This window comes from Paenarthrobacter sp. NPDC056912 (genome assembly GCF_042786555.1).
In the GTDB taxonomy this organism is placed as follows: domain Bacteria; phylum Actinomycetota; class Actinomycetes; order Actinomycetales; family Micrococcaceae; genus Arthrobacter.
Map to the genome: position 1 here is coordinate 235,883 of NZ_JBHUCD010000004.1, position 57,671 is coordinate 293,553.

General features: G+C 62.0%; 51 protein-coding genes (2 of these 51 running past the window's edge). 40 read left to right on the forward strand and 11 right to left on the reverse strand.

Annotated features, from left to right (window positions below):
- Positions 1-232, forward strand: partial view of an ATP-dependent DNA helicase gene (locus ACFRJ9_RS06525; protein WP_377665648.1) — the 3' end only. It extends 1,829 nt beyond the left edge of the window; the window shows 232 of its 2,061 coding nt (coding positions 1,830-2,061); the start codon falls outside the window, past its left edge; its stop codon occupies positions 230-232.
- Here the strand turns inward: ACFRJ9_RS06525 and lexA are convergent.
- A complete protein-coding gene (gene lexA / locus ACFRJ9_RS06530) occupies positions 229-975 on the reverse strand; it encodes a transcriptional repressor LexA (protein ID WP_377665650.1) in 747 nt (248 codons plus the stop codon). The two genes, ACFRJ9_RS06525 and lexA, sit on opposite strands and share 4 nt — an antisense overlap.
- A gap of 355 nt (positions 976-1,330) precedes the next feature.
- Between lexA and ACFRJ9_RS06535 the strand changes: the two genes are divergently transcribed.
- The 8 genes from ACFRJ9_RS06535 (at position 1,331) to ACFRJ9_RS06570 (ending at position 7,510) form a co-directional block, all read left to right on the forward strand.
- Positions 1,331-1,684 carry a LysM peptidoglycan-binding domain-containing protein gene (locus tag ACFRJ9_RS06535; protein ID WP_377665652.1) on the forward strand — a complete coding sequence of 118 codons (354 nt, stop codon included), beginning with the start codon at positions 1,331-1,333 and terminating at the stop codon, positions 1,682-1,684.
- Between the two features lie 67 nt (positions 1,685-1,751).
- Positions 1,752-2,870, forward strand: a complete 1,119-nt coding sequence (locus ACFRJ9_RS06540; RefSeq protein WP_377665654.1) for a histidinol-phosphate transaminase — start codon at positions 1,752-1,754, stop codon at positions 2,868-2,870.
- A 45-nt stretch (positions 2,871-2,915) separates the two neighbouring features.
- Positions 2,916-3,542, forward strand: a complete 627-nt coding sequence (gene hisB, locus ACFRJ9_RS06545) for an imidazoleglycerol-phosphate dehydratase HisB (protein WP_377665656.1) — start codon at positions 2,916-2,918, stop codon at positions 3,540-3,542.
- Positions 3,539-4,300 (forward strand): imidazole glycerol phosphate synthase subunit HisH, encoded by a 762-nt coding sequence (gene hisH, locus ACFRJ9_RS06550; protein ID WP_377665658.1) that lies wholly within the window; start codon positions 3,539-3,541, stop codon positions 4,298-4,300. Before hisB ends, hisH begins: the two co-directional genes overlap by 4 nt.
- The gene (locus ACFRJ9_RS06555; protein ID WP_200846897.1) at positions 4,301-4,459 is read left to right on the forward strand and encodes a hypothetical protein; all 159 of its coding nucleotides are present in this window, start codon (positions 4,301-4,303) and stop codon (positions 4,457-4,459) included.
- Positions 4,460-4,492: 33 nt separating this feature from the next.
- Positions 4,493-5,236, forward strand: coding sequence for a bifunctional 1-(5-phosphoribosyl)-5-((5-phosphoribosylamino)methylideneamino)imidazole-4-carboxamide isomerase/phosphoribosylanthranilate isomerase PriA (gene priA / locus ACFRJ9_RS06560; RefSeq protein WP_377665660.1), 744 nt, complete (start codon positions 4,493-4,495; stop codon positions 5,234-5,236).
- On the forward strand, positions 5,236-6,153 hold the full coding sequence (locus ACFRJ9_RS06565) for an SseB family protein (RefSeq protein WP_377665662.1): 918 nt from the start codon (positions 5,236-5,238) through the stop codon (positions 6,151-6,153). The genes priA and ACFRJ9_RS06565 overlap by 1 nt, the downstream gene beginning before the upstream one ends.
- A 52-nt stretch (positions 6,154-6,205) precedes the next feature.
- Positions 6,206-7,510, forward strand: coding sequence for an MFS transporter (locus tag ACFRJ9_RS06570; RefSeq protein WP_377665664.1), 1,305 nt, complete (start codon positions 6,206-6,208; stop codon positions 7,508-7,510).
- An 85-nt stretch (positions 7,511-7,595) separates the two neighbouring features.
- On the opposite strand, the gene ACFRJ9_RS06575 is transcribed toward ACFRJ9_RS06570, so the two are convergent.
- Entirely contained in the window at positions 7,596-7,994 is a 399-nt protein-coding gene (locus ACFRJ9_RS06575; RefSeq protein WP_377665666.1) for a DUF1844 domain-containing protein, read from the reverse strand.
- 365 nt (positions 7,995-8,359) lie between these two features.
- Between ACFRJ9_RS06575 and infC the strand changes: the two genes are divergently transcribed.
- The 5 genes from infC (at position 8,360) to ACFRJ9_RS06600 (ending at position 12,453) form a co-directional block, all read left to right on the forward strand.
- Positions 8,360-9,385: a translation initiation factor IF-3 gene (infC, locus tag ACFRJ9_RS06580; RefSeq protein WP_377665668.1), complete on the forward strand. Its 1,026-nt coding sequence runs from the start codon at positions 8,360-8,362 to the stop codon at positions 9,383-9,385.
- A 117-nt stretch (positions 9,386-9,502) separates the two neighbouring features.
- Positions 9,503-9,697 (forward strand): 50S ribosomal protein L35, encoded by a 195-nt coding sequence (gene rpmI / locus ACFRJ9_RS06585; RefSeq protein ID WP_059387794.1) that lies wholly within the window; start codon positions 9,503-9,505, stop codon positions 9,695-9,697.
- Positions 9,698-9,816: 119 nt separating this feature from the next.
- Complete coding sequence (rplT, locus tag ACFRJ9_RS06590; RefSeq protein WP_377665670.1) at positions 9,817-10,491, forward strand: 50S ribosomal protein L20; 675 nt, start codon at positions 9,817-9,819, stop codon at positions 10,489-10,491.
- A gap of 26 nt (positions 10,492-10,517) precedes the next feature.
- Positions 10,518-11,429: a TrmH family RNA methyltransferase gene (locus ACFRJ9_RS06595; RefSeq protein ID WP_377665672.1), complete on the forward strand. Its 912-nt coding sequence runs from the start codon at positions 10,518-10,520 to the stop codon at positions 11,427-11,429.
- Positions 11,430-11,529: 100 nt separating this feature from the next.
- Positions 11,530-12,453, forward strand: a complete 924-nt coding sequence (locus ACFRJ9_RS06600; RefSeq protein WP_377665674.1) for a cation diffusion facilitator family transporter — start codon at positions 11,530-11,532, stop codon at positions 12,451-12,453.
- A 66-nt stretch (positions 12,454-12,519) separates the two neighbouring features.
- On the opposite strand, the gene ACFRJ9_RS06605 is transcribed toward ACFRJ9_RS06600, so the two are convergent.
- The gene (locus tag ACFRJ9_RS06605; protein ID WP_377665676.1) at positions 12,520-13,728 is read right to left on the reverse strand and encodes an MFS transporter; all 1,209 of its coding nucleotides are present in this window, start codon (positions 13,726-13,728) and stop codon (positions 12,520-12,522) included.
- Between the two features lie 132 nt (positions 13,729-13,860).
- Between ACFRJ9_RS06605 and ACFRJ9_RS06610 the strand changes: the two genes are divergently transcribed.
- Positions 13,861-14,295, forward strand: a complete 435-nt coding sequence (locus ACFRJ9_RS06610; protein WP_377665678.1) for a (deoxy)nucleoside triphosphate pyrophosphohydrolase — start codon at positions 13,861-13,863, stop codon at positions 14,293-14,295.
- Between the two features lie 128 nt (positions 14,296-14,423).
- Here the strand turns inward: ACFRJ9_RS06610 and ACFRJ9_RS06615 are convergent, their stop codons facing one another.
- On the reverse strand, positions 14,424-15,518 hold the full coding sequence (locus tag ACFRJ9_RS06615; protein WP_377665680.1) for an Rv2578c family radical SAM protein: 1,095 nt from the start codon (positions 15,516-15,518) through the stop codon (positions 14,424-14,426).
- 78 nt (positions 15,519-15,596) lie between these two features.
- Between ACFRJ9_RS06615 and pcp the strand changes: the two genes are divergently transcribed.
- Positions 15,597-16,238, forward strand: coding sequence for a pyroglutamyl-peptidase I (gene pcp / locus ACFRJ9_RS06620; protein ID WP_377665682.1), 642 nt, complete (start codon positions 15,597-15,599; stop codon positions 16,236-16,238).
- Here pcp and ACFRJ9_RS06625 read toward each other — a convergent pair.
- Positions 16,232-16,861, reverse strand: a complete 630-nt coding sequence (locus tag ACFRJ9_RS06625) for an SIMPL domain-containing protein (RefSeq protein ID WP_377665684.1) — start codon at positions 16,859-16,861, stop codon at positions 16,232-16,234. The genes pcp and ACFRJ9_RS06625 overlap by 7 nt on opposite strands.
- A gap of 2 nt (positions 16,862-16,863) precedes the next feature.
- Positions 16,864-17,310 carry a hypothetical protein gene (locus ACFRJ9_RS06630; protein WP_377665686.1) on the reverse strand — a complete coding sequence of 149 codons (447 nt, stop codon included), beginning with the start codon at positions 17,308-17,310 and terminating at the stop codon, positions 16,864-16,866.
- A 99-nt stretch (positions 17,311-17,409) separates the two neighbouring features.
- On the opposite strand from ACFRJ9_RS06630, the gene ACFRJ9_RS06635 reads away from it, so the two are divergent.
- The 13 genes from ACFRJ9_RS06635 (at position 17,410) to ACFRJ9_RS06695 (ending at position 36,400) form a co-directional block, all read left to right on the forward strand.
- Positions 17,410-18,246: an LppM family (lipo)protein gene (locus tag ACFRJ9_RS06635; protein WP_377665688.1), complete on the forward strand. Its 837-nt coding sequence runs from the start codon at positions 17,410-17,412 to the stop codon at positions 18,244-18,246.
- Positions 18,247-18,427: 181 nt separating this feature from the next.
- Complete coding sequence (gene pheS / locus ACFRJ9_RS06640; RefSeq protein WP_377665690.1) at positions 18,428-19,489, forward strand: phenylalanine--tRNA ligase subunit alpha; 1,062 nt, start codon at positions 18,428-18,430, stop codon at positions 19,487-19,489.
- A 2-nt stretch (positions 19,490-19,491) separates the two neighbouring features.
- On the forward strand, positions 19,492-22,035 hold the full coding sequence (gene pheT / locus ACFRJ9_RS06645) for a phenylalanine--tRNA ligase subunit beta (RefSeq protein WP_377665692.1): 2,544 nt from the start codon (positions 19,492-19,494) through the stop codon (positions 22,033-22,035).
- A gap of 812 nt (positions 22,036-22,847) precedes the next feature.
- Entirely contained in the window at positions 22,848-23,882 is a 1,035-nt protein-coding gene (gene sbnA / locus ACFRJ9_RS06650) for a 2,3-diaminopropionate biosynthesis protein SbnA (RefSeq protein ID WP_377665694.1), read from the forward strand.
- Positions 23,875-24,867: a 2,3-diaminopropionate biosynthesis protein SbnB gene (gene sbnB / locus ACFRJ9_RS06655; protein ID WP_377665696.1), complete on the forward strand. Its 993-nt coding sequence runs from the start codon at positions 23,875-23,877 to the stop codon at positions 24,865-24,867. Before sbnA ends, sbnB begins: the two co-directional genes overlap by 8 nt.
- A 9-nt stretch (positions 24,868-24,876) precedes the next feature.
- Positions 24,877-28,233 (forward strand): AMP-binding protein, encoded by a 3,357-nt coding sequence (locus ACFRJ9_RS06660; protein WP_377665698.1) that lies wholly within the window; start codon positions 24,877-24,879, stop codon positions 28,231-28,233.
- The gene (locus ACFRJ9_RS06665) at positions 28,217-29,989 is read left to right on the forward strand and encodes a non-ribosomal peptide synthetase (RefSeq protein WP_377665700.1); all 1,773 of its coding nucleotides are present in this window, start codon (positions 28,217-28,219) and stop codon (positions 29,987-29,989) included. The genes ACFRJ9_RS06660 and ACFRJ9_RS06665 overlap by 17 nt, the downstream gene beginning before the upstream one ends.
- 61 nt (positions 29,990-30,050) lie before the next feature.
- Positions 30,051-30,701, forward strand: coding sequence for a thioesterase II family protein (locus ACFRJ9_RS06670; RefSeq protein WP_377665702.1), 651 nt, complete (start codon positions 30,051-30,053; stop codon positions 30,699-30,701).
- 112 nt (positions 30,702-30,813) lie between these two features.
- On the forward strand, positions 30,814-32,001 hold the full coding sequence (locus tag ACFRJ9_RS06675) for an acetyl-CoA carboxylase biotin carboxylase subunit family protein (RefSeq protein ID WP_377665704.1): 1,188 nt from the start codon (positions 30,814-30,816) through the stop codon (positions 31,999-32,001).
- Positions 31,998-33,245: an ATP-grasp domain-containing protein gene (locus tag ACFRJ9_RS06680; RefSeq protein ID WP_377665705.1), complete on the forward strand. Its 1,248-nt coding sequence runs from the start codon at positions 31,998-32,000 to the stop codon at positions 33,243-33,245. The genes ACFRJ9_RS06675 and ACFRJ9_RS06680 overlap by 4 nt, the downstream gene beginning before the upstream one ends.
- Positions 33,242-34,489 carry an MFS transporter gene (locus tag ACFRJ9_RS06685; protein WP_377665707.1) on the forward strand — a complete coding sequence of 416 codons (1,248 nt, stop codon included), beginning with the start codon at positions 33,242-33,244 and terminating at the stop codon, positions 34,487-34,489. Before ACFRJ9_RS06680 ends, ACFRJ9_RS06685 begins: the two co-directional genes overlap by 4 nt.
- Before the next feature lie 417 nt (positions 34,490-34,906).
- Positions 34,907-35,323: a GNAT family N-acetyltransferase gene (locus ACFRJ9_RS06690; RefSeq protein ID WP_377665709.1), complete on the forward strand. Its 417-nt coding sequence runs from the start codon at positions 34,907-34,909 to the stop codon at positions 35,321-35,323.
- A 426-nt stretch (positions 35,324-35,749) separates the two neighbouring features.
- Positions 35,750-36,400 carry a 4'-phosphopantetheinyl transferase family protein gene (locus tag ACFRJ9_RS06695; protein ID WP_377665711.1) on the forward strand — a complete coding sequence of 217 codons (651 nt, stop codon included), beginning with the start codon at positions 35,750-35,752 and terminating at the stop codon, positions 36,398-36,400.
- On the opposite strand, the gene ACFRJ9_RS06700 is transcribed toward ACFRJ9_RS06695, so the two are convergent.
- The 4 genes from ACFRJ9_RS06700 to ACFRJ9_RS06715 form a co-directional block, all read right to left on the reverse strand.
- Positions 36,390-37,736 carry a M1 family metallopeptidase gene (locus tag ACFRJ9_RS06700; protein WP_377665713.1) on the reverse strand — a complete coding sequence of 449 codons (1,347 nt, stop codon included), beginning with the start codon at positions 37,734-37,736 and terminating at the stop codon, positions 36,390-36,392. The two genes, ACFRJ9_RS06695 and ACFRJ9_RS06700, sit on opposite strands and share 11 nt — an antisense overlap.
- Positions 37,737-37,748: 12 nt before the next feature.
- Positions 37,749-41,705: a Pls/PosA family non-ribosomal peptide synthetase gene (locus ACFRJ9_RS06705; RefSeq protein ID WP_377665715.1), complete on the reverse strand. Its 3,957-nt coding sequence runs from the start codon at positions 41,703-41,705 to the stop codon at positions 37,749-37,751.
- Positions 41,706-41,823: 118 nt separating this feature from the next.
- On the reverse strand, positions 41,824-42,789 hold the full coding sequence (locus ACFRJ9_RS06710; RefSeq protein ID WP_377665717.1) for a quinone oxidoreductase family protein: 966 nt from the start codon (positions 42,787-42,789) through the stop codon (positions 41,824-41,826).
- Positions 42,790-42,875: 86 nt separating this feature from the next.
- On the reverse strand, positions 42,876-43,964 hold the full coding sequence (locus ACFRJ9_RS06715; protein WP_377665719.1) for a fatty acid desaturase family protein: 1,089 nt from the start codon (positions 43,962-43,964) through the stop codon (positions 42,876-42,878).
- Positions 43,965-44,131: 167 nt separating this feature from the next.
- On the opposite strand from ACFRJ9_RS06715, the gene argC reads away from it, so the two are divergent.
- From argC to ACFRJ9_RS06760, 9 genes are all read left to right on the forward strand, one after another.
- Positions 44,132-45,163 carry an N-acetyl-gamma-glutamyl-phosphate reductase gene (argC, locus tag ACFRJ9_RS06720; RefSeq protein ID WP_377665721.1) on the forward strand — a complete coding sequence of 344 codons (1,032 nt, stop codon included), beginning with the start codon at positions 44,132-44,134 and terminating at the stop codon, positions 45,161-45,163.
- On the forward strand, positions 45,160-46,326 hold the full coding sequence (gene argJ / locus ACFRJ9_RS06725) for a bifunctional glutamate N-acetyltransferase/amino-acid acetyltransferase ArgJ (RefSeq protein WP_377665723.1): 1,167 nt from the start codon (positions 45,160-45,162) through the stop codon (positions 46,324-46,326). Before argC ends, argJ begins: the two co-directional genes overlap by 4 nt.
- An 11-nt stretch (positions 46,327-46,337) precedes the next feature.
- Entirely contained in the window at positions 46,338-47,279 is a 942-nt protein-coding gene (argB, locus tag ACFRJ9_RS06730) for an acetylglutamate kinase (RefSeq protein WP_377665725.1), read from the forward strand.
- Positions 47,276-48,544, forward strand: a complete 1,269-nt coding sequence (locus ACFRJ9_RS06735; protein WP_377665727.1) for an acetylornithine transaminase — start codon at positions 47,276-47,278, stop codon at positions 48,542-48,544. Before argB ends, ACFRJ9_RS06735 begins: the two co-directional genes overlap by 4 nt.
- On the forward strand, positions 48,541-49,545 hold the full coding sequence (argF, locus tag ACFRJ9_RS06740; RefSeq protein WP_377665729.1) for an ornithine carbamoyltransferase: 1,005 nt from the start codon (positions 48,541-48,543) through the stop codon (positions 49,543-49,545). Before ACFRJ9_RS06735 ends, argF begins: the two co-directional genes overlap by 4 nt.
- Complete coding sequence (locus ACFRJ9_RS06745) at positions 49,545-50,084, forward strand: arginine repressor (protein WP_377665732.1); 540 nt, start codon at positions 49,545-49,547, stop codon at positions 50,082-50,084. The genes argF and ACFRJ9_RS06745 overlap by 1 nt, the downstream gene beginning before the upstream one ends.
- A gap of 52 nt (positions 50,085-50,136) precedes the next feature.
- Entirely contained in the window at positions 50,137-51,342 is a 1,206-nt protein-coding gene (locus ACFRJ9_RS06750) for an argininosuccinate synthase (protein WP_091466547.1), read from the forward strand.
- Positions 51,342-52,757, forward strand: coding sequence for an argininosuccinate lyase (gene argH / locus ACFRJ9_RS06755; protein WP_377665734.1), 1,416 nt, complete (start codon positions 51,342-51,344; stop codon positions 52,755-52,757). Before ACFRJ9_RS06750 ends, argH begins: the two co-directional genes overlap by 1 nt.
- An 80-nt stretch (positions 52,758-52,837) precedes the next feature.
- Positions 52,838-53,575 (forward strand): maleylpyruvate isomerase family mycothiol-dependent enzyme, encoded by a 738-nt coding sequence (locus ACFRJ9_RS06760; protein ID WP_377665736.1) that lies wholly within the window; start codon positions 52,838-52,840, stop codon positions 53,573-53,575.
- 337 nt (positions 53,576-53,912) lie between these two features.
- Here the strand turns inward: ACFRJ9_RS06760 and ACFRJ9_RS06765 are convergent, their stop codons facing one another.
- Positions 53,913-55,418 carry a DNA-3-methyladenine glycosylase 2 family protein gene (locus tag ACFRJ9_RS06765; protein ID WP_377665738.1) on the reverse strand — a complete coding sequence of 502 codons (1,506 nt, stop codon included), beginning with the start codon at positions 55,416-55,418 and terminating at the stop codon, positions 53,913-53,915.
- An 82-nt stretch (positions 55,419-55,500) separates the two neighbouring features.
- Here ACFRJ9_RS06765 and ACFRJ9_RS06770 point away from each other — a divergent pair, with 82 nt between their 5' ends.
- Together ACFRJ9_RS06770 and ACFRJ9_RS06775 are read left to right on the forward strand one after the other, a co-directional pair.
- Positions 55,501-56,169 (forward strand): DNA-3-methyladenine glycosylase, encoded by a 669-nt coding sequence (locus tag ACFRJ9_RS06770; protein ID WP_377665740.1) that lies wholly within the window; start codon positions 55,501-55,503, stop codon positions 56,167-56,169.
- Positions 56,170-56,303: 134 nt separating this feature from the next.
- Positions 56,304-57,671, forward strand: the 5' portion of a protein-coding gene (locus tag ACFRJ9_RS06775) for a HelD family protein (RefSeq protein WP_377665742.1). The gene runs 861 nt beyond the window's last position; 1,368 of the gene's 2,229 nt are visible here — the first part of the coding sequence; the start codon lies at positions 56,304-56,306; its stop codon lies beyond the right edge, outside the window.

The following is a 57,671-nucleotide window of genomic DNA, read 5'->3' on the forward strand; positions in this document are numbered from 1 at the left end:
TGGATTCATGGCTGTGTCCGCAACCCACGCCGCCATTCGCTTGGCGCAGGGAGCAGGGCGCCTTATCCGCTCTACAGGCGACAAAGGGGTTGTGGCGGTGCTGGACTCCCGACTCTCCACGGAGCGGTACGGAGGGTTCCTGCGGGCCGCCCTGCCGCCATTCTGGGCGACGACCGACAAAGCGGTTGTCCGGGGAGTCCTGGAGCGTCTGGGTTCGAAAAAGAAAGCCTAGAGGGAACGCAGTACCGAGACGACCTTGCCCAAAATGGTGGCTTGGTCGCCGAGGATCGGTTCGTACTGGGTGTTCTGGGGCAGCAGCCACGTGTGACCGTCGCGTTGGCGGAAGGTCTTCACTGTGGCTTCGTCATCCAGCAACGCGGCGACGATGTCCCCGTTGATGGCATCATTCTGACGCCGCACAACCACCCAGTCGCCGTCGCAAATGGCAGCATCGATCATCGAGTCGCCGGCGACCTTCAGCATGAACAACTCACCGTGGCCCACCAGCTGACGCGGCAAAGGCAGGACATCTTCCACGGTTTGCTCGGCGAGGATGGGGCCACCCGCGGCGATGCGGCCAACTAACGGGACCATTGCGGTATCGCTGGCGCTGGCCAGGTCTGTGAAGGAAAGCCGACCTGCGCTTCGCAAAGTGGCAGGCGCCTCCACTCCGGGCGCGGTTCCACCGCCATCGAGGGTCAGGGGCATAAGGACTTCCATGGCACGGGGACGTTTGGGGTCGCGGCGCAGGTAACCCAGCTTCTCCAGTTGGGACAGCTGGTGCGTGACGCTGGACAAACTGGCGAGCCCCACGGTGTCGCCGATTTCGCGCATGCTCGGCGGATATCCGTTGTCATTGACCGACCGCTGGATGGTCTCCAGGATCTTCTTCTGCCTGACAGTCAAACCCTTGGGACTCTTTGGAGGCTGTTGGCTCCGCAGGGGTGCCCCGCCGCCTGTGGCTTTCGCTGCCATGTTCGCCAATGCCTTTCCGTTCCGCCCCCGCACGCTCAAAAGAGTGTCCGGGGATGCTGGGTCTGAAAAATGTCAGACCCTCCTGTTCCACTGAAACAGTGCCTGTTTCTTCACTCAAACGTAGGGCAGGCACAGGCGTTTATCAAACATTTGTTCTAGCGAGTCTCGACACCGTTCGTTGATAAGTGCTAAAAATGTCATAGCAAGGTTCGAATATGTGTTCTATAAACCTAACGCAGAGACCGGATTTTCGAAGAAAACGTTCGAACGCCCGGTGCTGTTGAAGGGAACACAAGAATTGGCAGCCACGTGCCGGGCAGTCCGGTGCAGGCAATCGCTCAGAAGGGCTCAGCTCATGTCCGCAATCACCAGGCTTGATGACTTCCGCACCACGCCGGCGCCCCTGCGCCTCACGCGACGGGGACGGATCGTATTCTTTGGCATCCCGGCAATGCTGCTGGTTGCCGCACTGTTGACCTTTGCCGGGTTCGTCACTTCGCCGGCCAAGGCTTCGGATACCCAAGCCCAGCTCCGGCCCCCTGTCGCGGTGACAGTGACAGTCCAGGCCGGTCAGTCCCTGTGGGGCATCGCAGGTGCAGCGGCACCTGAACGGGATCCTCGCGACGTCATTGCAGAGATCATCCAGTTGAACGATCTCCGCGGCGGCCGTATCCAGCCCGGTCAGCAGTTGTTCGTTCCCGCCAACTAGGGCCCGGAATCCGGTTGCCCCGCGTCATAGTTAGTCGGCAGTAGCAGCGGCCCCTTAAACTATCTTGGTGAGTGACCAGCTTGAGCGACTTGACCGACTTCCCCTCCGGACCAACCTGCGTGGACTGAGCCCCTACGGCGCACCGCAGCTTGATGTCCCCATTCTGCTCAACGTCAACGAGAACACTCATGGCGTTCCGGCTGATGTCCAAGCCGCCATTACTGAGGCAGTCGCCGCCGCCGCTACCGGGCTGAACCGGTACCCCGACCGCGAATTCACCGAGCTTCGCCAAGCCTTGGCTGAGTACCTCGGCCACGGGCTGACCCCTGACAACATCTGGGCCGCAAACGGCTCCAACGAGGTCCTCCAGCAAATCCTCCAGGCTTTCGGTGGTCCGGGACGCAAAGCGCTCGGCTTCCCTCCTACGTATTCGATGTACCCCTTGCTTGCCAGCGGTACGGACACCGAATATGTCCGGGGCGTTCGAGCTGACAACTACGGGCTGGATGCTGAATCGGCCGCTGCGCAGGTCCGCGAAACCGGGGCCAATATCGTGTTTCTCTGTTCGCCCAATAACCCCACGGGTACGGGCCTGGGCCTGGATGTGGTGGAGGCGGTCTACGCGGCCGGTGAGGCCAGCCAGGCGATTGTGATTGTGGACGAGGCCTACCACGAGTTTGCGCACGACAACACGCCCAGCGCTTTGACCTTGCTCCCCGGACGGGAGCGCTTGATCGTCTCACGCACCATGAGCAAGGCGTTCGCGCTGGCCGGCGCACGGTTGGGTTATATGGCCGCTGCTCCCGAGGTGACGGACGCCATCAGGCTGGTGCGCCTGCCCTACCACCTTTCTGCTGTCACCCAGGCAACCGCACTCGCGGCGCTCAGCCACCGGGCAGCATTGATGGCTGACGTGGAGGACATCAAGGTACAACGCGACCGCATCGTCAGCGAACTTCTCCGGATGGGACTGAAGCCGGCGGCCTCGGACTCCAATTACGTCTTCTTCGGCGGCCTTGAGAACCCGCACGCCATCTGGCAAGGCCTGTTGGACGCCGGGGTGCTGATCCGTGATGTCGGTATTCCGGGCCACCTCCGCGTTACCGCCGGCACTGAGCCGGAGACCACGGCTTTCCTTGAGGCGCTGGAGTCGCTTCTGGACGGCCCGGCGTCGCAGCCCGCCTAAACTTGTCTATAGACCCACCCACCCTCCGTGTATAAGGACGTCCCAATGAGCGAAACCGGCGCCACGCCGTCCGCTGCCCGCACCGCGCGCATGGAGCGCACCACCAGCGAATCTTCGGTCCTGGTCGAGATCAACCTGGACGGTACTGGTGTCTCCGACATCAGCACGTCGGTGCCGTTCTACGACCACATGCTGACTGCCCTGTGCAAGCACTCGCTGATTGACATGACCGTCAAAGCCACCGGTGATACCCACATCGATGCTCACCACACCGTGGAAGACGTCGCCATCACATTTGGTGAGGTACTGCGTACCGCCTTGGGCAACAAGGCCGGTATCCGTCGCTTCGGCGAAGCAACGGTCCCGTTGGATGAGGCCCTCGCGCACGCCGTCGTGGACGTATCCGGACGTCCCTACCTGGTGCACGGTGGCGAGCCCGCCGGCCAGGAGTACCACCTCATCGGTGGACACTTCACAGGTTCATTGACCCGCCACGTGTTCGAGGCCATCACCCTGCATGCCGGGATCTGCCTGCACATGAACGTACTTGCCGGCCGGGATCCGCACCACATAGTGGAGGCGCAGTTCAAGGCGTTCGCGCGGGCGCTCCGTTCAGCGGTGGAGTCCGACCCACGCGTGGAAGGCATTCCGTCCACCAAGGGAGCCCTGTGAGCGGCCAGATCCTGAACAAGGGGGCAGTGGCCGACGCCACTGCGTCCGTGAAGCCGGAGTCGCCTGAAGGCATGCCCACGGTCACGGTCCTGGACTACGGTTCGGGAAATGTTCGCTCGGCCGTCCGGGCATTGGAGCGTGCCGGTGCGCATGTGGTCCTGAGCTCCAAGCCTGAAGACGTGCTGAACGCCGACGGCCTGGTAGTACCTGGGGTTGGCGCGTTCGAGACCGTCATGAGGGAACTCAAAGCAGTCGATGCCATCCGGATGATCGGACGGCGGGTTGCAGGGGGTCGTCCCGTACTGGCCATCTGCGTTGGACTGCAGGTCCTTTTCGAGGCCGGCGTGGAGCACGGCACGGAGTCCGAGGGCATGGCCGAGTGGCCGGGCAAAGTGGAACTGCTTCCTGCCCCGGTTGTCCCGCACATGGGATGGAACACCGTGGACGTGCCGGAAGGCTCCAAGTTGTTCGCTGGCGTCGAGGAGGAACGCTTCTATTTCGTGCACTCCTATGGTGTGCAGGAGTGGAACTTCGATGTCGTCCAGCCACGTATGGCCCCGCCCATGGTGACTTGGTCGGAGCACGGCGCACGCTTTATTGCCGCCGTCGAGAACGGGCCGCTCTGCGCTACGCAGTTCCACCCGGAGAAGTCCGGTGACGCAGGAGCGCGGCTCCTGCGGAACTGGGTGGACACTTTGCGTAAGCCCGGGACCCCCGCTGCCGAATCGCAATCGTCCGGCGAAAGCGGTGCCGTCTAAATGTGGTCCGTTGTCCTCATGGGCCTCGCCGGTGTGCTGGTAGGCGGAGGTATTTCTTTCCATCAGCAGAAAAAGCCGCGATGGGTCTCCATCTCTTTCTATGTGCTGGCAGGGATGTCCCTGCTGGCCGCCTACCTCCTGACGCTTCCCGGCAACTGAACGCCGTAAGCGCACTGAACTCCAAGGACAAACATGACCTCCTCCGACCAGACCGTTCTGGAACTCCTGCCTGCCGTTGACATCGTTGATGGCCAGGCGGTCCGCCTCCTGCAAGGTGAGGCAGGCTCGGAAACCAGCTACGGAACGCCCCTTGAAGCAGCCTTGAACTGGCAGAACGCCGGTGCTGAATGGGTTCACATGGTGGACCTCGATGCTGCGTTTGGCCGCGGAAACAACGCCGACCTCATCAGCGAGGTAGTTTCCCAACTCAACGTCAAGGTGGAGTTGTCCGGCGGATTGCGGGACGACGAGTCGTTGGAACGTGCACTGGACCTGGGCGTTGCCCGGGTAAACCTCGGCACGGCAGCTTTGGAGAACCCTGACTGGACCCGCCGGGCCATTGACCGCTTCGGCGACAAAATCGCCGTCGGCCTCGATGTCCGCGGGACGACGCTCGCCGGCCGTGGCTGGACCAAGGAGGGCGGCGACCTTTGGGAAGTTCTGGCCCGCCTTGAGGACGCCGGTTGCGCGCGCTACGTCGTCACGGACGTCACCAAGGACGGAACGTTGCAGGGCCCCAATGTGGAGCTCCTGCGTCAGATGGTGGAGAAGACCGGCAAACCTGTAGTGGCTTCGGGCGGAATCTCCAGCCTGGAGGACCTTCGCGTACTGCGTGAACTCGTACCGCTCGGAGTGGAAGGTGCGATTGTGGGCAAGGCGCTCTATGCCGGTGCGTTCACCTTGCCCGAGGCCTTGGACGTAGCCGGCCGCCGCTGATGCCCCATCACGAGCACGGCGACGACGTGGGCCACCACCACAACGCTGCCCGACGCGAACTGCCTGGCCACATCGCTGCCGCGTTGGCCGGGGCCGGGGGAGCCACCGACTCCGCCGGTCAGCCATGGGCGGGGCGCAGCCTAAGCGGCGCTGACTCCAAGATCCACAACTTCGAGGACGACGACGGCACGGCCGACGCCGGCTACGTTGCGGCTATTGCCGCGCTGGTGGACGGGGCCGGAAGTGAGGCCGACGTCGTCGCGTCACTCGCCACAGCGAGGGTCTTCGTGCCGGTGGTTGCCCAGCTTGCCGAGGAAGCAGGGGGTGTAAACGGGCTGCACGCGGACAAACAAGCGGATATGGCTTTGGTCACACTCAAGGCCCCCGATGGCCGTACGGCCATGCCTGTGTTCACCTCGGCGGCTGCCCTCGAAGCGTGGCATTCCGAAGCCCGTCCAGTGGCTGTTTACGCCGCCCGTGCGGCACTTTCGGCGGTGTCGGAGGGTGCGCAGCTTTTGGTCCTGGATCCTGGCTCCAACTTCACGTTCGTCGTCCGGCGTCCAGCCATGTGGGCCCTGGCCCAGCAACGGGACTGGACGCCGTCATACCTTGATGATCAACTGGAGGCAGCTCTCGCTTCCACGGTTTCGGCCTATCGGACGGTCCGCCGCCTCGAGACGCAACCCGGTGCCGGTGTCGCGTCCCTGACGGCCGACGGCCGGACGGTGCCCGGGGGCGGATCGGGTCCGGAGCTGCGCGTCGTCCTCTTCCTCGAAGATGGACTCGACGCCGTGGCTGTGCAAACGCTCGTTGCCCAATTGAACGATGCGTGGGCGCGGATGGATTCCTTTGCCGAGGGCGTTGATTCCATAGAAGTAAAACTGCAGCGTGCGGCGCAGGAGCCTGGGCTGCACTAACGGCAGTACCCGTTCCCCGGGGCTGCCCCGGGGGAACAAGAGGATTTTGCCAGTGAATTTCGCTCTCTATAATGAGATGCTGTCCATCCGCCCTGTCCGGCGCCTGTTGGTGGTGGGCATGATCGCCCGAATTCCCCATTCGGCGGCCGGTGTGCTCCTGACGTTGCACATCGTCCTGACGCTGGGGGAGGGCTACGCTGCTGCGGGTGCCGCGGCCGCCGTCATGACAATCGGCATTGCGCTTGGGGCTCCTTGGCGTGGCCGACGTGTGGACATGGTGGGCCTCAGGAAGGCCTTGATCCCTTCTGTTGTGTCCGAAACCGTGATCTGGTCGATCGTTCCGCATGTGCCGTACGCCTGGCTTTTGCCCCTGGTCTTTGTGGGCGGCCTCTTCACGCTGCCCATTTTCAGCGTGGTCCGCCAATCGCTGGGAGTAATGGTGGAGGGGGAGCAGCGGCGTTCCGCGTTCGCCCTCGATTCGATCGCCACGGAGCTCGTCTTCATGATCGGCCCGGCTGTTGGAGCCATCGTGGCCACCAGCGGCTTCTCCGCTGTGGGACTCACCGCAGTGGGGATATCGGTTTCTGTTGCCGGGCTGTTCCTGATGTGGTTCAACCCGCCCACCAGGAGCGCGGAAAACTGCACGCCGCAGGAATCGGCTGAACGGGCTGCCGCGGACCTGGCGGCCGCTGAAGCCGCCATGGTCGCTTCTGCTCCGGCCCACGTGCAGGAGGCGGCGTCGGAGATGACGTCCGCAACCTCCCGGACCTCAGCCCTCAGAAACCGGGTCGCCCGGAATTTCACCTGGTTTACAGTCTCGGTGGCAGCTCTGTTCGCCGTGGCCGCAGGAGCCGGTATGGTGCTCAGTGGCTCGGACGTGAGCATTGTGGGGCTCCTGGAGCGGGGAGGTCACCAGAACCAAATCGGCATCGTGTTCTTCTTCTGGTGCGCAGCGTCCGTTGTAGGCGGCCTGATCTACGGCGCCATGAAGCGTTCCATCTCGCCCATGCTGTTGCTGTTGGGCATGGCAGCGTTGACGATTCCCATGGGATTCGCACAGGACACTTGGACGTTGGCCTTCCTCTCGCTCCTCCCGGGCCTCCTGTGCGCCCCGGTGTTGTCCGCGTCCTCGGAGAAAGTGGCCGACCTCGTGGAAGAGGAGCGACGCGGCGAAGCCATGGGATGGTACGGATCCGCGTTGACGGCGGGCGTCGCGTTGGGCGCGCCTCTTGCGGGTGTCTTCATCGACACCGTAGGGCCTTCCGGAGGTTTTGCCGCAGTCGGCTCTGCTGGCGTCGTGCTTTGCCTTGCGGGGCTGGTCCTGATGGCTACACGCAGGCGCGCGGCGCGCGTCTGAGGCCTCTCCAAACCCGGAAGACAACGACGGCGGCCCGACCACATGGGGGTCGGACCGCCGTCGTTCGTTCTTGGGCAGTTATTTGCTAGTTCACCGGGCCGGTGAACTTTTCGCCCGGACCCTTGCCTGGAGCGTCCGGCAGGAGCGATGCCTCGCGGAAGGCCAACTGGAGGGAACGCAGCCCATCGCGCAACGGGCCGGCGTGCTGCGAGCCGATTTCCGGTGCGGCAGCGGTGACCAGACCCGCCAGGGCGGTGATCAGCTTGCGGGCTTCGTCAAGGTCCTTGAGGTCTTCCGCATTGGGGTCGTCAGCAAGGCCGACCTTAACGGCTGCAGCACTCATGAGGTGAACGGCGCCGGTGGTGATGACTTCTACGGCCGGGACCTCCGCGATGTCGCGGATCTGCTGGGACACCCCGGCGTCAGCGGCGGGGGCGGCGTCTTCGCCATAGGCGTTGCGGGAATTGCTGTCTTCAGTGCTCATACTGGTAAGCTTGTCACAGACCGACTGGAAGTCGTTATTCGCATTCAATGCTCCCGCCGTGTGCAATGTGCACTTGGCGGGTTGTTTCTGTAGGATTGACTTTCAGTTTGCAAGCGGAGATCTCTCCCACCCGCGTCAGCCGTTTCCCTTTCGGGACAAGAGGTTGCCGGGTACCTGGTCGGACACTGAGGGTGGCGCAGCCACCGGCAGTGCGTTCTTCCCCTTGGGAGGAGCAACCGATCTTCGAGGCCTTCGATTGCGCCAGCAATTGGAGGCCTTCTCTATTTGCCGGTGAAATTCACCACAACCACAGGAGCTTTAACATTAGCGAGCCAAGAATCAATGAGCGTATCCGGGTCCCCGAGGTGCGGCTGGTCGGCCCTGCCGGCGAACAGGTAGGAATTGTCCGCATCGAGGACGCCTTGCGTCTTGCTGCCGAATCCGATCTCGATCTCGTTGAAGTTGCCCCGCAGGCTAAGCCCCCTGTTTGCAAGTTGATGGACTTCGGCAAGTACAAGTACGAAGCCGCTGTCAAGGCTCGCGAGGCCCGCAAGAACCAGACGAACACGGTTCTGAAGGAAATCCGCTTCCGCCTCAAGATCGACAAGCACGATTACGAAACCAAGCGCGGACACGCGCTTCGCTTCCTCGGCGCCGGTGACAAGGTCAAGGCCATGATCCAGTTCCGCGGCCGCGAACAGCAGCGTCCCGAGATGGGTATCCGCCTGCTGCAGCGCTTCGCTGAAGACGTTGCCGAGGTAGGCGTTATCGAGTCCAGCCCGCGCATCGATGGCCGCAACATGGTCATGGTGATTGGGCCGTTGAAGAACAAGGCTGAAGCGAAAGCCGAAGCCCGCCGGGCAGCCCAGCGCGCCGAAGCCAAGGCCGAGAACGAGGCCAAGGCAGCAGGACGCGTGGACACCAGTGGTGAACAAGCTCCGTTGACGCAGAGCCTGGCTGATCTTCTCCCGGCCGGTTTCCTGGCTGGCGAAGAAGAGCCCAAGCAAGACGCTGCAGAGGCTCCCGAGGCAGAGGCACCGGTTGCAGAGGAAGCGCCCGTAGCCGAAGAAGCTCCGGTTGTTGAAGAAGCAGCGGTAGTTGAAGAAGCAGCGGTAGTTGAAGAAGCTCCTGTTGTTGAAGAAGCACCGGCTGTCATCGAAGAAGCTCCGGTTGTTGAAGAAACGCCCGTGGCGAAGGAAGCTCCGGCAGTTGCCAAGGCTCCTGTGGCCAAGACTGCACCCGTGGCCCCGAAGCCTGCAGCCGCAGCGCCTCCGAAGCCCGCAGTGCCTTCTGCTCCGAAGCCCGTCGCAAAGCCGGCGGCTCCGAAGCCGGCAGCCCGGCCCGCGGCCCCGAAAGCCGCGCCGAAGCCTGCATCACGCAAGACCAACTAGTTCAACGCCGCGGAGGCCTGGCCTCCACCGGCAAGCAACCAGCATGCCGGCCCTTGTAGGCCGGCTGCACGAAAGAATCGCGGATTCGTCCGTGGATACGTAAGGAGATCGGTTCCCATGCCGAAGATGAAGACCCACAGTGGTGCTAAGAAGCGCTTCAAGCTGACCGGTACCGGCAAGCTGAAGCGTCAGCAGGCCAACCGCCGCCACTACCTGGAGCACAAGTCCTCCACGCTGACCCGTCGCCTTGCCGGCGACAAGATCGTCTTCAAGGGCGATGCCAAGGTCATCAAGAAGATGCTCGGCGTCTAAGTTCCAAGTTCTTTGGTTGCTGCCATCCGGCAGGGACCGACTACACCAAAAGCCTTCTCAGGCCGGCCGGATTTCCGGCAGTAGCAGCTTGGGATAAAGATTTCTGAAGGAGTACGCACGTGGCACGTGTGAAGCGGGCGGTAAACGCCCACAAGAAGCGCCGGGTTATCCTCGAACGCGCCAAGGGTTACCGCGGTCAGCGTTCGCGCCTGTACCGCAAGGCCAAAGAGCAGCTGCTGCACTCGTTTGTGTACAGCTACGGTGACCGCCGCAAGAAGAAGGGCGACTTCCGTCGCCTTTGGATCCAGCGTATCAACGCTGCATCCCGCGCCAACGGCCTTACCTACAACCGCCTGATCCAGGGCCTCAAGGCCGCTGAGGTCGAGGTTGACCGCCGCATGCTGGCAGAGCTGGCCGTTTCTGACGCCAACGCTTTCGCTGCCCTGGTGAACATTGCCAAGGCTGCGCTCCCGGCCGACACTTCCGCTCCGGCCGCCAAGGCTGAAGCTGCTCCCAAGGCTGCAAAGGTTGCTCCGGCCGCCGCTGCCGCTACGGCTGTCAAGGCTGTCGTTTCCGAAAAGCCTGCCATCGACGGCGCAATTGCAGCCGACGGCGACGAAGCTCCGGAAGGCCACGCCATCAAGGGCAACGCCGAGTCCAAGAAGTACCACGTACCGGGCTCCACCTGGTACGACGCCACTGCTGCTGAATACTGGTTCTCCACCGTTGAAGCTGCAAAGGCTGCTGGCTTTGAGCCGGCCGGCGGCGAAGCCCGCCAGCAGATCAAGAACTAGTCGCAACTGCCACTAAAGTTCTTTATATGAACGAAACCGGGCGCCCGCAAGACTTTCCGATGACCAACCCCCGAGCAGATCGGGTGAGGGACGTCGCCAAGCTTGCCGGGCGCCCGGCGCGTTTAAAGCGTGGACGGTTCCTCGCTGAGGGACCGCAGGCCGTACGCGAGGCCCTGACCCTGCATCGTGAGCGGACCGCGGCAGGGGGCAACGCCGTCGTGCATGAAGTCTTTGCCAGTGAAGCGTGCCTTGACCGCCTTCCCGAACTTGCCGATCTGGCACAGGGAACCTTGCTTCGCCTGGCCAGCGACGAAGTTTTGGCCGCCATGGCGGACACCGTCAATCCGCAGGGAATTGTTGCCGTCTGCAGCTTTGTGGATGTGACCTTGGATTCAGTTCTCGACGCCGGTCCCCGCCTTGTCGCCGTCATGTGCCAGGTACGGGACCCCGGCAATGCAGGTACGGTCCTCCGCGCTGCGGACGCTGCAGGGGCCGACGCCGTGATCCTGACGGCTTCGAGCGTGGACATCTATAACCCGAAAGCTGTTAGATCAACGGCCGGTTCGCTGTTCCACCTGCCGGTTGTCCTGGGTGCTGACGTGGACGAACTCGTGGCCCGCTTCAAAGAGCTGGGAATCGGAGTCCTCGCCGCCGACGGCTATGGGACGCTCAACCTGGACAAGCTGCAGGACGAGAATGCGGCCCGTAGGCTCGGTAGCGAATCGGTGGCCTCGGACTATGCGCTGGAGGGGCCGACTGCGTGGTTGTTCGGCAACGAAGCGCAAGGGTTGTCAGAGGCTGAGTTGGCGCTGGCCGATCATCGAGTAGCCGTTCCTGTCTATGGCGCGGCGGAGAGCCTGAACCTGGGTACCGCAGCCACTGTCTGCCTGTATGCCAGTGCGCGGTCACAGCAGGGCGCCAGAGTGGGGAATGCGTAAACAGCGTCCCGCCGGGTACGGTAATCCTTGCAAGATCAGACGATGACGACTCTTCTTGGCCAACCCATTACGTTCCCGAACCCGAAGAGGTGAAGCTTTCGTGGCTGCAAGTGGCGGTAACAAAGCGATCGTGGCGGCTCTCGCCGCGAACCTGACTATCGCAGTACTCAAGTTCATCGCGTACATCCTGACGATGTCATCGTCCATGCTCGCAGAAGCCATCCACTCGGTGGCTGACTCCGGCAACCAAGTACTCCTGTTGGTGGGCGGCAAGCGTGCAAAGAGGGCAGCCAGCCCGGAGCACCCGTTTGGTTATGGACGTGAGCGGTACATCTACGCTTTCATCGTCTCCATTGTGCTGTTCAGTGTCGGTGGCCTGTTCGCCTTGTACGAGGCGTACGAGAAGTTCCAACACCCGCACGGAATCGAAGGGGACTTCTGGTGGGTTCCCTTGGCAGTCCTGGTTGGTGCCATCATCGCCGAAGGGTTCTCCTTCCGTACCGCCATCGTGGAATCGAACCACATCCGTGGCAAGCAGACGTGGATCAAGTTTGTCCGCAACGCCAAGCAGCCGGAACTTCCTGTGATCCTTCTGGAAGATTTCGGCGCCCTGCTTGGTCTTGTGTTCGCGCTTTTCGGCGTCAGTATGACCCTGCTGACCGGCGATGGCGTCTGGGACGCCTTGGGTACCGGCATGATTGGTCTGCTTCTGGTTGCCATTGCGGTGATCCTGGCGCTCGAAACCAAATCATTGCTTCTGGGGGAGTCCGCTACCAAGGAGGACGTGCTGCGCATCACCACGGCGCTGGAAGCCGACGGTACACGCATTATTCACCTCAAGACCCTGCACCTGGGGCCGGAGGAACTGCTGGTTGCCGCCAAGATCAGTATGGGTGCCGCGGACACCGGCGCTGCGATCGCCAAAGTGATCGACGACGCCGAGCAGCGCATCCGTGCCGCCGTTCCGATCGCACGGGTCATCTACCTCGAACCCGATATTGAACGGGTTCAGGCACAGGCTTAGACGTTGAGTGCTGTTGAATGATGAATGGCTCCGCACTGCGGAGCCATTCATCATTTAAGCCAAGATTCAGGTAGCCAACGGCTTCCTGCGTTCCAGCCGTCCGCTGATGATCGCAACGCCGAGGCCCAGGATTGCCAGTACGGCGCCCACGAGCGCCGGCGCCGTGTAGCCCCAACCCCAGGCAATGACAGTGCCACCCAGGAAAGCGCCGAGGGCGTTGGCGATGTTGAGCGCAGAGTGGTTCAGCGAGGAAGCCAGCGATGCCGCTCCCGGGGCAGCGTCCAAAAGGCGCGTCTGCAATGCCGGAGTAAGCATTGAACCGATGCCGCCCACGACGAACGCCATGATGAAGGCAGCCCACGCCCAGTGCGCAGCGATCGCATAGACCACCAGGGCCGCGGCGATTCCGGGCATGACCCAGTAGATGGTGCCCATGACGGATTTGTCGGCGATCCGTCCACCCACGATGTTTCCGACCACCATCCCAAGGCCGTAGAGGGCCACCACGGCGGGAATGAGGCTTTCCGGGATTCCCGCCACGGACGTCATGGTGTGGGCGATGTAGGTGTAAACGGCAAAGAATCCGCCAAATCCGATGATGCCGATCAGGAGCGCCAGCCAAACCTGGAGGCGTTTGAGGGCGCCAAGTTCACGCCGGATGCTCGCTTCCGGGTGGACGGCTTCGAAAGGCACGAACCGCCAGACCATGGCAACGGTCAGCAAGCCGATGGCCCCGACGATGATGAAGAGCAGGCGCCAGCCGAAAGTCTGCCCAACCCACGTTGCCAAGGGCACGCCGATAACGTTGGAGACGGTCAGGCCGGCCATCACCATTGAGATGGCCCAGCCCCTCTTGGTGGGCGCCACCAGGCCTGCGGCGATGACGGCGGCAACCCCGAAGAAGGCCCCGTGGGGAAGGCCTGAAGCGAAACGGGAAAGAAGCATGGAGCCGTAGTCCGGGGCAATATAGGACGTCAGGTTCGCCAGTGACAAGAACAGCATGAGGCCCAGTGCCAGGTACTTCCTGGGAAGCTTCGCTCCGAACGCTGCGAATACGGGCGCCCCGATGACAACGCCCAGTGCGTAGGCGGAGATGAGGTTACCGGCCTCCGGAGTGCTGATGCCCAGGCCTTCCTCGATTTCCTTCAATAAGCCCATCATGGCGAACTCTGTGGTCCCGATGGCGAATCCACCCATGGCCAAGGCCAGGATGGCCAGGCCAAGGTGACGCCTTGATGCTTTGGCGGTGGCGGGTGGGGACACGGTGGTAGTCATATGCCTGCTTCTTGAGGGCGCCTGTGGGCTGGGAAAAGTGGAGAAAATCCGATAACAAGTTTAGTCCCGTGGACGCGACATGGCGTCGCTTTGTGACGATACGCATGGTTGGGGGGCCAATAGACTGAGGCGGTGACTGCACCGATAAACGTCGTAGGCGCCGCCGTCGTCGACTCCCTGGAAACACCCACCCGCCTCCTTGTTGCCCGCCGCACTGCTCCACCGCAGTTCGCCGGCATGTGGGAATTCCCAGGCGGCAAGGTGGAGGACGGCGAGGCACCCGAGGCTGCCCTGCACCGAGAACTCGTTGAAGAACTGGGCGTAGAGGTTCGACTCGGAGCTGAACTTGAGTCGGGCCGGCAATCAGGATGGCCTCTCAACGAACGGGCTTCCATGCGCGTTTGGTTCGCGGAACTGATGGCCGGGGAGCCCCGCCCCTTGGAGGACCATGACGAATTGCGGTGGGTATCGCTGAACGGCGGTGATGAAGCTCTCAGCCTTCCATGGATACCCGCTGACTTCCCGATTGTCCGGGCTTTGCTGGAACGAGTAGCTTCAGCGGCGTGAACCGGCGGCATTCATTGACTTAATTGAGTTCAAGGGACTCGTGGTCCGCGCTTCCTAACGCTACGTTTGAGGAGGGACTGCCCGACGGCGGTCCCTCCTTTTCGCTTTCCCTGGCTTTCACGTTTTGTTCAGAAGAGGGTTTGTTGTCCTGGCAGGGGAGTGGAGGCGCCGAGTTCAATGGGTGCAGGCGATGCCTCGGACGGGCGGGCGTTCCGGTGGCTGAATCCCGATGTTCCCTTGAACCCGTACTTCGCCTTGAAATGGCTGATCCTGCCGGTAAGCCAGGTGCGGTACTCCTTGGACGCATAGCTGCCTTGGCCGTAGAGGCGCCGGTACTTGCCCACCAATTCCGGATGCTGGGCCGCGAGCCATTGCATGTACCACTCCCGAGTTCCGGGTTTGAGGTACAGGGCTCCAGCAGTGACGCCGGTGGCACCCGCTTTGGCCAGTGCGGTGAAGAGGGAGTCAAGGGCCTCATCCGAATCCGTGAGCCACGGCAGTATGGGCATCGCCATGACGCCGCATCCCAAACCGGCATCCCGGAGCCGCGCTATGAGTTTCAACCGTGCCCTGGGAGAAGGAGTGCCGGGCTCGATCAGTTCTGCCAGGTCTTCGTTGGTCATGGCCAGGGAGATGCCCAAGTCCACGGGAACCTGAGTGGCAGCGTGCTTGAGCAGGGGTATGTCCCGCGCAAGGAGTGTGCCCTTGGTCAGGATGGAGAAAGGGGTGCCTGAGTCGGCGAGGGCGCGGATGATTCCCGGCATGAGGGCGTAGCGGCCCTCGGCCCTTTGATAGGGGTCGGTGTTGGTGCCAAGTGCCACTTGCGGCCGTTTCCAGGAGGGCTTGGCCAGTTCCTTCCGGAGAACCTCTGCCGCATTGATTTTGACGACCACCTGGGAATCGAAGTCCTGCCCGGCGTCGAACTCAAGGTAGGTGTGGCTTTTCCTTGCAAAGCAATACACGCACGCATGGCTGCAACCACGGTACGGGTTGACGGTCCACTCGAAGGGCATGGCGGAACCCGAAGGCACCTTGTTGAGCACTGACTTGGCGGTGACCTCATGGAAGGTGACTCCGGAGAATTCGGGTGTTGAAATGGAACGCACAAGCCCGGCAAGCGGCAGTAGGGCATCCAAGGCCGGGGCGGGCCCCGGAGCCGAAAGGCCGCTGTTGTCTGACGCCGGTCCACGCTTAGGTGAAAGTGCTTGTGCGTCCCATCTCATGAACCCTATTCGAATATATGTTCTAACGAATGTCAAGGTTCCTCGAATGCAGGCGCGGCACATTGCTAAGGTTGGCCCATGATTCTGCTGACTGGCTTCGAACCGTTTGCCGAGGACGCCATCAATCCCTCGTGGCTTGCCGTGTGTCGGGCCAGGGACATGCTCCGAGCTGAGGGGCATTCCGTGGAAGTCGTCGAATTGCCGTGCGTATTCGGTGAGTCCGGCGCTGCCCTGATTGACGCCATGGACCGCGTCGCACCGGAGATCGTCATCAGCGTCGGTCTGGCAGGCGGCCGGGACCGGATTTCACTGGAACGCGTAGGCATCAACTGCGACGACGCCCGCATCCCGGACAACCGAGGCCAGCGCCCGGTCGACGAGGAGGTTGTGCCCGGAGGCCCGGCAGCCTACTTCTCCACGCTTCCCATCAAGGCTGCCCTGCGGAACCTGCTCATCGCGGGGATCAAAGGTGAAGTCTCACAGTCCGCGGGAACCTACGTCTGCAACCATGTTTTCTACGCGCTGATGCATTCGCTGGCATCGAGGCCGGGAATCCGCGGTGGATTCGTTCATGTACCCTACGTTCCGGAACAGCTTGGCCCAGGCAGCCAGACCCCGTCAATGCCCTTGGAAACCACCGCCGAGGGAATCGCCGTCATTGCCCGAACGGCTTTGGAGACATCGGTCGACGTGAAACTTTCAGCCGGCGCCACTCACTGAAGCAGTTCCCATTCGACGGTCACGCTCGCTGACACCGACGACTCGCCAGCTTCGATCGGCAACGCTTCAGCTGCATAGGCCCGGACCAGTCCGCCCATGGGGATGGGAGCGCTATGAACGGGCTGTTGGGAAATGGACACTACTGCCCCCAGCCGGGCAGAGGCCAGCGAGGCGTACTGTTCGGCACGGGTCAAGGCGTCTTGCCATGCGCCCTCCTGCGCTTGGGACGTCACGAGCGAAGCATCGGCGAAGCCTTGTTCGATTCCGTTGATCCTGATGTCGTCCCCACCGGACGCAACAGCTGCGGCAATGGCCGCCGGTGCGTCCGCATGGGAGCGGATTCCCACGTGGAGGTTCGTTGTCGCCACATAGGCTGTGACCTTTTGTCCCTGACCTTCTACCCACACCAGGTCTGCGCGGAGGTTCAGGCCACTCGTCCGAAGATCCACATCTGTCACGCCGGCTGCCCTCAAGCTGGCCGCCACAGCGGTGGCCGCTGCACCGGCGTCGTCGTATGCTTTTGCCGCAGTTTCCCGGCGCGTCTCCACGCCGAGGGTCAAAGTGACCAGGTCCGGAACGGCCTTGGCGCTCGCAGTCCCGGTCACGGTGATGGTTCGCTTCATGCTTAGGCCTCGATTCTGGTGCCGGAGCTTCCTTCCGGCGTCGGGTTATCAATGTCAATGTATCCGCCGGCCGCGAGGCCAGCCTGCCGTTCGAAGAAATTCCCGGAACCCGGATTGCCCGTGCGGAGCATCGACCATCCGGCGGCGATGCCATATAGGGCAAGGAATGGAAGGCCCAAGCAATACGCATACTGGGTGCTGTGCCGCTCCTCGTGCCCCAGGAGGACAGTATTCTTGCCGGCCACTCCGTGCGGGGCACGGTAAAGGATGACGTTTCCGATTGTGAATGCTCCGGCGTGCGGGAGCCTCCAGTGATAGCCGGCTGCCACCACGAGTCCACGTGGGCCCCGCGACATCGTCGAACGGGAGGCGGCAGCTACAACAAGTCCCAAAGGCGTGGTCAGGTTCAGGACGTTGGCAATCTGCCGTAATCGTTGCCCCGGAGTCATGAAGCCATGCTAGACCCACCGACTATGGCACGGCACAGGCCGCGAGGATACGCTGTTCGAGCACCGGCCGGTGTGGGGAATCAATGGGGGAGAGGGAATATGAACGCGAAACGCGCCATGGGCGTTGTTGGTGTGCTGATTGTAGTGATGGTGGCCTTGACCGGATGCGTCAAGCTCAATATGGCCGTGAAGGTCAACAGTGAAAAGAGCGTCGACTACGAGGTGGTTTACGCCATCCAGAAATCGGTGCTGGGTGACAAATCGTTCGATGAATTCATGGAGTCCAATAACGGGGCCGGCCAGGACATGGACATCCCCGAGGGCGCCACGGTGGTGGACTACGAGGATGAGAAGTACAAGGGGAAGCGGATCACCGCCGTCAATCTTGACCCTGCCAAGCTCGCAGAGTCTTCCAGCTCCGAAAACCCTTTCGAGCTGAAGAAAGAGGGGGACTTCTACGTCATCTCCATGGGCGGCGTGACCGGCACCGACGCCAGCGACCCGGCTGCCTCCAGCATGGCCAAGTCGATCTTCGACGAAGCCACCGTCAAGTTCACGTTCCCCGGCAAAGTCGTGGAGGCCAAGGGCGCCACGGTAGACGGCAAGACGGCAACATTCAACATGCTCTCCATCAACGAAACCTCCGTCCAGGCCAAGGCCGAGGCCAACGCCGGCGTTCCGATGTGGATCATCTGGATCCTCGTGGCTGTTGTGGTTGTGGCCGCAGCGTTGGTGGTCCTGTTCGTGCTGCTCCGCAAGAGGTCGGCACAGCAAACACCGGCGCTCGCTGGCCCAGCGCCGTATGGACAGCCGGGTTACACCCCGCCTCAGACCGGTTACGCCCCTCAGCAGCCGCCGGCCCAGCCGCCCGGGTCAGCGCACGACGACGGCCAGGTGCCTCCGCCGCCGACTTCACCTCCCGCTCCCGGCGCCTAAGCGGCCGTGGCGCGGGCCGCCGTCGTCGATTCACCTGGAGAAGCCGCCCCGGCGGGTTAAATCCCGCCAGTGAGGTTCAACTAGACTGAAGGGTAGTGCCTGCCGTCCGCGGCGAGCACTGCCCTTTCGTTTTGCAGGCCTGCGTTGCCGGCCGCTCCCGACTCGTAGCTAAGAACAGTAGATGACTGACACTTTGCCAGGCGCTGCCATCCCGAATCCGCTGGATGAAGCCGCCATCACCGCCGCCGTCGAGGACGCCATTGCCGCCATTGCGGCTGCTTCCTCCCTCGAAGAACTCAAGGCTGTCCGCCTCGCCCACACCGGGGAGAAGTCGCCCCTAAGCCTGGCCAACCGTGAAATCGGTGGCCTCGCCAAGGAGCACAAGGCTGCCGCCGGCAAGCTCATGGGGTCCTCCCGCGGCCGGGTCAACCAGGCGCTCGCAGCCCGGACCGAGGTCCTTGAGGCTGAGAACGACGCCCGCATCCTGATCGAGGAAACCGTGGATGTCACGGCAGGTCCGCGTCGTCGCCGTGCCGGTGCGCGCCACCCGCTGTCCACGCTGCAGGACCGCGTCTCGGACATCTTCGTTGGCATGGGTTGGGAAATCGCCGAAGGCCCCGAGGTGGAGTCCGAGTGGTTCAACTTCGATGCCCTGAATTTCAAACCGGACCACCCGGCGCGCGAAATGCAGGACACGTTCTTCGTGGAGCCGCCCGAAGCGCACCTGCTCATGCGCACACACACGTCGCCGGTGCAGGTACGTTCCATGCTGGAACGCGAAGTGCCCATCTACGTGCTGTGCCCGGGCAAGGTGTTCCGCACGGATGAACTCGACGCGACGCACACCCCTGTGTTCCACCAGTTCGAGGGGCTTGCGATCGACAAGAACCTCAGCATGGCGGACCTGCGCGGCACGCTGGAGCACTTCGCCCGGCAGATGTTCGGCGATGAAGCTTCCATCCGTTTGCGCCCGAACTACTTTCCGTTCACGGAACCGTCCGCCGAGCTGGACATCTGGCACCCCGGTGCCAAGGGTGGCCCCCGCTGGATCGAGTGGGGCGGTTGCGGCATGGTCAACCCCAACGTCCTCCGGGCAGCCGGTATCGATCCGGACATCTATTCAGGTTTTGCCTTCGGTATGGGCATTGAGCGCACGCTCATGTTCCGCAACGAGGTCGGCGACATGCGCGACATGATCGAAGGCGATGTACGTTTCAGCGAGCACTTCGGGATGGAGATCTAACAGTGCGTATCCCACTTTCCTGGTTGCGCGAATTCGCGCAGGTTCCGGCCGAAGCTACGGCCGAAGACGTCATGGCGGACCTGGTCAAGGTCGGCTTTGAAGAAGAAGAAGTCCACCGTCCTACCGATGAGCTGACAGGCCCGGTTGTGGTGGGCCAGGTGTTGAGCCTGGTCAAGGAGCCGCAGTCCAACGGCAAGACCATCAACTGGTGCCAGGTCCGCGTTGTCCCCGAGGGGCAGGAGCAGACCCTTACGGGCGACGGCATTGACCCCTCCGGCGTGCAGGGCATCATTTGCGGTGCCCACAATTTCGTGGAAGGCGACAAAGTGGTTGTCACCCTCCCCGGCGCTGTTCTGCCTGGAAACTTCCGGATCTCGGCACGCAAGACCTACGGTCACCTGTCCGCCGGCATGATTGCTTCCGTCCGCGAGCTGGGCATCGGCGACGACCATGACGGCATTCTGGTCCTGTCCCGCATCGGCTTGGACCCGGAAATCGGCTCCGACGCGATGGAACTGTTGGGCCTGTACGACCAAGCGGCGGAAATCAACGTCACCCCGGACCGCGGTTACGCGTTCTCCATCCGTGGGGTTGCCCGCGAGTACGCCCACGCCACCGGAACGTCGTTCGTGGATCCGGCCTCCAAAGTGAGTGCGCCGGCTTCCTTGCAAGGCGGCTATGGCGTCAAGCTCAACGACGACGCGCCGATTTACGGCAAGCCCGGCTGCGACCGCTTCGTGGCCCGAACCGTCCGTGGTGTGGACGCTTCGCGTCCCACCCCGCCGTGGATGTCCGCACGCCTTCGCCTGGCAGGGGTTCGCTCCATCTCGCTGCCGGTTGATATCTCCAACTACGTTATGCTTGAGCTCGGCCAGCCGAACCACTGCTACGACCTCGATAAGCTTGCAGGCGACATCGTTGTCCGACGTGCCGTCGCGGGGGAGAAGATCGCCACCCTCGACGACAAGGAGCGCACGCTCGACGTTGAGGACCTGCTGATCACCGACAACTCGGGTGCCATTGGCATCGCCGGTGTGATGGGCGGCGCCCACACGGAGGTGTCCGACTCCACCACTAACGTCCTGGTGGAAGCCGCGCACTTCGACGAAGTGTCCATTGCGCGCTCACGTCGCCGCCACAAGCTGCCGTCCGAAGCCTCCAAGCGCTTCGAGCGCGGCGTTGACTGGCATGTCGCCAGCATTGCTGCGCAGCGCGTGGTTGACCTCCTGGTGGAACTCGCTGGAGGAACGGCAGACGAGACCGGGACCGACGTCGGAACCGCACCTGACGCCGTGACCATTGACCTGCCCGCAGGGTTCGCCGCCGCCCGCATCGGCATCGACTTCACTGAAGAGCAGATCACCACGTCCCTGATGGATCTGGGTGCAACCGTGGAGAAGACTGCTTCCGGGTACTTGGTCACTGCTCCGAGCTGGCGCAATGACCTCGAAACCAAGGAAGACCTCTCCGAGGAAATCGCCCGCCTTGTGGGCTACGACAACATCCCGGCAACACTGCCGGTGGCGCCTCCGGGCCGTGGCCTCAGCCGCAGCCAGCAGCAGAAGCGTCGCGTCGTGCAGGCATTGGCAGACGCGGGACTCACCGAGGTGCTGTCCTACCCGTTCGTCAGCAAAGCATCCAACGATACCTTCGGCGTTGCAGTTGAGGGCGGGGCGCGCACCGCGCTGAAGCTCGCTAACCCGATCAGCGAGGAGCACGGCTACCTCCGGACTTCCATCCTGCCGGGCCTCATTGAGGTTGCCCGCCGTAACCACTCGCGCGGTTTCCGCGACCTCGCGGTTTACGAGGCTGGTTCGGTGTTCCTTCCCGGTGAAAAGCTGGGTACGGAGTCCATTCCTCCGTTGGGCATCAAGCCTTCCGATGAGGTTCTTGATGGACTGTACGACGGCGTCCCTCACCAGCCGCTCCACATCGCCGCCGTCTTGACTGGCCATGATTCACCGGCCGCTGCGACGCACACGCCTCGTGCGTGGGACTGGGCCGATGCCCTGGACATTGCCCGCCTCATGGCCGATGTTCTGGGTGTTGAACTGGTTGTCAGCCAAGGCAGCCACCAGGCGTTCCACCCCGGACGTGCGGCCCAGCTTGCGCTGCGCTCTGGAGACGTTGTGGGTTATGCAGGCGAGCTTCACCCGAAGCTCCTGGCCGCCCACGACATGCCTGCCCGGTCTGTGGCTCTTGAGGTCAACGTTGACGCGTTGTTCGATGCTGCCGCCGACGTGATCGTTGCCAAGCACATCTCCGGATTCCCCGTTGCGACGCAGGACGTTGCGTTGGTTGTCCCGCAGGATGTGCCGGCCGACTCTGTGCTTGCTGCGCTCCGTGAAGGTGCCGGTGAGCTGCTGGAGGATGTTTCCTTGTTCGACGTCTACGCGGGTCCAGGCATCGACGAAGGAAAGAAATCGCTTGCCTTCGGCCTGCGCTTCCGCGCCGACGACCGCACCCTGACAGCCGATGAGGCCTCTGAGGCCCGTGCCGCTGCTGTGGCTGTCGCCGCTGAGCGCTTCGGAGCCGTTCAGCGCTGATTCCGCACGTGAACAACGAAGGTCCCCGGAACCGCTAGGTTCCGGGGATTTTCTTTTGTATCCCTCTGGGTGGAGCCGCCGTAGCGTCAGAGCAGACGTCGCTGGTCGCAAGCGCGGGGCTCCAGCCTGTTGTATCCGACGCGGTGTAAAAGCCGCAGGTTTCGGGTTCCGCGGCCACGCCGCTCGCGAAAGAAGATATCTCCGCGCCCTCTAAGCGGCTCGTGAATCCACGGATTCCGTCATCGGCGCAGACGACCGGGGCCGAATCACCAACATCACAGCGGCTCCGAATTGGTCCACCGTTCAGATTGAATTCAATCGCGGTACAAGTGCGCTGGGGCGGATTTCTGCCTTTGCAAGTACACACTGTACTGATAGCGGAGACCACACGTTCTCTGGGTGCCGGACCGTTGGAGAGTCGATAAGACGTCAATCAGGAACACGAGTCGAATTGACTCAGGCGCGGAAGCGGTTGCCTCTTGATGAAGCCCAGCATCAGGTACCGGCTGAGGCGGACAGATGTCGACCCCATAAGCCGCGACTCCCGAGACGGCGCCATCAACTCCTCTGGGTTCACCAACAACCGTCATCGGGATCGGGTTTCGGGATACGGCAGCAGATAGTTCGACGTGTCATCGTCCAGCCTTATCAACGACATTCCGAGCAAGTACCCTTCGACCTCAACTTGCCTGAAAGTTGGGCAAGGTCTGCGTCACGAATGGTGGGTATCACACACCTATTAAGTGGTTGCGCGCCAGGTGAACGGCGCTTTGGGTCGCGTGGAGTCCTTTGCCTTGATGCGATGAAAGTATTTGCACTTATACGTTGGGGGTATTTTGATCTGTAAATCTTTAGAGGATCTTCAAGAAAATCCGCTTTTTGTTCGGCTGGAAAAGGCGTTTCCTAATCATGATCTGTACGTGAAGCTTGAAGGGTTGAATACAGCCGGATCGATCAAGTTGAAGACTGCGATTGCTCTGGTTGATAGTTTGGAGAAGGATGGCCGTCTGACCGCTGGGGGCTGGTTGGTGGAATCTTCGTCGGGTAGCCTTGGGGTTGCTTTGGCAGGAGTATGTGCCCGGCGCGGGTACAAGCTGAGTATCGTCACTGATCCAAACGCCAACCCGGCGTCAATTGCTCACATGCGTGCGCTGGGGGCAGATGTAGAGGTCGTGACTGAGCGCGATGAAGCCGGCGGTTTCCTTGGTGCGCGGCTTGCGAGGATTCGAGAACTACAGGAGGCGGAGTCAGGCCCGCAGTGGCTTAATCAGTATTCCAATTCGGCGAATCCGGCAGTTCACCGCAGTAAAACTTATCCGTCAATTGTTTCTGAGTTCGGTGATCCGGACTTTATTTTCGTCGGTGCGGGCACGACAGGCACTCTAATGGGTGTCTCCCAGGGAGTTGCTGAGCGAGGGGCCAGCACCCGGCTCTATGCCATCGACAGCATCGGCTCAGTAACGTTTGGCGGAGCGCCCTCTGCAAGGCATGTACCGGGCCTGGGCGCGAGCGTTCCACCTCCGCTGTTTGACGGCTCTATTGTGCCCGAACAGCACTATGTTGGTGAACTTGACGCTGTGCGCGAATGCCGCCGTGTGGCGAGCCTCGAAGGGTTTCTACCTGGCGGCTCCACCGGTACTATTCTGGCCGGGTTTCAAGCACTCGAAGATGAAATCCCGCATGGAAGTCTCGTCGTAGTCGTAGCTCCTGACATGGGCGAACGCTATCTTGACACGATCTACAACGATGAGTGGGTCAGTGAAAAATTCGAGTCGAGGGAAATTGATTTTTCTGCTCGGCCAACCAGTTATGTAGCGAAGACTGCGCGTGAGGAATTGCATGTCTGAGAGTGGCGGAATGCTCGTTATTGGTGCCGATTTCGTTGAGGAATTCCTCGTCGGCAAAGAGGTAGAGCTAATTGATCTGGTCGAGCGTGTCTACTTGATGCATCACAATGGCTTGACCGAGAACCCGGATAGCTACTTTCTTCGCTTCCCCGAGTCGCCGCGGGATCGCGTCATCGCATTGCCGGCCCACATGGATGGCTTAGACCTCCGGGCCGTCGGTATCAAATGGATCTCGAGCTTCCCTGGCAACGTGGAATCTGGGCTTCAACGCGCATCAGCCGTTGTCGTACTGAATGATCCGGACACCGGCTACGCGAAGGCACTAGTTGAGGGCAGCCGGATTAGCGCGGCCCGGACTGCTGCCTCGGCAGCACTTGCGGTGCGTATCCTGCACGGCGCTCCTACAAGTGTTGGAGTGATTGGTAGCGGACCGATCGCGCAGGCGACTCTACGTTTCATCACCGCACTCTACCCACAGCCGATGCCGGTTCTCGTTCACGATTTGAACAGCGACTCGGTCGCGCGCATGCTCCAGACTCAAAGCGACGAATATTCTGAGACCACCCTGGAGGGAGCTTTGTCATGTGATGTGGTCCTGTTCGCGACAAGCGCAGGTTCCCCATATGTCTCCGCATCGACTCGTTTCCGTCCAGGTCAACTGGTCTTGAACATTTCTCTGCGAGACCTAGCTCCTGAAACGCTCCGTGATGCCAATAATATTTTCGATGACGTCGAGCACTGCCTAAAGGCAAACACAACACCGCATCTTCTGGAGCAGATGGACGGCAGCCGTGACTTCGTGACCGGAACTCTGGCGGAGGTTCATGAACGTGCTGTGACGCTGGATACTGCCTTGCCTACCGTCTTCTCGCCATTCGGTCTGGGAGTGCTGGATCTTGCAGTTACACAGACGCTATACGACCGGGCGGTGGCCGATGGTTCGGGGGTCCGTGTTGACGGCTTCCACGGCAATATGGGGCGGTGACAAGTTCCGATGAATCTCACAACAAGTCTTAAAGAGAATGGTTCGGAATTGCTTCTCACAGCCGATCCGTTAGTTGGTGCAAGCCGCGAATGGCCCTTGGAGCGAACGCTTTATGCCTACGTTATGCAGTGGGCAATAGAGGCGCCGGACCGGCTAGCTGTAATCGACGTCGACGACTCCGCTTTTTCGTACGCTGAACTCCTGCAGCGGGTCAAGCATCGTGCCTGGCAGCTGCAAGAGGCAGCTGCTCATGGGCGATTTGTGCTATCGAAACGTTCGCGAAACGTCGAGTGTTATATCGATATTCTTGCTTGCAACGCCACCGGGGCAATCTATATTCCGGTAGATCCAACATGGCCGCCGGAACGACTTTCACACATCGCGTCGATTACGGATGCTGTCATGACTTTCACGGACGACGATCGTTCGGACGCGGAAAGCTTACTAGAGATGACGGACCCGCTCCGAACAACTGTCGACGATGGCTTCAATGTGCCTAGCTATTGCCTCTTCACTTCGGGCAGCACTGGCATGCCTAAGGGTGCCGTGGTAGGCCAGACGGGCATGATGAACCACCTGCACACTAAGGTCGAGTTACTGGGCTTATCTGCAGATTCCGTTGTTGCCCAAACAGCGCCGGCTACGTTCGATGTGGCTATTTGGCAGTTCTGCTCGGCTCTCTTGGTCGGTGGCGCCGTCCGGGTCGTTGCGACCGACGCTGCGCAAGACCCGTATGAACTAGTCTCGCTGTTGCAGCGAGAGGCCATAACTCACATTGAAGTAGTTCCCTCTGTGTTGCGCGAGTTCCTGCATGCAGTAGATGCCGAGGGAGAGTTGAAGGCGCTGGAATGCATGATGGTCACAGGCGAGGAACTTCCGCTTCGTTTGGGCCAGGACTGGCATCGCCGTTTTCCAGAAATACCGCTCATTAATGCATACGGGCCGACGGAATGTTCTGACGATGTGACGCATGCGCATATCAACACTGAAACTCTTGCGTTAGGGACAGTGCCTATTGGCTTGCCAATTCCCAATACGAGTCTCTACGTCCTGGAATTTGTCAGCGGCATTTGGCGACCCGTCCCTTCAGGTGCACAGGGCGAACTATTCGTCGCAGGGCCTTGCGTCGGTCTTGGCTACGTGGGTGAAGAAACGAAGACGGCAGAAGCGTTTGGCGAGATCGAAGGATATCCCTTCCGGCTTTATCGTACTGGCGACCTCGTTCATGTGCGTCCAGATGGACAGTTAATCTATGACGGTAGGGCCGACCGTCAGGTCAAGATCAATGGTGTGCGAATTGAGCCGGGAGAGATCGAAAATCGCATTCTCCATGAAGTGCCTGAAGTCCACGCCGTGGCTGTTGTGAAATACCTCCCTCAGGTTCGTGAGCGTAGTGCGATAGTCATTCGTGAGACAACTGAATCTTTCATTCGATCGGGAGACGCACGGCTAGCTGCGTTCTATTCACACCATGACGGGCAGCCGGTGTCTTCTTCCGAACTTGAGATTCGTGCACGGAATGTGTTGCCCGGTCCTATGCGACCATCCCGGTGGTTCAGCGTTGACCGGTTGCCGACCACGCCGAATGGGAAGGTCGATATCAAACGCCTCGAATCGTTAGCGGCCGAACAGTCGGGCATTGAGGTGCTCACCTCCAAAGTCCCGCTCCTCAGCCAGCTTCAGAAAACTGACCTCCTCACGAGTGAGTCCTTTATTGCCGTCACTGAGAGTGTGCTGGGGCATGCAGTGAAGTTGGGATCCACGTTCGTGGACGCAGGTGGGGACTCCCTCAGGGCAATTCAATTGGCGAATGTACTGCGTTCACTTGGAGGCACAGTTCGAGTCGCCGACTTGTTGTCGGGCGCCACGCTTGGAGCCCTCGCGAGTCGCTACCAGGACCAAGGGGGCAGTGGGAGCGATATCGAGCCGCAGCCCTCCATTGTCGAGTCTCACGATGTAACAGATGCCTGGTCAAGTCGACACGTTACCTGCGAGATGAAGCCCTCGCAGAAAGGAATCTATTTCCAGTGGCTTTTGGAGCCCGAGAGCGCCTACTACAACTATCAAGTGTTGCTCGAGTGTGCACCGACGCTCGACGCTGACAAGGCACGTCATGCGATTCACCAAGCATTTCGTGCAAATCCGCAGCTTTTTGCCCGCTTCGAGGTTGATCTGAACGGAAGCTTTGTCCAGACGTTCCCAGTAAGACCGAATCATCTTGGCTGTTCGAAGGTGCACGAAGTTGAATCGGAGGCCGAAGCCCGTTGGCGGTGTCGCGAACTCGCCGCCCGACCACTCGATCTTGAAACTGGTTCTTCTCTCCAGCTGGATGAAATGCGCATTCAGGGTGGCTCGACGTGGTTCGTCTTGACCATGAGTGAAATTCTCATCGATGGATGGGGAGCGATGAGGTTCATGGAACAGGTGGCCGACTTCTACCAAATATCGGACATTGAGATTGAAGAGTCTGTTGTGAAAAAGAGTGTCGCTTCCGTCGTTCAATATTTCCGTAACCAATCGGGTACCGAAGGTCTCTCTCCGGAGGCACGTGAGTTTTGGGCGCAGTCCTTGGAAGAAGCGAACCCCCTTTCTCCTCTGCGGGACAACTACGACGGGCAACACGATCCCTACTCGGCCTCGATCGTCGAGGTCTCTCTAGACGGGAGCACCACAGAGGCTATCCGGAAAGCGGCCCGTACGTTGGAGACAACCCCGTTTGCGCTCTTCGTCGCTGCCTACTCATTGGCTCTTGCCACGGTGTCACAGCAAGATGATTTCACCGTTGGCGCACCTGTGGCGGGTCGTCAGCAGGAACTTAACGGCGACATTCCTACTCTCATGCTCAATATGGTGGCTATTCGAGTGCTGCTTGATCGAAATCAGAGCTGCCGTGACGCGGTGCACAGGCTTACTACTTCAACTTCTGACGCTACGACGTTCAGCGACAGTCAATTTAGTGAGGTCGTGGCAGAGTTTGCGACTCATAACAACGACGACCCTCTGTTCAGCACCATGGTGAATATGCTCACGTATCCAGCGTCTGAAGTATGGGTAGGTTCAGACAGTCTGCGTCTGATCGAGCTGGATACCGGCTTCACGAAGTATGACGCATCCCTGTATGTTCAGCGCCACGGCGATGACTATACCCTGCAGCTGGCTTACAAGCTCTCGAACGTCACGTCTAAGAGAGCTCAAACAGTACTTGCACTGACCGCTTGGTATCTGAAAGCTGACTGGCTCTCCACCGAGACCACCGTTGACGAAATGATTGGTTCTGCCCTCGACGAGCTCGAAGTGTCGCATATAACCACGCTGCCCGTGGTGACAGTATCCGCGAAGGGAGACGAACGTGTACGCGCCCTATGAACTGATGAATGACGTATCGAAGGTGAACACCACGCATCTCACGGAGACCTGCCTCGTGACGCCGGATGGCAATGGCTACACGTGGGGGCAATTTGGTGCTTGTGTTCGTGCATGGCGCGACTGGATGGGTAGCGATGAGGTTGCAAAACGAGTATTGGTTGCTCGACTAGACCTTTCTCTGCCCTCCCTCTCGTTGATGGTTGCGGCCGTTGAGGAACCTGTTCGTATCGCCTGGCTACCGTTGGGGCTGCCGGCCGCTCGGGAGCTGGAAATGATCGCTGAGCTGAGTGAAGCTGCGATGCTAGGTCAAAACGTGATGCTGGTTGACGAGGCTCTTGCCGAACGGGTCGCAGGCAGCCCGCAGACGCATGGTGTCGAATACGAGGACACACGTGTCGGCATCGACTTTACTTGGAATAACGATGCCAAGTTCATCTACTTCACGTCGGGCTCGGAAGGGACTCCGAAGGCTGTCCAGGTTGGTATGAGGGCTATCCGCAACCGAATTGAATGGATGTGGGATCAGTATCCCTATGAACCACTCGACCGGGTTGTGATTCAAAAGCCGCTCTCGTTCGTTGCCTCGTACTGGGAAGTATTAGGAGCACTGCTCCAAGGGGTCACTGGTATTCTCATTAGCTCTGCAGAGCGGAGCCGGCCGGATCGATTCTTCGATGCAGTTGCCGGTACGGCCGCTACGCATCTTTTTGCCACCCCTGCCGCGCTACTGGGGCTCGCGGAGATCGCGACTGAGCAGGGCACTACCCTAACTGCTCTCAAGTTGGTGTGTAGCAGTGCTGACCGGCTCACCGGGGATGTCGCGCAACGGTTCTTGGAGGCCGCGCCTAGGGCGCAGTTGCTCAATCTCTATGGCGCGACAGAAACCACGGCGAACACCACCGTATTCGAGGTACCACGGGCCAAGACGTTGCACGACCAACTTCCGCTTGGTCGTCCCATCGCGAATACAAAAATTGTGATTCGCGACGCCCAGGGACACGCAAAAGAAGCCGGGCAAGAGGGGCTTATCTGTGTTCAAGGGGCTCCGGTAGCTGAAGGGTACGTGGTTGGCGGCCACGTTACTGACGGTGGCGTTTTCTTCGGTTCGGAAGGCGCTGACCGGGAGATCCGGACTGGTGACTTGGGATATGTAGAGAGCGGGTTACTTTATCTGACGGGTCGTGCCGATAACGCGGTGAACATCTCCGGTTATAAAATCCATCTGGAGGAGATCGAAAATGCGGCTCGGAAGCTCGCAGGTGTATCTGGACAGTGCGGAGCGCTATACCGTAATGATTCGAGCGGCGAGTATCTCGCTCTGGTGATTCCACTGGAGTGGGAGCCTCAAGTGACATCTCAGAAATTGTCCGAGTTTTTACCGCCCTATATGGTTCCGCAGCGGATCGTGCCGGTTGCATCTGTGCCGAAGGTGCGGACAGGCAAAGTTGATCGTTCTGCCTGTTTGGCGCTGACTCTTGAGGGACAGTCTCCTGCCCAGGAGGAGAAGCCCTCCAGGGCAGCGGGTCGACTTCAGGCGAGTGTTGAGAAACTTTGGTGTGCAGCGCTGGGGCAGGGCTCACAATTGTCTACCGGCGACTTCTTCGCGGCTGGCGGTGATTCGCTCCGAGCCGTGCGGCTGCTTGCCTCACTACGGCAGGAACTTGGGGTCCGTATTCCCCTACGGGGGTTCTACTCAGATCCGACGCTCACATATCTTGTTGAGTTGCTCGGCGTAGACCTGAGCGGGGCTGAGTGATTTGATATCTGATATTTGGCACAGGATCAGCGAAGCTACTCCCGAGCGGGGGACTGTATTGGTGTTTCCGCCGACGGGTGCTGGTGCGCCAGCATTTCGATCGATGGCGGCATTGCAAGGCGAACAATCCGTGTGGGCCTACTGCCCTCCCGGGCGAGGTCGACGGTTATTCCAACCCGGTATTCGTGACATCAACGAGTTTGTTCCTAGCGTGATAGCCGCGATGGAGGCCCCACGAGGCCCATTGGTAGTGGCAGGCGTTAGCTTTGGCGCGGCGCTTGCTTTCAATATCTGCGGCGCCTTGGAGGCACGAGGTGTAGAGGTATCAAAACTCGTGGCAATCTGCGGTCTCAGCCCAAGTAGTTACGTCCAAGGACAAGAAGAATGGGATATGGATTCCGCGCGGAATCGGATGGTCGAGTACGGTCTTACGCCATCGGCAGTGCTCGAGCTCGAGGATGCTGACGACTTATTCGTTCGTCCCACGTTAGATGACCTCTTGCTCGCCGAGTCGTACGGCGGGGCACACGCACCGCCGATCACCGCCCCGATTGTTTGCGTGGCGGCAATAGATGACGAGCTTGTCCCCCCAGTGGAAGCAGACCGGTGGAGCCGGGCAACGCAATCCGAGTTCAAGGTGGTGCACGTAAGGGGTGGCCACTATGCGCACGTCGAATTCGGCAGAGATGAGTGGCTAAATGTTCTCGCGTAACAACGCACCCGTACTCCAGGGATGGGCGGTTCTTGTCGGTGTCACAACCTCTGGATCGAGCGCATCGCATAGCTGGTTCCAGAGATTCCTCAAGGCGTGTCGACAGCGGAACTTGAAGATCTGCGGCGTGGAATTTGAGGTGTCTTTGGCTACAAAGGTTCCACCGATACCGCTGGATCACATGATCACAATCCCCGGCTCCTACAGTCGAAAATTGCCTGAAGAAACACTCGACAGCATCGTCCACGAACTGCGTCTTCGTGAACTTGGCGACCTCGTTTTGGCGACTGCCTTGCGCGAGAACTATCAATTGGTATGCAGCCAGTTGGTGGAGGCGCTGGCTCTGGTGGGCAATTCTGTCCAGTGCGTCGAGCTGATTCAAGACAAGCCTGCGTGTCGAGATGCATTGCGTAGTGCGGGTGTTTTCCAACCGCAAAGTCTTCGTATCGCTGGGGTGGATCCTAACGGAAAAGTCCGCGTCCTTGGAGGATTAGGTGCCGGTACTGCGGACGTCTTGACTTCAAGATCTGGATGGATTGTGAAACCCGCTACCGGCATGGGAAGTGCTGGAGTGACCTACATCGCTGGGATCGATGAGCTACAGGGGCTAGACGCGGAAGTCTTCGCCGGTGGCTACTGCTTGGAAGAGTACGTTCTGGGCGAAGAGTTCTCAGCAGAAGGCATCACGGTGGGCGGCCAGGTGAGATTGTACGGAGCCACAACCAAGACGAAGAATGAGAACTTCGTAGAGATTGGGCATCGACATCCAGCTGCTCCCCAGGGATTCCCGACCTTAGAGGATCTGTCCCTTCAGCTGCAGGAATGTCTCGCTGCCTTAGGGATCCAGTGGGGCCACCTGCACGTCGAATTCTGGGTGGGCCCGGACGGCAGCGTCGTGTGGGGCGAGTTTCATGTGCGCCAGGCGGGCGGCTTCATTGCCCCGGATCTGGTAGAAGCTGCACGACCCGGGCTGGACATCTATGGAGAATTGATCGATTCGCTGCGTGGGCTCCCATTGGATGAGTTGCCCTCGTTGACTGCATGTGCGGGGGTGGAGTTTATTGAAGCGGCTCCGGGGCGCGTTATGGCGACAGCGATTGAGGATGAGGTCCCTGCTGACGCGCAAATCTACTGGGAGTGCAAGCCCGGTGACTACTTGATGGCTGTCAATGGGCTGCGATCTCATGTCGCCGTAGTTGTCGCGCAGTCACATGACTCTGAGGCGCTCGAGTCTCTCCTCGGTATTGCATCGAAGGCTTGCAACTACCGCGTCGACTTGTTGGAAGGAAGCAACAAATGACTCGTCGGACGGCAATGGTGGGCGTTAATCGTAACGCCACCCAACAATTACAATCGTCGGGTTTCAGCCCGTTGCTCTTCTGCGAAGAGCAAGAGATATGGGAGGCTAAACGGCTCACAACGTGGCTTGATGAGGCTGGAGTCACCGGTGCTATACCCGTGTGGTTCGAGTATCAGCACGATCCGTTGATCGTTTCGGACGCCGTCTTGGAGTCGCTTCTCAGGGAGAAGGTTGACGGCGTGTTGCCGGGCCTTGAATACGCCGTTGAAGGTGCGGCCCTGCTCGCGTCGTCGTTGGGGTTGCCCGGCGCGGGCGTGGAGGCAGCACGCATTCTGCGCAACAAAGCACTCCTTCGGCAGTCGACCTCGACGTTCGAGTGGGGAGCAGTCTCGTTCCATCTCGCTACTTCTGCCGACGACCTCGCCATTTTCCTGACTAACGAGTCAAATGAGGTCATAGTGAAGCCCGTTGATCGGCAGGGGAGTCTCGGCGTCACCCGTCTTGGTATCGGCGCAGATGTTCAGAAGGCGTGGGCTGACATCATCGGAGGGTACGAGAAGAATCAGACCATCGAAGGATGGCATGGAACGAACCACGCCCTCATCGAGGAATTCCTCGTAGGTGATGAGTGCAGTGTTGAAGCGCTTGTGAGCGATGGCGCAGTGCAATGGGTCAATCTCACAGCCAAGCAAGTACTCGAGGGCCCACATCGAGTAGAAATTGGCCACGAGATAGTTGCAGTCGAGGACTGGTGTTGGCAAACCATGCAGGAATTGGCGGGGGCTATCGGCTTCCAGTATGGGCTGTTGCATGCCGAATTCATGCGGACACCGCGTGGTCCCAAACTTATTGAATGCGCAGGGCGCCCGCCTGGTGATCAGATACTCAATCTTATCGAGCATGCGTGGGGATTCTCGCCGACTGCCGCATGGAGCGCCGTCTTGTGTGGTGACAAGCCCACGTTCCCAAGCGAAGCGAAGGCCCGGGCGGCAGTGGCTTTCGTCTATGCCGACGGTGACGGCGTTGTGGAGACGGTGCCGGATCGTTCGATGATTCCACCACAAGCCGTTGTTTCGTATTCGGCGTTGCCACATCAGAAGGTATTCCGGCCCCGATCGTCTTGGGACCGCCTGGGCTACGTTATGACGTCCAGCAACGTGGGCTTGCGGGGAGACTACGGTGAGTGTCGAGAGTTCGCTGATCTCCTGCGGCCGCACCTCTCGGAACTGCGGTGCGACGGGTGAACGTGCAGGAGCAAGTCAGTGCGCAATTGAGCAAACCCCGCCTCCACGCGCGTGTATTTGCTCTCATCGCATCGGATCAAGTCTTAAGTCAAACTGCCTACTTTGCTCTAATGCCAGTGTTGCCCTTGCTACTGACGCTGAAGTTGGGCAGTGCCCAGGAGCAATGGGCGGCCTTGGCGATCGGCGCTCTGACGTTGATGACGCGTGGCGGCAGCCTCTTTGTCGCACCTCTCCTGCATAAGTTATCCGTACGAGGGTGTCTTCGATTCGCACTGGGTCTTGTTGCTGTCTCCTACGCGGTCGTCGCTGTCAGTGGTAACCCATGGGTTCTGGTTATCGCCTTGGGGTTCGCTGGTATTGGATTCAGCTCGAATGGGACAGGTGTTCGGAGTTTTGTAGTGTTATCGACCTCAGATAAATCACTACAAAACCGAGGGTTTGCCGTCATTCAACTTGTCGCAAATTGTTGCGCCGCTCTGGGGCCGGTGCTAGGAACCTTTGTTCTTGATGGAGGCCTGTATACTCCATTTCTTCTCAGCGTTAGTGCGGTTTTCGTTGTGGCCGCGGTCTTCGCGCCTCTTGCTGCGCCCGCGGGGGTGATGCTGAATCAGGGGTCGCTTCGACCGCCCCTTACTCTGGGTATAGTACGAGAGTTGTTCAATTCTCCCAGCGCCCGCCGAATAACGCTTGTGGCGATGCTCGGGAGTATCTTGATGGGCCAGTTTTTCTCCAGCTTCTCTCTCGTGTTTGCGGGTGTGACGGATGAACCAATGATTCGTGCCTTGTTTTATACGTTGAATGGCGTGCTCGTGGTAATCGTTCAAATACCGGTGTCCTACCTTGTGGAACGGAGACTCCAGAGAGGCACCTCAGTGCTGTCCATCTTGGTGTTCGGCGTCTGCATCCTCGGACTCTCGATGCCGCTTTTTGCGGCGCGAGAGGGCGTGGCAGGAATCGTGCTCGTTTGTCTGGGAGTCGTTTTGTTCTCAGTGGGTGAGACTATTTTCACGCCAATTCTCAATGTTGCCTATGCCAATACAGCGGAAGGGCGGCCAGTTGTTGAATCAATGAACATGCGTCAACTCACCTCGGCCGTCGGAGAGAGTGTGGGGGCATGGGCAGGCCTCTCGGTGTTTGTTTCATTGTCCGGAAGCCAGTTCGGCCTTGTCTACTGGCTAGGGCTCCTAGTTTTGTCTGCTCTAACTTTGTTCGCCCTAGTTCCTCGCCGTATGGGAAACCAGTAAGTCAGGTGGCACTCTTTGCTTTTCGAATGAACGGAAACTGTGGTGTTTTAGTTACCGCGTTCGGAATAAGAGAAGAGAGCGTGTCTTTCTGGCACGCCCTGCAGCGTATGAACCCCGTTGTAAACTCTTGTTCGGCGGTGGCAGCGGATCTCCTCGATGCCGTGTCTGTTCTGGCCCGCCCAACGGCGCAGGAAAGGGCTATTTTTGGGCTGGATCAACGAGATACCCATATGACGGTATGAATGCCGGTGCCGTTGGTCCAGACGGAGGGGTCGACGCGCAAGAAATGTGTTACATTGCGCTTTATTGGGTTGGAGCTTCCAAATGCCGCGATATAAGGGGAACCGATCCGAGATTCGGACGAACGTTGGTTCCTTTACTTCGAACGGTTTCGTCCCGTTCCCTTAGGATATTGTCATGACTGATACCTACTTTTTCTCCGCCGAAGCGGAGAAAATCGATCGTGGCAGAGTACACCGTTGGCTTAGTGAGGAGTCCTATTGGGCGCAAGGCCGGGTTCGAGAAAAACAAGAAGCTGCCATCGACGCTTCCCGAAACTACGGGGTCTATGAAACATCGACTGGAGCGCAAGTGGCTTACGGCCGCGTTGTGACCGATAGCGCTACTTTCGCATGGCTCTGCGACGTGTTCGTCGCTGCGGAAGTCCGCGGTCGAGGCATTGGCAAGATGCTCGCGGCTGGTGTGGTAGCGGACCTTGAACCCCTGGGCCTGAAGCGGGTTTTGTTGTCGACAGGAGATGCTCACGGACTCTACGCCCAATTCGGCTTCACCGAACTAAGAGAGCCTTCAAAGATGATGGCCCTCACCCGTTGACCTACGCTCAAGTGGTCAACTGTGAAGCTAAGCGAATGGTTCTCGTGCACGCGGTCGTCCCTGTCCGTTCGGCAGAGAGTCTCATTTCTTCGGGGCAACTTCAACTAAGAAAATCATAAGCACCCCACCAGTCTTTGGGCGTCTTTTGCCATCTGCTCAACGCCGAGATCGACCCGAATATAACGCGTGTTGATCCTGGAAGCGCCGTCCATCCACTCGTCCGCGCCTGTGCGCGGAGGAACTCTCACTCAGGATTGGCGGGACACCTGGCTTTTCCCTAACGGCCCGTATTAGGACGGCTGCACACGTGCGAGGCTCTGGCCGTCGAAAGTTACCTCGCTCGCGGACCGGAGCACATCAAATTTTGCTAGATGTACTCACCGTAGGGCAACATTTCCCAGCGGACCAGCTTTGAGGGAGGTTATTGTGAACAGTGCGGGGTATGAGCTGCTGAAGCTAGCTGATGTGCCTGTTTCTGGCCCAAGTCACCTAGACCTTGATTGGCCGGCCCAGCTCCGTGCCACCAGATTCACCCATCCCAAAGATCGGGAAGAGTTCATTGCAGGTCGGCTTGCAGCGCTACACTTTGCCGCCTCGCTGCTTGACGTCGATTCAGCACGGCTCTCGCCGGACTACCGCTGCCCGCAGTGCGGCCCCGGCCAGGACCACGGCCGCCCCGGTTTCCTGCTCGACGGCGGCCGCGCGCCTCTGGTGCTGAGCGCCTCCCGGGCGTCGGGCTGGGTGCTGCTGGCCGGCGTCGTGAGTCCAAGGCCAGGCCTCCGGCTGGGAGTGGACCTTGAAGCGACGAATCGAACCGGCTTCGAAGGCTTTGACGACGTAGCACTAACCGAAGGGGAGAAGCGCTTCCTCGCGTCCGTCGCGGAGGAGCAGCAGGCCGTGCACCGCACGCGCTTATGGGCACGCAAGGAAGCGTGGCTGAAGATGACCGGTGAGGGCCTGCGCCGGAATCCCGCCGATGTGGATGTACTTGACCTTCCGGGCCTTTCCGACGTCACCAGCATCGACGAAAACCGGAAACTCCCGGACGGACTCGTGGCAGCTCTGGCTAGCGGGTAGCTTGCGGCAGGGGAGGAAGCACGGCGTCGTAAAGCCACGGCCGCAAAATCCTGGCAGCATCAAAGCCAGGAATGAACGAGCCCGCAGCTTCAATGAACGACTCTGTGGACACCGAGCCGTGCCGGTTGTTGATCGTCCAGTGCTGCAGGAATCCGAAGAATGCCTCGTCCCCGGCGGCCATCCGAACTGCATGAACAGCCAAGGCCCCGCGTTTGTAGACACGGTCATCGAACATCAGCTCAGGGCCGGGGTCTCCGACCAGCAAGTCCTGCGGCCCGGCGTCGAGCCTCTTCCACGCGGCCGTTGCCCGCGCAGCAACAGTCATGGTCCTGGATTCTTCGGACCACAACCATTCTGCATAGCAGGCGAATCCTTCATGCAACCAGATGTCCTTCCAGTTGCTGACAGTCAACGAGTTGCCGAACCATTGGTGAGAGAGTTCGTGGGCGATCAGGCGCTGGGCCTCCCACGTGCCACGCATATGGTTGCGGCCGAAGATGGATACGGTCTGGGCCTCCAGGGGAATCTCGAGCTCGTCCTCGGTAACCACTGAGGTGTAGTCGTCGAAAGGGTAGGGGCCGAAACAGTCTTCAAAGGTCCGCATCATGTCCGGTTGCCGACGCAGCCCGTCACGGGCGTCGTCGGCCAGTTCGGCCGGGACGGCAGCGAACTGCGGGACGCGGTGGTGGGTATCGGCGTCGTTCAGGGGGACCATGACGTAGCGGCCGATCTGCAGCGTGGCGAGATACGTTGCCATGGGTTCGGAATGTTCATAGACCCACGTTTCCCGGCTGGATTTACGGGACCGGGATACCAGCCGGCCGTTGCACACTGGCCGGTAGTTATCGTCCGTGGTCACCGAGATCCGGAAACTCGACTTGCTGCGCGGATGATCATTGCAGGGGAACCAGGACGCGGCGCCGTTGGGTTGTCCGGCCACCAGCACGCCGTCGTTCAGTTCTTCCCAGCCAACCTCGCCCCATAGGCCCCGGCGCGGCTGCGGGTTGCCTTCATACCTGATCTCCAGCATGAACTGTTGACCTTGTTTCAGTGCGGACGCGGGGGTCACTACAAGGTGTTCTGCCCGGTGGCTGAACTTCTGGATCTTCTTGCCGTCCAACTGGATCTTGGAAGCCCGCAAACCCACAAGGTCCAGGACCACCTGCGTCGCCGGTTCCAACGCCGTACACCTCAGGACGGCCTTGCCGATCAGCTTGTTGCTGCCCAGCCGGACGTCCAGGTCCAACTCGTACCGGTCCACGCGGTAGCTGGTGCTCCCGTGGTCCAAGGTGTAGGGGTCGGCTGCGGTCATGGGGGTGGTGATTGGTGCGGTCATGATCTGCCCAATCTACTGGAGACGGGGAGCTTGTGCAGACGGACCCACCCAAGGGCTCACTGGGTTTCCCATCCAATAGGTCCCCGCCGGGACGGTTTCGCCGCGCATGACCAACGACGCCGGACCAACAGTTCCGCCGTCGCCGATGCTGGCGGCGGGGAGGATGACGCCGTGCGGCCCCATCGTGGCACCGTTGCCGAGGGTCACTGTATCCAGGCTCATCACACGGTCGTGGAAGAGGTGCGTCTGGACCACGCAGCCTCGGTTGACGGTGGAGTTTTCGCCCAAGGCCACGAGGTCGGCCTCGGGAAGCCAATAGCTTTCGCACCACGTTCCGCGGCCGATCCTGGCACCAAGCCCGCGGAGCCACCACACCAGGGCAGGAGTGCCCGCAGCTGACCGGGCAAACCACGGAGCGCTGACCATCTCAATGAATGTGTCCACAACCTCGTTGCGCCAAATGAATGAACTCCACAGGGGGTGTTCCCCGGCACGGATGGTTCCAACAAGGACCCACTTGGCAACGATGGAGCTGAACGCGGCCACGGCCCCCGCTGCCAGCATCACCAGGCCGCCCAGGAGCGCGGCGATCCAATAACCCCATCCGCGGGCAATCCAGTCCAGGACCAGCATGACGCTGACGGCGATGGCCACCGTGAGGATAACTGGCACAAGGCGGAACAGTTCCCACAGGGCGCGCGCCAGTTTGAGTTTGAGGGGCGGCTGGAAGGTTCGGGTCTGGTCAGCGTCGACGGCGGTGCGACGCAACCTGACCGGCGGGCTGCCGAGCCATGAGGTTCCGGATTTGGCCTTTGCGGGGGTGGCGGACAGCACCGCGACGAGGGAGTTCTTGGGAACGTTGCGTCCTGCCGCCGTCATCCCCGAGTTGCCCAGGAATGACCTCTTGCCGATCTTGGCCGGCGCGATCTTCATCCAGCCGCCGCCGAGTTCATAGGACGCAACCATGGTGTCGTCGGCCAGGAATGCGCCGTCGCCGATGGTGGTCATTTTGGGAACCAGCAGCACAGTGGAGGCTTCAACGTTCTTCCCCACCTTTGCTCCAAGGAGGCGGAGCCAGACAGGGGTAAAGAGGCTTGCGTAGATCGGGAAGAGCAGGTCGCGCGCCATGTCCAGGAGGCGTTCAGTTGCCCAGACCTGCCAACCAACTCGGCTTCGAACCCGGTAGTGCCCCTCCCGGAGGCCCAGTCCGAGCATGCGGGCAACGGCCAGGATGAGCACCAGGTTGCCAAAGAACCACACGAGCGCTGCCAGCGGAATGGCCAGGGCAATCCGGGGGAGGGCGGTTTCCAGTGAGTCATGCCCCTGGATGAAAGCGAGGATCACCAGGCCACCAGCGAAGGCGGAAATGAAGGGGATCAGCGCCAGCAGGGCAGATGCAGCCGCGAAGGCCACCAGCCAGAGGCGGTCAACGGCGGAGCGACGAAGTGCAGCCTCCGGCCAGTCGTGCTTGGCCTTGCCGCGCCGCTCGGCGGGGGAGCCGGCCACCAAGTGCCCGGCCTTGACCTTGCCCAGGACGGCTGAGCCTGCTTCCACGTGGGCGCCTGCACCGATGGTGGCTCCGGGCATGAGGGTGCTCCTTGCGCCCACCACGGCTCCGGCTCCCACATGGATCTGGCCGATGTGGACTGAGTCGCCGTCCACCCACCAGCCGGAAAGGTCGACTTCGGGCTCGATGTTCGCCCCGCTGCCCAACGAGAGCAGACCCGTAACGGGCGGCAAAGAGTGCAGATGGACGTCCTTGCCGATCTTCGCGCCGAGGGCACGGGCATAGTAGGGGACGAACGGGGCGCTTGCGAGGCCAATGGCGCCGGAGAGATCTTGAATTTGCTCCGCAAGCCACAAACGCAGATGGGTCTTTCCGGATCGCGGGTAGGTGCCGGGTTCGATCCTGCCGAGCAGCACGCGCGCCGCAACTACGGAGATGCTCATCCGGCCAAGCGGGCTGACGAAGATCAGCCAGGACGCCGCGATCCACCACCAGGAGACCACTGGCGCCGCTGTGAATCCGGCGAAGTCGGCCAGCAATCTGTTGGCCGCCATGAGGTAGGTGAGCCACCGCATTCCCACCAGGATGTGCAAAGGGACGCCCATGAGGACCTGGAAAACCTGCGACTTCACGGCGGTGGGGCGGACGGTGCGCTCGGCCGCGGGACCCGGCGTGCCGCCGTCGGGCAGTGACTGCCGGGCGGCGTCGATCAGGGCACCGACGCGCGGTGTCGCGTAGATGTCAGCCACCGTGATGGTGGGGTATCTGACCCGGAGCGCGGAGACGAGCTGGGCCGCAGCCAGTGACCCGCCGCCGTAGGCGAAGAAATCGGCATCCAGGGAACTCACTGGACTGCCCAGCACGGACTCCCACTGCTCCACTACCCAGCGCGCGTCATCGGGAAGGTTCAACGGGGCGTTGCTTGCCTCGGTGGCGCCGGCTCCGGGCAGCGGCCACGGGAGGGCGTGTCGGTCTACCTTGCCGCTGGTCTTGGTGGGCAACGAATCTACAAGGGTCAGAAGGGGGATCAATGCCGCGGGAAGGCTTTCGCCCAGTAGCCGGCGTGCCGCGTCCATGTCGAGTTCAATGCCGTCGGCCGCAGCGAGGTAACCCACCAGGATCTGGTTGCCGGCCGCCGTCGTCTGGACTGCGGCCGCTGCGCCGGCAACGCCGGGGAGGGACTGAAGAGCCGCATCCACTTCGCCCAGTTCGATGCGCCGCCCGCCCAGTTTGACCTGTTCGTCAGCCCGGCCCATGAAGATCAGGCCCTCGGCTTCAAATCGCACAAGGTCGCCCGAGCGGTAGGCGCGCTCCCAACCCAGTGTGGGCATTGGCGCGTACTTTTCAGCGTCCTTGGCGGGATCCAGGTAGCGGGCCAGCCCTACGCCCCCGATGATCAGTTCGCCGATCTCGCCTTCGGCGACCGGGGCGCCGTCGGAATCGACGACGGCGAGGTCCCAGCCGTCCAGCGGCAGTCCGATCCGCACGGGGCCGGGTCCGCCCAAAGGAGCCGCGCACGCAACGACCGTGGCCTCTGTGGGCCCGTAGGTATTCCAGACTTCGCGGCCATCCACGGCGAGCCGGTCGGCCAGTTCAGGCGGGCATGCTTCACCGCCGAAAATGAGGAGGCGGACGTTTTCGAGGGCCTCGGCCGGCCAGAGGGCTGCAAGGGTGGGCACGGTGGAAACCACCGTGATGCCGTGGTTGATGAGCCAGGGACCCAGGTCCATCCCCGTCCGAACCAAAGCACGAGGAGCTGGTACCAAGCACGCGCCGTGACGCCAAGCCAGCCACATCTCTTCGCAGGAAGCATCGAAGGCCACAGACAAGCCGGCCAGCACCCTGTCCTGGGCGCCGATGGGTTCGGCCTGGAGGAAGATCCGGGCTTCGGCGTCGACAAAGGCGGCGGACGAGCGGTGTTTGACGGCAACGCCCTTGGGAGTACCAGTGGAGCCGGATGTGAAGATGATCCAGGAATCATCGTCCAGTCCGGGCGTGCTGGGTGTAGGGAGGGGCTCCCGGGCCGCGCCGGAGAGTTGCACGTCAAGGCCCGCTGCGATGACGGCACCAACCTTGGCCTCGCCGAACACCAGGCGTGCCCGCTCGTCAGGATCGTCGGCATCCACGGGAACGTAGGCCGCACCGGCCATGAGGATTCCCAGGATGGCGATGTAGAGCTCGTTGGTCCCGGACGGGATCCGGACGCCGATCTTGTCCCCGCGCCCCAGCCCCGCGGCGTTCAATGTTGCGGCGAACTGTCGGACGGCTTTGAGTAGCTCGGTGTAGCTCAACGACTTGTGGCCGTCATCCAACGCCGAAGCCTCGGGGAAGGACGCGGTGGTCTGTTCCAGGATCTCTACGAGAGTCCGCTCGGCCGGTGCTGCGGCGCCGCCCGGCAACTGGGGGCGGTAGGTGGTCAAGGCAGGCGTCTGCCCGGCCCCCACGGGATGTTCTGTGCTCACGGGCTCAGCTTGTCGCAGAAAGGTGAACAAAAGGTGTCGGACGTTTCCTGTACGTCACATTTTGTTGCGCTGCTGTTCGCCTGTATGCCGCCAGATGTTGGGGAGCCGGGCATGGCAGTTATGGCACCAGGAGGACTTTGCCAGTGGTACGGCGGCCTTCCAGGTCCCGGTGGGCCTGTGCTGCTTCGGCCAGCGGATACGTCGCTCCCACCCGGACAGTCAGAGTGCCGTTGGCTGCGGCGTCGAAGATTTCCGCTGAGCGCCACCGGCGTTCGTGGGTGTTCTGCACGAAGTGCCCCATGGTGGGCCTGGTCAAGGTCAGGGAACCGGCGGCGTTGAGCCGCTGGGGATCGAACGGCGGGACGGGCCCGGAGGCTGCGCCGAAAAGCACCATGGCACCGCGGATACGCAGGCTCTTCAGCGAATCGTCGAACGTATCCTTGCCCACGCCGTCGTACACCACGTTGACGCCCTCGCCGTCGGTGAGTTCGCGCACCTTGTCCGCGAACCCGTCGTAGCGAAGTACCTCATCGGCGCCGGCGAGCGTGGAAAGGTCCGCCTTCTCGTCGGACGAGACTGTGGTGATGACACGTGCGCCGCGGGCCTTCAGCAGCTGGGTCAGCAGCAGACCCACGCCGCCCGCTCCCGCATGGAGGAGGACGGTGTGCCCTGGCTCCACGCGGAACGACGAGTTCATCAGGTAGTGGGCAGTGATTCCCTGGAGGGGCAGCGCCGCAGCCGTATGATCGTCCACGCCGGCCGGAACCGGGAGGGCCTTGGCTGCGTCCACCAGTGCATAGTCGGCGTAGGTCCTGGATCCCTCGGCGGTGGCGATGCGGTCACCCACAGCAAATTCTTCAACGCCTTCACCAAGGGCCTCGATGGTGCCGGCAGCTTCGGCCCCCGGAGTGAAGGGGTAGTCCACCTTGTACGTGCCGCTGCGCTGGTACGTCTCAATGAAGTTGACCCCGGCAGCTGCGACCTTAATCAGCAGCTGGCCGGGGCCAGGTGTCGGTGGTTCCACGGATGCGTACTCAAGGACGTCAGGTCCTCCGGGCTGCCGTGCAACGATGGCGTGCGTCATGCTGGCTCCTCACTCCGGGGCGGTGGTTCCGGTGCCCGGGTTTCAGGATCCATCCTAGGGAGGTTGGGGCCTCCCGTGTTGAACGCCTAGAAGCGTCCGTGCGTCGACGCCACCGGGCAGTCGAAGCCGCGGCCTGCCGCGAGGCCCACCTCGTTGAGGTACCTGACCACGATCCCGTAGGACTGAATCAGCGTTGTTTCCGTGTAGGTAATGGAGTGCTTGGTGCAGAACTCGCGCACGATCTTTGTGGCCTTGTACAGATGGGGGCGAGCCATATCCGGGAACAAGTGGTGCTCCACCTGACGGTTGAGTCCACCCAGGAGGAAGTCCATGAAGAGGCCGCCGGAAATGTTGCGCGATGTCAGGATCTGGCGATTGAGGAAGTCCACGCGGCTGTCCTTGGGGAGGACCGGCATGCCCTTGTGGTTGGGAGCAAAGGATGCGCCCATGTAGAAGCCGTAGACCATGATCTGCACACCGAGGAAGGCGAAGGCCATACCGATGGGAAGGAAGGTGAAGGCCAGGACCGGAAGGGCTGCGAGCCGTGCGACAAGAATAGGCGTCTCTACCCAGCGGTGGCGTACCTTCTGCTTGCCGAACACAAAGCGGAGGGAATCGAACTGCAGGCTTAGGCCAAGGAGTGTCAGCAGCGGGAAGAAGAACCAGCCTTGTTTCTTGGTAAGGAACGCCAAGCGGCCCTTGCGCTCTGCCGCTGCGTCTTCGTAGAACACCAGGGCGTTGTTCCTGATGTCCGGGTCCTTGGAGATGACGTTGGGGTGGTTATGGTGGGCACCGTGTTTCTGTTCCCACCAGGAGTAGCTGATGCCGGCGACGCCGGTGGCCAGGAGCCGGGCTGACCAGTCGTTGGCGCGGCGTGAGGCGAAGATCTGTTTGTGCCCGGCCTCGTGGGCCAGGAAGCTCAGCTGTGTGCAAAGAATGCCCACGGCGGCGGCGATGAGGAGCTGGTACCAGGATTCGCCGATCAGGGCGAAACCGAGCCAGGTGCCTGCCATGAGGAGTGCCAGGGCCACGAAGACCCAAATGTAAAAGCCGCTGCGGCGTTCGAGGAGTCCCGCGGCTTTGACGCTCTTGAGGAGCTCCGAGTAGCTCTGGACAACGGGATTTGGCTGAATCGCGCGTGCTTTGGGGCGCTCAGCGGTGGACGTGGGTGACATGAATGTGCCCCGTATCGCTAACGGGCAACGCTGCAGCCGACGTTCGGACTGCACGGTCTGGATCACCCTCCACTAAGCATACGCGCAATGTCCTAACAAATGAGACAGCTCACACGGGCATGCATAAATATCGGGTTAAGTGAATAGTTTTGCTGTATAGTGGCGCTATGACTATTTCTGTTGCCGTCTCCGGTGCCAGCGGCTACGCCGGGGGAGAAGTGCTGCGGCTGCTCGCAGGCCACCCGAACGTCACCATCGGTGCGATCACTGCCCACAGCAACGCCGGTTCCAGACTAGGGGAGTTGCAGCCGCATCTCCATGGTTTGACCAGCCGGATTCTCGAGGACACCACCGTGGAGAACCTCTCCGGCCACGATGTCGTTTTCCTGGCCCTTCCGCACGGCGCCTCCGCCGAAATCGCCGCCCAGTTGCCGGAAGGCACTGTAGTCATCGACGCCGGTGCGGACCACCGCTTGCAGGACGCCACTGTCTGGGAGAAATTCTACGGTTCCGCCCACGCCGGGACGTGGCCTTATGGCCTGCCCGAGCTCCCGGGGCAGCGGGAGGCGCTCAAGGGCGCTAAGCGGATCGCTGTCCCCGGCTGCTACCCGACGTCGGCCCTGCTCGCCCTGACGCCTGGGTTTGCCAACAACCTCCTGTTGACGGACGACGTCGTGATTGTCTCCGCCTCGGGGACATCCGGCGCCGGCAAGGCCGCCAAGGTCAACCTGATCGGCGCCGAAGTCATGGGTTCCATGAGCCCGTACGGGGTTGGCGGCGGTCACCGGCACACACCGGAAATCGAGCAGGGTCTCTCCAACGCCGCCGGCGAACAAGTGACTGTCTCTTTCACGCCTACCTTGGCGCCGATGAGCCGCGGCATCCTCACTACCGCGACCGCAAAGGCGGGACACGGCGTCAGCTACGCCGAACTGCGCCAGGCATGGACCGAGGCCTACGATGACGAGCCTTTCGTGCACCTCCTCCCGGAAGGCCAGTGGCCCACCACCAAGTCGGTCCAAGGGTCGAACCACGCTGTCATGCAGTTGGCGTTCGATCAGCACACCAACCGCGTGATCGTGACGTGCGCAATCGACAACCTCACCAAGGGAACTGCAGGCGGAGCCGTGCAGTCCATGAATATCGCCCTAGGCCTGGACGAAACCGCCGGCCTGAACCTGCAGGGAGTTGCACCGTGACCATTACCGCCCCCAAGGGATTCCGCGCCGCCGGCATCAAGGCAGGCATCAAAGCATCGGGCAACCCGGACCTGGCCCTGGTGGTCAATGACGGCCCCCATAAGACCGCCGCCGCAGTCTTCACCTCGAACAGGGTTGCTGCTGCGCCCGTGCATTGGTCCCGTCAGGTGGTCAGCGACGGCCGTGTGGATGCAGTTGTCCTGAACTCGGGCGGAGCCAACGCGTGCACCGGGCCGCAAGGTTTCCAGAACACCCACGCCACCGCCGAGAAGGTGGCCGAGGTGCTGGGAGTCTCAGCTTCCGACGTCGTGGTGTGTTCCACCGGCCTCATCGGCGAGCAACTGCCCATGGACAAAATCCTGCCCGGCGTCGAGGCGGCTTTCCGTGAGTTGTCGGAGGACGGCGGTTCCGAGGCCGCCACCGCGATCATGACCACGGACAGTGTCTCCAAAGAGGCCGTCTTCGTCGGGACCGATGCCCAAGGGAAGCAGTTCACCGTAGGTGGTATCGCCAAGGGTGCCGGCATGTTGGCGCCCGGGCTGGCCACCATGCTCGTGGTTCTCACCACCGACGCCGAGGTTCCGGCGGACGAGCTCGACGTCGTCCTGCGCGACGCCACGCGGGTTACGTTCGACCGCGCTGACTCCGATGGCTGCATGTCCACCAACGACACCGTTGTGCTGTTGGCGTCCGGCGCCTCGGAGGCCCTTCCGTCCGCTGAGCAGCTGAGCGAAGCCCTCACTCAGGTCTGCGCCGAGCTCGCCCGCAAGCTGATCGGTGATGCCGAGGGCGCAAGCCACGATATCGCCATCCGCACCTTCAACGCCGCCAGCGAACGCGACGCCGAAATCGTCAGCCGCTCCGTGGCCCGGTCCAACCTCTTCAAGGCAGCCATCTTCGGCAAGGACCCTAACTGGGGCCGCGTACTCTCCGCCGTGGGAACCACGGACGCCGTTTTCGAAGCGGACCAGCTCAACGTGTCCATAAACGGTGTCCAGATTTGCCGCAACGGCAGCATTGGGGATGACCGCAACCTGGTGGACCTGGAGCCACGCGAAGTGCTCGTCGAAATCGACCTTCAGGCCGGCGACGCCGAGGCCACCATCTGGACCAACGACCTCACGCACGACTACGTGCATGAGAACAGCGCCTACTCGAGCTGAGCGGAATGACCATGACTGCGCACACCCGCGAGACGACGTCCATGATTGACGCCCAGGGCAAAGCCGGAACACTGATCGAGGCACTGCCGTGGATCCAGCGATTCGCCGGCACCACCATGGTGATTAAGTACGGCGGGAACGCCATGGTCAACGAAGACCTTCGCCGCGCCTTCGCCGAGGACATCGTTTTCCTCCACCACGTGGGCATCCACCCCGTAGTGGTCCATGGCGGTGGCCCCCAGATCAACGCGATGCTGGGCCGGCTTGGTATTGAATCCGAGTTCAAGGGCGGGCTTCGCGTCACCACACCCGAAGCCATGGACGTAGTGCGCATGGTGCTCACGGGCCAGGTCGGTCGTGAGCTCGTGGGCCTCATCAATTCCCATGGACCCTACGCCGTGGGCATGTCCGGCGAGGACGGCGGGCTCCTGCGCGCGGTTCGCACCGGCACTGTGGTGGACGGCGAAGAAGTTGATTTGGGCTTGGTGGGCGAGGTAGTGGGAGTGGATCCTGCCGGCATCACGGACATTCTCGACGCCGGTCGCATCCCCGTGATTTCGACCGTCGCCCCGGAAATCATCGACGACGGCAACGGATTCCAGACCACCGGACAGGTCCTGAACGTGAATGCTGACACGGCTGCTGCCGCGGTCGCTTCCGCACTGGGCGCCTCTAAGCTGGTCATCCTGACCGACGTGGAAGGCCTATACGCCAACTGGCCGGACAAATCGTCGCTGATCTCCTCGCTGACCGCCACGGAACTCCGTGCCATGCTGCCCAAGCTCGAATCCGGCATGATCCCCAAAATGGCAGCGTGCCTGAAGGCCATCGACGAAGGCGTGGAACGCGCACACATCGTGGACGGCCGACTCCCGCACTCGATGCTGCTGGAAACCTTTACGACCGCCGGAATTGGCACACAGGTAGTACCTGACGAGGAAGTGAATGCATGAGCACCAACGAAGCAGCATTGGTCGAAACCCCGGCCGACGCCATCACCGGGCACAGCAGCGGCGCCGACTGGCTGGCCCGCTACTCCTCGTCCCTGATGGGCGTCTTCGGCACGCCGCAGCGCGTGCTGGTCCGCGGTGCCGGTGCGCTCGTGTGGGACGCCGACGGCAAGGAATACCTCGACCTCCTGGGCGGGATCGCAGTGAACGCCTTGGGCCACGCCCACCCGTTCGTGACGTCGGTGATATCGAGCCAACTCGCCACCCTGGGCCATGTCTCCAACTTCTTCACCAGCCCCACGCAAATCGCCCTCGCCGAGAAGCTCCTGGCCATCAGCAACGCTCCGGAGGGCTCCAAGGTCTTCTTCGCCAACTCCGGCACGGAAGCCAACGAGGCCGCCTTCAAACTGGCCCGGCGGAACAGCGGCGGCGGAACGCGCACCAAGATCATCGCCCTCGAAGGTGCTTTCCACGGCCGGACCATGGGCGCACTGGCGCTCACTGCCAAAGAGGCTTACCGGGCGCCGTTCGAGCCGCTGCCCGGCGGTGTGGTCCACATTCCGTTCGGCGACATCGATGCCCTGCGTGCCGCCGTCGACCATTCCACCGCAGCCGTCTTCCTGGAACCGATCCAGGGTGAAGCGGGCGTCCGGCCGCTCAGCGCCGAATACCTGCAGGCTGCCCGGGAGGCCACCACCGCTGCCGGCGCGCTGTTGATCCTCGATGAGGTCCAGACCGGCGTCGGCCGGACCGGCAAGTGGCTCGCCAGCGAGGATGCGGGCATCGTTCCCGACGCCGTCACACTCGCCAAGGGTCTCGGTGGCGGCTTCCCGGTGGGTGCCTTGATCACTTTCGGAAGTACGACGTCGGCCCTGCTCACCGCCGGGCAGCACGGCACCACTTTTGGTGGGAACCCGGTGGCCACGGCCGCCGCACTGGCCACGCTGCACGCAATCGAAAGCCAGGGTGTCCTGCAGAACGTACTGGCTGTCGGAGCGCACCTGCGCGATGGCCTGGCCGCCGTCGAAGCTGTCACCGAAGTCCGCGGCGAAGGCCTGCTGATCGGCTTCGATGTGAACGCCGACGTCGCCCCGGCAATGGTGACCGCTGCATTGGATGCCGGGTTCATCATCAACAGCCCCGGGCCCCGGACCATCCGTCTGGCGCCCCCGCTGATCCTGACCATCGAGCAGGCGGACCGTTTCCTGGCCGCCCTGCCCGGACTGATCGCCACCGCTACCGCCCAAACCGCTAAGGACGCACAGTGAGCACTTCCACCACCCGTCACTTCCTCAAGGACACGGACCTGAGCCCGGCCGAGCAAGCCGAAGTCCTGGAACTCGCCGTCCGCATGAAGGCCGCACCGTACAGCGTGCAGCCCTTCGCCGCCGAAGGCAACGGCCGCAAGACGGTGGCCGTGATCTTCGACAAAACCTCCACCCGGACCCGTGTTTCCTTTGCCACCGGCATTGCGGACATGGGCGGTAATGCACTGATCATCAACCCCGGTGAAGCGCAGATCGGCCACAAGGAATCCGTGGAGGACACTGCCAAGGTCCTGGAGCGCATGGTGTCCACCATCGTGTGGCGGACAGGTGCCCACTCGGGGCTGGTGGCGATGGCTGAGAACTCCAAGGTCCCTGTCATCAATGCGCTGTGCGACGACTACCACCCCTGCCAGCTCCTTGCCGACCTTCTGGCCGTCAAAGAGCACAAGGGTGAGCTCGCAGGATTGAACATGGCCTACTTGGGTGATGCCGCGAACAACATGGCCAACTCCTACCTTCTGGCAGGCGTTACTGCCGGAATGCACGTCCGCATCTCCGGCCCGGAAGGCTACCTCCCGGCTCCGGAAGTCGTGGCTGCCGCAGAAGAGCGCGCCGCTGAGACCGGCGGTTCGGTGCTGATCACCAGCGACGCCGCCGAAGCCCTCAAGGGTGCCGACGTCGTGGCCACTGACACCTGGGTATCCATGGGCCAGGAAGCCGAGAAGGAAGCGCGCCTGCGGCTGTTCCGCGACTACTCCGTGGATGAGGCCGCCATGGCGCAGGCCGCCCCGGACGCCGTCGTGCTTCACTGCCTTCCCGCCTACCGCGGCTACGAGATTTCGGCCGGCGTCATTGACGGCCCGCAGTCGATCGTCTGGGATGAGGCGGAAAACCGACTCCACGCCCAGAAAGCACTGATGGCATGGCTGATGCACCGCTCAGGACTTGCCTTCGTCGAAGGACTCTCGCCTGTTGAAGGCACTGGGGAGAGCACGTTCTAGTGTCCACCAATCCGTCGGTACCGGGCGCGAGCCCGGCAACCAAGACCGCCCGCCAGGCGCGCATCACCGCGATCCTGACCGGCGAGTCCGTTCGGTCGCAGGCAGAGCTTGCAGCCCTGCTGGCGGACGACGGCGTGCAGGTCACCCAAGCCACCCTGTCCCGCGACCTCGTGGAACTGGGCGCGGTGAGGGTCAGGGGTAAGGACGGAGCGCTCGTCTACGCCGTGCCGGGCGAGGGCGGAGACCGCAACGCCAAGAGCGGCGTCACCCAGGAAATCCTGGATGCCCGGCTCTCCCGGCTCTGCGGGGAACTGCTGGTGACGGCGGAGGCGTCCGGGAACATCGTGGTGCTGCGAACGCCGCCGGGAGCCGCGAATTTCCTGGCCCTGGCCATCGACCACTCGGTGATGCCGTCGGTATTGGGTACGATCGCAGGCGACGACACTTTGCTGTTGGTCGCACGGGATCCCGATGGCGGGGCTGAACTGGCAGCGCGCTTCCTCCAACTGGCCGAAGAAGCCGGACCAGCAAGCAATTGATCCACACAGCATTGATTCACATGAACCAAGCAACAACCAAAGGAGCACTCTCGTGACTGAGCGCATTGTTCTGGCCTACTCCGGTGGCCTTGATACTTCCGTAGCCATCGGCTGGATCGGTGAAGCCACCGGTGCCGAGGTCATCGCCGTAGCCGTTGACGTCGGACAGGGCGGCGAGTCGCTGGAAACCATCCGCCAGCGCGCCCTCGGTTGCGGCGCCGTCGAGGCCTACGTTGCCGATGCCCGCGACGAGTTCGCCAACGAGTACGCCATGCCCACCCTGAAGGCGAACGCACTCTACCAGGGCCACTACCCGCTGGTTTCGGCCATCTCGCGCCCGGTCATCGTCAAGCACCTCGTCAAGGCTGCCCGCGAATTCGGAGCCACCACCGTTGCCCACGGCTGCACCGGAAAGGGCAACGACCAGGTCCGCTTCGAAGTTGGCATCCAGACCCTCGGCCCGGACCTGAAGTGCATCGCACCTGTCCGCGACCTCGCACTGACCCGCGACAAGGCCATCGCCTTCGCCGAGGAAAAGGGTCTGCCGATCGAGACCACCAAGAAGAACCCGTACTCGATCGACCAGAACGTCTGGGGACGCGCCGTCGAAACCGGTTACCTCGAGGACATCTGGAACGCTCCCACCAAGGACATCTACGACTACACCGCAACCCCGGAGTTCCCGCCGGCACCCGATGAGGTCACCATTTCCTTCCAGGCCGGCGTGCCGGTAGCCATCGACGGCGTCAAGGTCACCCCGCTGCAGGCCATCCAGGAACTGAACCGCCGCGCAGGCGCCCAGGGCGTTGGCCGCATCGACGTCGTCGAGGACCGCCTCGTGGGCATCAAGTCCCGCGAAATCTACGAAGCCCCGGGTGCCATGGCGCTGATCACCGCGCACAAGCACCTTGAGGACATCACCATCGAGCGCGAACAGGCCCGCTTCAAGGCCACCGTTGGCCAGCGCTGGGCAGAGCTGGTGTACGACGGACAGTGGTTCTCCCCGCTCAAGCGCTCCCTGGACGCGTTCATCGAGGACACCCAGCAGTACGTCTCCGGTGACATCCGCATGGTCCTCCACGGTGGCCAGGCAATCGTCAACGGCCGCCGCTCCGAGACCTCGCTGTACGACTTCGACCTCGCTACCTACGACACCGGCGATACCTTCGACCAGTCCATGGCACGCGGCTTCATCGAGCTGTGGGGCATGTCCTCCAAGGTTGCCTCGGGCCGCGACCTCCGCGTCGCAGGCGAGTAATGACGTCCGCAACAAACGAAGGCGCACTGTGGGGCGGCCGGTTCGCCGGCGGCCCCGCGGATGCGCTGGCCGCATTGAGCAAGTCCACCCACTTTGACTGGCGGCTTGCCCGCTACGACATTGCCGGTTCCAAGGCCCACGCCCGCGTGCTGGCCAAGGCTGGTCTGTTGGACGATGCCGAGCTCGAAGGCATGCTGGCTGCCCTCACCCAGCTGGACGAGGACGTCGCCAGCGGCGCCTACCTTCCGGCCGAGAGCGACGAGGACGTGCACGGTTCGCTGGAGCGCGGCCTGATCGAGCGCGCCGGTACCCAGTTGGGCGGAAAGCTCCGCGCGGGCCGTTCCCGCAACGACCAAGTGGCCACCCTTGGCCGCATGTTCCTGCGCGACCACGCCCGGATCATCGCCGGCGGCGTCCTTGCCACCATTGACGCCCTCGTCGAGCAGGCCAAAGCGCACCACGGTGTTGCCATGCCGGGCCGCACGCACCTGCAGCATGCCCAGCCTGTGCTGCTGAGCCACCACCTGCTGGCCCACGCCTGGGCACTGTTGCGCGATGTGCAGCGCCTCCAGGACTGGGACAAGCGTGCCGGTGTTTCGCCCTATGGTTCGGGAGCCCTTGCCGGTTCGTCCCTGGGCCTGGACCCGGAGGCTGTTGCCGCGGACCTCGGCTTCTTCTCGGCAGTCCACAACTCGATCGATGGCACCGCTTCCCGCGACGTCTTCGCCGAGTTCGCCTGGGTCTGCTCCATGATCGGCGTGGATCTTTCACGCATCTCCGAGGAAGTCATCTTCTGGGCAACCAAGGAGTTCTCCTTCGTTACTCTGCATGATTCCTACTCCACGGGGTCCTCCATCATGCCGCAGAAGAAGAACCCGGACGTTGCCGAGCTCGCTCGCGGCAAGGCGGGACGCCTCATCGGCAACCTGACCGGCCTCCTCGCGACGCTTAAGGGCCTGCCGCTCGCGTACAACCGCGATCTGCAGGAGGACAAGGAACCGGTCTTCGACGCTGCCGATACCTTGGAGCTGCTGCTCCCGGCCGTGTCCGGCATGATCGCCACCCTGAAGTTCAACACTGAGCGGATGGAATCGCTGGCTCCTCAGGGCTTCGCACTGGCAACGGACATCGCTGAATGGCTGGTCCGCCAGGGCGTCCCGTTCCGCGAGGCCCACGAGCTCTCCGGTGCTGCCGTCAAGCAGGCCGAAGGCCGTGGCGTGGAACTGTGGGACCTGACGGACGAGGAATACGCAGCCATCTCCGAGCACCTGACTCCCGAGGTCCGCAGCGTTCTGAGTACGGAAGGTTCGCTCAACAGCCGCAACTCGCAGGGCGGAACGGCACCAGCCGCCGTCGAACGCCAACTGGCGGCGCTGGAAGCGGAACTGGACGTGGCGCGTTCCTACGCCAGCTGAATGCACGCGGGACGGCATGTCCGGCAAGACTTCACAGTATTCGCCGGAAGTGCCGTCCCGCAGTGCGTTAACATGGCGCTATGACCCGAATCACACCTGAGGCGCTGCTCGCCGAGCTTCACAAAGCCGCCGACGTCGTCACCCGCCTTCTTGCCAAACTGGACGAATCTTCCATCGCGCAACCGTCGGGACTCCCCGGATGGACCCGCGGACACGTCCTTGCCCACCTTGCCGGAATTTCCAACGCCATGGCCCGGCAACTGGAGTACGCCCGCCGCGGTGAAACGGTGGAACTGTACGACGGCGGCATGGACGGCCGTACGAAAGCGATCGACCTTGCCGCCGGGCACAGTCTCGCGCAACACACGGAGTCGGTGGGTGCGGCTTTGGCATCTGCGCTGGCAGCGTTTGACGCTCTGGAGCCGGACGACTGGCAGGCACGCATTGCCTATAGGGACGGAACAGTGTTCGACGGCGGCCTGGCCCTGTGGCGCGAACTCACCATCCACGCATCGGACCTGAATTTGGGGTACGGACCGGAGACGTGGAGCCGGCCGTTCTGCGAACACCTCATTGATTTCCTGGCGGCCCGCGTTCCCGAAACCAGCAAATTCGTCTTGCAGCCAACCGGCCTGCCGCGGCTGAGCATCGGCAACGGGGGTACATCAATTGCCATCACGGGCATGCTGACGGACATCGCAGCTTGGCTCGCCGGGCGCGAACCAAGCCTAGGAAGCCTGCGTGCCACTGCTGCGGCCGACGGCATTGACTTGCCCGCGCTGCTGCCCTGGCCGGCCGCCCAACCCGCGACCCGCTAACAACCCGGACCCTCTCTCACATCCCGCCCCTTTTTCCTTGACGCCCTTTCACGTCCCGTTCGGTTTGTGGTGGTCCCTCTCTCACGTCCCGTTCGGTTTGTGGTGGACCCTCTCTCACGTCCCGTTCGGTTTGTGGTGGACCCTCTCTCACGTCCCGTCGGTTTGTCGGGAACGCTCAGGGAGTATCGGAACAACGGTGGATCCGGGGTCGGCCTGGCACGTCCCGGGCTTTGCCCGGCAGGGGAGGACAGATCATGAGTGACACTCCGGAATTGGTGCCGGTTTGTGAGTGAGGGTTCGGGAGTTGGTGCCAGTGTATGCGAGAGGGTCCAGGGCGTTACGAGACTTTGGGAAGCGCGGCAGCCCGCCACAAGTGCATGGTGGCGTAGGACCGCCATGGGCTGACTTCGCGGAAGTCGGCACTGAGTCCCGCTCCCAGGGGCAGGACTTTCAGGCCGTTGCGAACGGCGGCATCGTTGGCCAGGAAAACGTCGGGCGCCCCGAGTACCCGCATCCCGACGTATCCAACGGTCCAAGGCCCAACCCCCGGAAGTGGCAGCAGCTTCCGCTCCAGGGTTCCCAAATCATCGCCGTAGCCGAACTCCAGGGCGCCGCTGGCCATGTTTTCGGCGGCAGCCACGATGGAGTCGATGCGGCGCTGTGGTCCCCGGAGCAGGGAACGGCCCTGTTCGGCGAGTTCTGCCGCCGTCGGAAACAGGCGTTCCAGTCCGGGCACCGGTGAGCTGGCGGGGGAGCCCGCGGACGATAGTTGCGTCAGGGCGGTCCGGGCAGCGGCTACGGTGATTTGTTGGCCGATCATGGCTCGCACCAGCAGTTCCTGGGGATCCACCGCGCCAGGCACTCGGATGCCGGGGACTGCCTGTACACGGTTCGCGAGCCGGGGATCCATGGCCAGTGAGTCATCGATCGCTTGGGGGTCTGCGTCTACATCGAACAGCCTGCGGACGCGGCTCAAGAGAGTGGGCAGGTCGTGGAGATCCACAGCATTGGCCGTCAGTTGCAACGGGCGGCCCGGGGCCGAAGGACGGTAAGCAACCGAGAAGGAGGCATCGCCGCGCGGCAACCGGATGGTGCGGGCGTAAGTCCGGGATCCGTCCTCGGCGGTGCCGGCCACTTCGATGCCAGGCACCGCGCGTACGGCCAGGAAGTCGAAAATGCCCGGATCGAACGGTTCCCTGTAAGGCAGGTTCAGCGTCAGGGTTGCGGGCGCTATTTCCGGGGCATCCGGAGTGGCTGCAGCCACAGCACCACGGCGTTGGCCGGCTTTCGCCGAGGTGGCTCGTACCGCCGTCGGCGTCATCGCGAAGACCTCGCCGATGGTTTCGTTGAATTGCCTCACACTGTTGAACCCCGACGCGAAGGCCACATCCGCAAGGAGCATGTCCGTGGACACGAGCAGTGTTCTGGCTGTTTGCGCGCGGCTCGCGCGTGCCAGCGACAGGGGACCGGCTCCCAGCTCATGACTGAGGATGCGGTTGAGTTGCCGAGCCGAGTAGCCCAGACGGTGCGCCAGGCCGTCGACGCCCTCACGGGTGATGACGCCGTCGTTGATCAACCGCATGGCGCGGCCGGCGACGTCCGAGCGGAGGTTCCACGCAGGCGTCCCGGGAACTGCTTCGGGGAGGCACCGCTTGCAGGCCCTGTACCCGGCTTCGTGCGCCGCGGCGGATGTCTCATAGAAGGTGACGTTTTCGGCTTTCGGCGTCCGCGCGGGGCACGAGGGCCGGCAATAGATCCCCGTAGAGCGGACAGCCGTAAAAAACTGGCCATCGAACCGGGTGTCGCGGGCGTCGATTGCCCTGTAGCGCTGCCAGAAGTCCATGCCTCCATCCTGCCAGCCGCCCGACAGCCCTGCTAGCGGAAATCGGACATGGCCGTTGCCGGTTTGTTGCTAGGGTCTGGGCATGAACCCGTCCATGGAGAACCACGTCACCGAACCGGATGACGTAAGGAGTCTTCTCGCGGGCGATCCCCGGATCATCGCGCCGCTGATCCTTGGCGCGGTGCTCACCCACCACTCCGACGAAGGCCCGGTCTCCGTCCGGCTCACTGAAGTCGAGGCGTATCTGGGGCCCCGCGATTCCGAACATCCTGATCCGGGATCGCATACCTTCGGGGGCCGCACTCCCAGGAACTCGCCCATGTTCGGGCCACCGGGATTCCTGTACGTCTACTTCACGTACGGTATGCACTACTGCGCCAATATTGTCTGCGGACCCGACGCCGTACCCTCCGCGTTGCTGCTGCGCGCCGGACGGATCGTGGCTGGCCAGGAACTGGCCAAGTCCCGCCGGCCCGCATCCAAAACTGATAACGATCTGGCCAGCGGACCAGCGCGCCTGGCCTCTGCGCTGGGACTCACGACGGCCGACACTGGCCGTGACGCGCTCGGGGCACCGTTCAGTTTGTGGTTGCCGCGGAGACCCGTGGCTGCCGTCGCCAGCGGACCCCGCGTTGGCGTTGCGGGACCAGGCGGCAGCACAGAATATCCATGGCGCTTTTGGATCGAGGACGACCCCACCGTGTCCCGGTACAAGGCGGCCCGGCCCCGAAATCGCACCTCGCCGCGATGACATCTCGTCCGGGCGAAACCTTCGGACCAGGAACGCCCGGCGGCGCCGTCCGCCAGATGACACCCGACCCCACATGTTTACCGAAATCGCTGTAGAATGGACGGTCTGTCTTTTGCGATAGGGGTTACGGTTCGATGCACGACGCTGATTTGGTCCACGAGCAGGAATACGTTGCCGGGCTGTACGCCCGGCTCGATGAGCTGCGCGCTGAAAAGCGCGCCCAGCTGGCGCAGGTGCGCAAGGCCGGCGCGGTGGGAACCATGCAGAACGTTTCCGAACGTGACGCGTTCGCGGCACTGTACGAAGACCGCTTGGCCCAGCTCGACGCCGTCGACGACCGCTTGGTTTTCGGCCGCCTCGACCTGGACTCGGGGGAGGCGCAGTACATCGGCCGCATTGGCCTGTCCACGGCCGATCTTCAGCGACTCATGGTTGACTGGCGCGCCCCGGAAGCCGGGCACTTCTACCAAGCCACCGCGTTTGACCGTCAAGGTGTGCGCCGCCGCCGTCACCTGATCCTGCAAGGCCGCGACGTCAAAGCCATCGAGGACGATGTCCTGGACGCCGGGATGCTCGCGGACAACGACTCCCTCCAAGGCGAAGGCGCTCTGCTGGCAGCGTTGAACTCCAAGCGCACAGGCCGAATGTCGGACATTGTGGGAACCATCCAGTCCGAGCAGGACCGGATTATCCGGTCTTCGATCTCCGGTGCGCTCGTTGTACAAGGCGGGCCGGGCACCGGCAAGACGGCCGTGGCTCTCCACCGTGCGGCGTACCTGCTGTACACGCACCGCGATCGACTCAAGAGCGCGGGCGTACTGCTGGTGGGCCCGTCGTCGTCGTTCATGCACTACATCGAGCGTGTGCTGCCCTCGCTGGGTGAAACCGGGGTAGTCATGGCGAGCCTGGGCCGCTTGATGCCCGGCATCCATGCCATTCCCGAGGAAAACGCAGATGTCGCCGCGCTCAAGGGCAAACTGGACATGGCAAAGGTGGTGGCCAACGCTGTTGCCAACCGCCAACGGACACCTGCAGAGGATCGAATCCTCGAAGTCGATTCCCGCAAGCTGACGCTGACCGAGCGCCAAGTGCGCCGGGCACGGGAAAAGGCGCGGGCCACGGGCAAACCCCACAACGAAGCCCGCCTTACGTTCGTCAAGATCCTCCTCAGGGAACTGACGGAACAGCTGACGGACCTTGTCGAGGAAACGAACATCGGCAACAACGCTGACCGGGCGTACTTGGCGGAAGACGTCAGGTCTGCCCGCGATGTCCGGATCGCGCTGAACCTCTGCTGGATGCCCATGACTCCGGAGAAACTCATCTCCGAGCTGTTCAGCAAGCCCGCCATCCTTGAGGCGTGCACTCCGCACCTGACACCCGAGCAGCGCTCCTTGCTTCTCCGGCCCGTCGATGCCCCGTGGACCGAAGCAGACGTTCCGCTGCTGGATGAGGCCGCCGAACTGTTGGGCGAGCTCGATCCAGCCGCGGGCAGGGGACTG

Bases quoted from the DNA above. Each gene is read 5' to 3' on its own strand.
- lexA (WP_377665650.1), bottom strand. From the start codon at position 975: ATGGCAGCGAAAGCCACAGGCGGCGGGGCACCCCTGCGGAGCCAACAG.
- ACFRJ9_RS06535 (WP_377665652.1), top strand. From the start codon at position 1,331: ATGTCCGCAATCACCAGGCTTGATGACTTCCGCACCACGCCGGCGCCC.
- hisB (WP_377665656.1), top strand. From the start codon at position 2,916: ATGAGCGAAACCGGCGCCACGCCGTCCGCTGCCCGCACCGCGCGCATG.
- ACFRJ9_RS06555 (WP_200846897.1), top strand. From the start codon at position 4,301: ATGTGGTCCGTTGTCCTCATGGGCCTCGCCGGTGTGCTGGTAGGCGGA.
- priA (WP_377665660.1), top strand. From the start codon at position 4,493: ATGACCTCCTCCGACCAGACCGTTCTGGAACTCCTGCCTGCCGTTGAC.
- ACFRJ9_RS06565 (WP_377665662.1), top strand. From the start codon at position 5,236: ATGCCCCATCACGAGCACGGCGACGACGTGGGCCACCACCACAACGCT.
- ACFRJ9_RS06575 (WP_377665666.1), bottom strand. From the start codon at position 7,994: ATGAGCACTGAAGACAGCAATTCCCGCAACGCCTATGGCGAAGACGCC.
- rpmI (WP_059387794.1), top strand. From the start codon at position 9,503: ATGCCGAAGATGAAGACCCACAGTGGTGCTAAGAAGCGCTTCAAGCTG.
- ACFRJ9_RS06595 (WP_377665672.1), top strand. From the start codon at position 10,518: ATGAACGAAACCGGGCGCCCGCAAGACTTTCCGATGACCAACCCCCGA.
- ACFRJ9_RS06605 (WP_377665676.1), bottom strand. From the start codon at position 13,728: ATGACTACCACCGTGTCCCCACCCGCCACCGCCAAAGCATCAAGGCGT.
- ACFRJ9_RS06615 (WP_377665680.1), bottom strand. From the start codon at position 15,518: ATGAGATGGGACGCACAAGCACTTTCACCTAAGCGTGGACCGGCGTCA.
- pcp (WP_377665682.1), top strand. From the start codon at position 15,597: ATGATTCTGCTGACTGGCTTCGAACCGTTTGCCGAGGACGCCATCAAT.
- ACFRJ9_RS06625 (WP_377665684.1), bottom strand. From the start codon at position 16,861: ATGAAGCGAACCATCACCGTGACCGGGACTGCGAGCGCCAAGGCCGTT.
- ACFRJ9_RS06630 (WP_377665686.1), bottom strand. From the start codon at position 17,310: ATGACTCCGGGGCAACGATTACGGCAGATTGCCAACGTCCTGAACCTG.
- ACFRJ9_RS06635 (WP_377665688.1), top strand. From the start codon at position 17,410: ATGAACGCGAAACGCGCCATGGGCGTTGTTGGTGTGCTGATTGTAGTG.
- pheS (WP_377665690.1), top strand. From the start codon at position 18,428: ATGACTGACACTTTGCCAGGCGCTGCCATCCCGAATCCGCTGGATGAA.
- sbnB (WP_377665696.1), top strand. From the start codon at position 23,875: ATGTCTGAGAGTGGCGGAATGCTCGTTATTGGTGCCGATTTCGTTGAG.
- ACFRJ9_RS06660 (WP_377665698.1), top strand. From the start codon at position 24,877: ATGAATCTCACAACAAGTCTTAAAGAGAATGGTTCGGAATTGCTTCTC.
- ACFRJ9_RS06680 (WP_377665705.1), top strand. From the start codon at position 31,998: ATGACTCGTCGGACGGCAATGGTGGGCGTTAATCGTAACGCCACCCAA.
- ACFRJ9_RS06690 (WP_377665709.1), top strand. From the start codon at position 34,907: ATGACTGATACCTACTTTTTCTCCGCCGAAGCGGAGAAAATCGATCGT.
- ACFRJ9_RS06700 (WP_377665713.1), bottom strand. From the start codon at position 37,736: ATGACCGCACCAATCACCACCCCCATGACCGCAGCCGACCCCTACACC.
- ACFRJ9_RS06710 (WP_377665717.1), bottom strand. From the start codon at position 42,789: ATGACGCACGCCATCGTTGCACGGCAGCCCGGAGGACCTGACGTCCTT.
- ACFRJ9_RS06715 (WP_377665719.1), bottom strand. From the start codon at position 43,964: ATGTCACCCACGTCCACCGCTGAGCGCCCCAAAGCACGCGCGATTCAG.
- argC (WP_377665721.1), top strand. From the start codon at position 44,132: ATGACTATTTCTGTTGCCGTCTCCGGTGCCAGCGGCTACGCCGGGGGA.
- argB (WP_377665725.1), top strand. From the start codon at position 46,338: ATGACTGCGCACACCCGCGAGACGACGTCCATGATTGACGCCCAGGGC.
- ACFRJ9_RS06735 (WP_377665727.1), top strand. From the start codon at position 47,276: ATGAGCACCAACGAAGCAGCATTGGTCGAAACCCCGGCCGACGCCATC.
- argH (WP_377665734.1), top strand. From the start codon at position 51,342: ATGACGTCCGCAACAAACGAAGGCGCACTGTGGGGCGGCCGGTTCGCC.
- ACFRJ9_RS06760 (WP_377665736.1), top strand. From the start codon at position 52,838: ATGACCCGAATCACACCTGAGGCGCTGCTCGCCGAGCTTCACAAAGCC.
- ACFRJ9_RS06765 (WP_377665738.1), bottom strand. From the start codon at position 55,418: ATGGACTTCTGGCAGCGCTACAGGGCAATCGACGCCCGCGACACCCGG.
- ACFRJ9_RS06770 (WP_377665740.1), top strand. From the start codon at position 55,501: ATGAACCCGTCCATGGAGAACCACGTCACCGAACCGGATGACGTAAGG.